49 protein-coding genes, 4 tRNA genes and 1 pseudogene (1 of these 54 running past the window's edge) are annotated in these 57,671 nt (G+C 60.1%); 27 read left to right on the top strand and 27 right to left on the bottom strand.

All coding sequences use genetic code 11. The annotated features are described in order from the left end of the window. The 4 genes in view from lpdA to AO240_RS12365 are tightly spaced (at most 3 nt apart) and all read right to left on the bottom strand, a layout consistent with a single transcriptional unit that may run on beyond the window. Positions 1-260, bottom strand: the 5' end (the start) of a protein-coding gene (lpdA, locus tag AO240_RS12380) for a dihydrolipoyl dehydrogenase (protein ID WP_099236720.1). Its footprint begins 1,117 nt before the window's first position; only the first 260 of its 1,377 coding nucleotides appear in the window; the start codon lies at positions 258-260; its stop codon lies beyond the left edge, outside the window. A gap of 3 nt (positions 261-263) precedes the next feature. Then, positions 264-1,523: a dihydrolipoamide acetyltransferase family protein gene (locus AO240_RS12375; protein ID WP_099236719.1), complete on the bottom strand. Its 1,260-nt coding sequence runs from the start codon at positions 1,521-1,523 to the stop codon at positions 264-266. Continuing rightward, positions 1,524-2,582, bottom strand: coding sequence for an alpha-ketoacid dehydrogenase subunit beta (locus AO240_RS12370; RefSeq protein ID WP_099236718.1), 1,059 nt, complete (start codon positions 2,580-2,582; stop codon positions 1,524-1,526). It abuts the gene before it with no gap. 1 nt (position 2,583) lies between these two features. Next, positions 2,584-3,819: a 3-methyl-2-oxobutanoate dehydrogenase (2-methylpropanoyl-transferring) subunit alpha gene (locus AO240_RS12365; RefSeq protein WP_099236717.1), complete on the bottom strand. Its 1,236-nt coding sequence runs from the start codon at positions 3,817-3,819 to the stop codon at positions 2,584-2,586. A gap of 195 nt (positions 3,820-4,014) precedes the next feature. Between AO240_RS12365 and bkdR the strand changes: the two genes are divergently transcribed. From bkdR to AO240_RS12345, 4 genes are all read left to right on the top strand, one after another. After that, positions 4,015-4,497, top strand: coding sequence for a Bkd operon transcriptional regulator BkdR (gene bkdR / locus AO240_RS12360; RefSeq protein WP_099236716.1), 483 nt, complete (start codon positions 4,015-4,017; stop codon positions 4,495-4,497). Between the two features lie 205 nt (positions 4,498-4,702). Continuing rightward, the gene (locus tag AO240_RS12355) at positions 4,703-4,930 is read left to right on the top strand and encodes a hypothetical protein (RefSeq protein ID WP_099236715.1); all 228 of its coding nucleotides are present in this window, start codon (positions 4,703-4,705) and stop codon (positions 4,928-4,930) included. Between the two features lie 248 nt (positions 4,931-5,178). Beyond that, positions 5,179-6,720, top strand: coding sequence for a methyl-accepting chemotaxis protein (locus AO240_RS12350; RefSeq protein ID WP_371918624.1), 1,542 nt, complete (start codon positions 5,179-5,181; stop codon positions 6,718-6,720). Positions 6,721-6,752: 32 nt separating this feature from the next. Further along, entirely contained in the window at positions 6,753-7,979 is a 1,227-nt protein-coding gene (locus AO240_RS12345; RefSeq protein WP_099236713.1) for an HD-GYP domain-containing protein, read from the top strand. A gap of 4 nt (positions 7,980-7,983) precedes the next feature. Here AO240_RS12345 and AO240_RS12340 read toward each other — a convergent pair whose 3' ends face one another. Then, positions 7,984-8,847 (bottom strand): MBL fold metallo-hydrolase, encoded by an 864-nt coding sequence (locus AO240_RS12340; RefSeq protein WP_099236712.1) that lies wholly within the window; start codon positions 8,845-8,847, stop codon positions 7,984-7,986. 94 nt (positions 8,848-8,941) lie between these two features. Between AO240_RS12340 and AO240_RS12335 the strand changes: the two genes are divergently transcribed. The 5 genes from AO240_RS12335 (at position 8,942) to AO240_RS12310 (ending at position 15,478) form a co-directional block, all read left to right on the top strand. Then, positions 8,942-9,277, top strand: a complete 336-nt coding sequence (locus AO240_RS12335) for a metalloregulator ArsR/SmtB family transcription factor (RefSeq protein ID WP_058413412.1) — start codon at positions 8,942-8,944, stop codon at positions 9,275-9,277. A gap of 51 nt (positions 9,278-9,328) precedes the next feature. Next, positions 9,329-10,573 carry an FAD/NAD(P)-binding oxidoreductase gene (locus tag AO240_RS12330; RefSeq protein ID WP_099236711.1) on the top strand — a complete coding sequence of 415 codons (1,245 nt, stop codon included), beginning with the start codon at positions 9,329-9,331 and terminating at the stop codon, positions 10,571-10,573. Further along, positions 10,574-11,380 carry a sulfite exporter TauE/SafE family protein gene (locus tag AO240_RS12325; RefSeq protein WP_058413410.1) on the top strand — a complete coding sequence of 269 codons (807 nt, stop codon included), beginning with the start codon at positions 10,574-10,576 and terminating at the stop codon, positions 11,378-11,380. Between the two features lie 1,303 nt (positions 11,381-12,683). Further along, positions 12,684-14,330, top strand: a complete 1,647-nt coding sequence (locus AO240_RS12315; RefSeq protein ID WP_099236710.1) for an MFS transporter — start codon at positions 12,684-12,686, stop codon at positions 14,328-14,330. Continuing rightward, the gene (locus tag AO240_RS12310; RefSeq protein ID WP_099236709.1) at positions 14,327-15,478 is read left to right on the top strand and encodes an HlyD family secretion protein; all 1,152 of its coding nucleotides are present in this window, start codon (positions 14,327-14,329) and stop codon (positions 15,476-15,478) included. Before AO240_RS12315 ends, AO240_RS12310 begins: the two co-directional genes overlap by 4 nt. A gap of 3 nt (positions 15,479-15,481) precedes the next feature. Here AO240_RS12310 and AO240_RS12305 read toward each other — a convergent pair whose 3' ends face one another. The 12 genes and pseudogenes from AO240_RS12305 to AO240_RS12245 form a co-directional block, all read right to left on the bottom strand. Further along, on the bottom strand, positions 15,482-16,354 hold the full coding sequence (locus AO240_RS12305; protein WP_099236708.1) for an aldose 1-epimerase: 873 nt from the start codon (positions 16,352-16,354) through the stop codon (positions 15,482-15,484). Between the two features lie 89 nt (positions 16,355-16,443). Next, positions 16,444-17,724, bottom strand: a complete 1,281-nt coding sequence (locus AO240_RS12300) for a TRAP transporter large permease (protein WP_099236707.1) — start codon at positions 17,722-17,724, stop codon at positions 16,444-16,446. A 1-nt stretch (position 17,725) separates the two neighbouring features. Continuing rightward, a complete protein-coding gene (locus AO240_RS12295; RefSeq protein ID WP_099236706.1) occupies positions 17,726-18,253 on the bottom strand; it encodes a TRAP transporter small permease in 528 nt (175 codons plus the stop codon). Positions 18,254-18,327: 74 nt separating this feature from the next. Continuing rightward, entirely contained in the window at positions 18,328-19,299 is a 972-nt protein-coding gene (locus AO240_RS12290; RefSeq protein ID WP_099236705.1) for a TRAP transporter substrate-binding protein, read from the bottom strand. A 51-nt stretch (positions 19,300-19,350) separates the two neighbouring features. Then, positions 19,351-20,226 carry an SMP-30/gluconolactonase/LRE family protein gene (locus AO240_RS12285; protein WP_099236704.1) on the bottom strand — a complete coding sequence of 292 codons (876 nt, stop codon included), beginning with the start codon at positions 20,224-20,226 and terminating at the stop codon, positions 19,351-19,353. Between the two features lie 30 nt (positions 20,227-20,256). Then, positions 20,257-21,081 (bottom strand): NAD(P)-dependent oxidoreductase, encoded by an 825-nt coding sequence (locus tag AO240_RS12280; RefSeq protein ID WP_058413402.1) that lies wholly within the window; start codon positions 21,079-21,081, stop codon positions 20,257-20,259. A gap of 220 nt (positions 21,082-21,301) precedes the next feature. Beyond that, positions 21,302-22,564, bottom strand: a complete 1,263-nt coding sequence (locus tag AO240_RS12275; protein ID WP_099236703.1) for an OprD family porin — start codon at positions 22,562-22,564, stop codon at positions 21,302-21,304. Positions 22,565-22,790: 226 nt separating this feature from the next. Beyond that, a pseudogene (gene copD / locus AO240_RS12265) lies at positions 22,791-23,645 on the bottom strand (copper homeostasis membrane protein CopD); the annotation flags it as partial. A 3-nt stretch (positions 23,646-23,648) separates the two neighbouring features. Next, a complete protein-coding gene (gene copC / locus AO240_RS12260) occupies positions 23,649-24,014 on the bottom strand; it encodes a copper homeostasis periplasmic binding protein CopC (RefSeq protein WP_099236702.1) in 366 nt (121 codons plus the stop codon). Positions 24,015-24,158: 144 nt separating this feature from the next. Next, complete coding sequence (locus AO240_RS12255) at positions 24,159-25,577, bottom strand: efflux transporter outer membrane subunit (protein WP_099236701.1); 1,419 nt, start codon at positions 25,575-25,577, stop codon at positions 24,159-24,161. Beyond that, complete coding sequence (locus AO240_RS12250; protein ID WP_099236700.1) at positions 25,561-26,727, bottom strand: efflux RND transporter periplasmic adaptor subunit; 1,167 nt, start codon at positions 26,725-26,727, stop codon at positions 25,561-25,563. Before AO240_RS12250 ends, AO240_RS12255 begins: the two co-directional genes overlap by 17 nt. Continuing rightward, positions 26,717-29,938: an efflux RND transporter permease subunit gene (locus AO240_RS12245; RefSeq protein ID WP_099236699.1), complete on the bottom strand. Its 3,222-nt coding sequence runs from the start codon at positions 29,936-29,938 to the stop codon at positions 26,717-26,719. The genes AO240_RS12250 and AO240_RS12245 overlap by 11 nt, the downstream gene beginning before the upstream one ends. Before the next feature lie 227 nt (positions 29,939-30,165). Between AO240_RS12245 and AO240_RS12240 the strand changes: the two genes are divergently transcribed. Then, positions 30,166-30,576, top strand: a complete 411-nt coding sequence (locus tag AO240_RS12240; protein ID WP_099236698.1) for a hypothetical protein — start codon at positions 30,166-30,168, stop codon at positions 30,574-30,576. Here the strand turns inward: AO240_RS12240 and AO240_RS28645 are convergent. Then, positions 30,573-30,734, bottom strand: coding sequence for a hypothetical protein (locus AO240_RS28645; protein WP_162839874.1), 162 nt, complete (start codon positions 30,732-30,734; stop codon positions 30,573-30,575). The genes AO240_RS12240 and AO240_RS28645 overlap by 4 nt on opposite strands. A 210-nt stretch (positions 30,735-30,944) precedes the next feature. Here AO240_RS28645 and AO240_RS12235 point away from each other — a divergent pair, with 210 nt between their 5' ends. Beyond that, a complete protein-coding gene (locus AO240_RS12235) occupies positions 30,945-31,607 on the top strand; it encodes a peptidase C39 family protein (protein WP_099236697.1) in 663 nt (220 codons plus the stop codon). A gap of 88 nt (positions 31,608-31,695) precedes the next feature. On the opposite strand, the gene pbpG is transcribed toward AO240_RS12235, so the two are convergent. Both pbpG and folD read right to left on the bottom strand, forming a co-directional pair. Next, positions 31,696-32,619 carry a D-alanyl-D-alanine endopeptidase gene (gene pbpG / locus AO240_RS12230; RefSeq protein WP_058413423.1) on the bottom strand — a complete coding sequence of 308 codons (924 nt, stop codon included), beginning with the start codon at positions 32,617-32,619 and terminating at the stop codon, positions 31,696-31,698. Between the two features lie 208 nt (positions 32,620-32,827). Beyond that, complete coding sequence (gene folD / locus AO240_RS12225; RefSeq protein ID WP_099236696.1) at positions 32,828-33,682, bottom strand: bifunctional methylenetetrahydrofolate dehydrogenase/methenyltetrahydrofolate cyclohydrolase FolD; 855 nt, start codon at positions 33,680-33,682, stop codon at positions 32,828-32,830. Positions 33,683-33,957: 275 nt separating this feature from the next. Between folD and AO240_RS12220 the strand changes: the two genes are divergently transcribed. From AO240_RS12220 to AO240_RS12205, 4 genes are all read left to right on the top strand, one after another. Next, positions 33,958-34,034: transfer RNA gene (locus tag AO240_RS12220), tRNA-Arg, on the top strand. Positions 34,035-34,066: 32 nt separating this feature from the next. Continuing rightward, positions 34,067-34,142 (top strand) — tRNA-His (locus AO240_RS12215). A 56-nt stretch (positions 34,143-34,198) separates the two neighbouring features. Further along, a tRNA-Leu gene (locus AO240_RS12210) sits at positions 34,199-34,283 on the top strand. A 77-nt stretch (positions 34,284-34,360) separates the two neighbouring features. Next, positions 34,361-34,436 (top strand) — tRNA-His (locus AO240_RS12205). A gap of 20 nt (positions 34,437-34,456) precedes the next feature. On the opposite strand, the gene AO240_RS28365 is transcribed toward AO240_RS12205, so the two are convergent. After that, positions 34,457-34,750 (bottom strand): hypothetical protein, encoded by a 294-nt coding sequence (locus AO240_RS28365; protein ID WP_143505363.1) that lies wholly within the window; start codon positions 34,748-34,750, stop codon positions 34,457-34,459. A gap of 233 nt (positions 34,751-34,983) precedes the next feature. On the opposite strand from AO240_RS28365, the gene tig reads away from it, so the two are divergent. The 6 genes from tig to AO240_RS12175 all read left to right on the top strand — a co-directional run bounded on the left by tig (position 34,984) and on the right by AO240_RS12175 (position 43,529). Then, the gene (gene tig / locus AO240_RS12200) at positions 34,984-36,294 is read left to right on the top strand and encodes a trigger factor (RefSeq protein ID WP_099236695.1); all 1,311 of its coding nucleotides are present in this window, start codon (positions 34,984-34,986) and stop codon (positions 36,292-36,294) included. A gap of 91 nt (positions 36,295-36,385) precedes the next feature. Then, complete coding sequence (gene clpP / locus AO240_RS12195) at positions 36,386-37,021, top strand: ATP-dependent Clp endopeptidase proteolytic subunit ClpP (protein WP_003174822.1); 636 nt, start codon at positions 36,386-36,388, stop codon at positions 37,019-37,021. A 112-nt stretch (positions 37,022-37,133) separates the two neighbouring features. Next, the gene (gene clpX / locus AO240_RS12190) at positions 37,134-38,417 is read left to right on the top strand and encodes an ATP-dependent Clp protease ATP-binding subunit ClpX (protein ID WP_010209414.1); all 1,284 of its coding nucleotides are present in this window, start codon (positions 37,134-37,136) and stop codon (positions 38,415-38,417) included. Between the two features lie 188 nt (positions 38,418-38,605). Beyond that, positions 38,606-41,002: an endopeptidase La gene (lon, locus tag AO240_RS12185; RefSeq protein WP_099236694.1), complete on the top strand. Its 2,397-nt coding sequence runs from the start codon at positions 38,606-38,608 to the stop codon at positions 41,000-41,002. Positions 41,003-41,150: 148 nt separating this feature from the next. Beyond that, on the top strand, positions 41,151-41,423 hold the full coding sequence (locus AO240_RS12180; RefSeq protein WP_003174819.1) for an HU family DNA-binding protein: 273 nt from the start codon (positions 41,151-41,153) through the stop codon (positions 41,421-41,423). Between the two features lie 231 nt (positions 41,424-41,654). Further along, complete coding sequence (locus tag AO240_RS12175; RefSeq protein ID WP_099236693.1) at positions 41,655-43,529, top strand: SurA N-terminal domain-containing protein; 1,875 nt, start codon at positions 41,655-41,657, stop codon at positions 43,527-43,529. 50 nt (positions 43,530-43,579) lie between these two features. Here AO240_RS12175 and AO240_RS12170 read toward each other — a convergent pair whose 3' ends face one another. Continuing rightward, a complete protein-coding gene (locus tag AO240_RS12170; protein ID WP_099236692.1) occupies positions 43,580-44,755 on the bottom strand; it encodes an MFS transporter in 1,176 nt (391 codons plus the stop codon). Positions 44,756-44,874: 119 nt separating this feature from the next. Here AO240_RS12170 and AO240_RS12165 point away from each other — a divergent pair, with 119 nt between their 5' ends. Both AO240_RS12165 and AO240_RS12160 read left to right on the top strand, forming a co-directional pair. Beyond that, positions 44,875-45,774, top strand: coding sequence for a LysR family transcriptional regulator (locus tag AO240_RS12165; RefSeq protein ID WP_099236691.1), 900 nt, complete (start codon positions 44,875-44,877; stop codon positions 45,772-45,774). 89 nt (positions 45,775-45,863) lie between these two features. After that, positions 45,864-46,730: a DUF2242 domain-containing protein gene (locus AO240_RS12160; protein ID WP_099236690.1), complete on the top strand. Its 867-nt coding sequence runs from the start codon at positions 45,864-45,866 to the stop codon at positions 46,728-46,730. 311 nt (positions 46,731-47,041) lie between these two features. On the opposite strand, the gene AO240_RS12155 is transcribed toward AO240_RS12160, so the two are convergent. Together AO240_RS12155 and AO240_RS12150 are read right to left on the bottom strand one after the other, a co-directional pair. Continuing rightward, the gene (locus AO240_RS12155) at positions 47,042-48,076 is read right to left on the bottom strand and encodes an AraC family transcriptional regulator (RefSeq protein WP_099236689.1); all 1,035 of its coding nucleotides are present in this window, start codon (positions 48,074-48,076) and stop codon (positions 47,042-47,044) included. A gap of 4 nt (positions 48,077-48,080) precedes the next feature. Further along, complete coding sequence (locus AO240_RS12150) at positions 48,081-49,211, bottom strand: carbon-nitrogen hydrolase family protein (protein ID WP_099236688.1); 1,131 nt, start codon at positions 49,209-49,211, stop codon at positions 48,081-48,083. A gap of 211 nt (positions 49,212-49,422) precedes the next feature. Here AO240_RS12150 and AO240_RS12145 point away from each other — a divergent pair, with 211 nt between their 5' ends. Beyond that, positions 49,423-51,462: an NADPH-dependent 2,4-dienoyl-CoA reductase gene (locus AO240_RS12145; RefSeq protein ID WP_099236687.1), complete on the top strand. Its 2,040-nt coding sequence runs from the start codon at positions 49,423-49,425 to the stop codon at positions 51,460-51,462. Between the two features lie 60 nt (positions 51,463-51,522). After that, complete coding sequence (locus AO240_RS12140; protein WP_099236686.1) at positions 51,523-52,413, top strand: 1-aminocyclopropane-1-carboxylate deaminase/D-cysteine desulfhydrase; 891 nt, start codon at positions 51,523-51,525, stop codon at positions 52,411-52,413. A 584-nt stretch (positions 52,414-52,997) separates the two neighbouring features. On the opposite strand, the gene AO240_RS12130 is transcribed toward AO240_RS12140, so the two are convergent. The 3 genes from AO240_RS12130 to AO240_RS12120 form a co-directional block, all read right to left on the bottom strand. After that, positions 52,998-53,546, bottom strand: coding sequence for a cytochrome b (locus AO240_RS12130; protein ID WP_099236684.1), 549 nt, complete (start codon positions 53,544-53,546; stop codon positions 52,998-53,000). 113 nt (positions 53,547-53,659) lie between these two features. Next, positions 53,660-54,487, bottom strand: coding sequence for a phosphonoacetaldehyde hydrolase (gene phnX, locus AO240_RS12125; protein WP_099236683.1), 828 nt, complete (start codon positions 54,485-54,487; stop codon positions 53,660-53,662). After that, on the bottom strand, positions 54,484-55,611 hold the full coding sequence (locus AO240_RS12120; protein ID WP_099236682.1) for a 2-aminoethylphosphonate--pyruvate transaminase: 1,128 nt from the start codon (positions 55,609-55,611) through the stop codon (positions 54,484-54,486). Before AO240_RS12120 ends, phnX begins: the two co-directional genes overlap by 4 nt. Positions 55,612-55,722: 111 nt before the next feature. Here AO240_RS12120 and AO240_RS12115 point away from each other — a divergent pair, with 111 nt between their 5' ends. After that, positions 55,723-56,580 (top strand): LysR substrate-binding domain-containing protein, encoded by an 858-nt coding sequence (locus AO240_RS12115; RefSeq protein WP_058413378.1) that lies wholly within the window; start codon positions 55,723-55,725, stop codon positions 56,578-56,580. Between the two features lie 100 nt (positions 56,581-56,680). Next, entirely contained in the window at positions 56,681-57,388 is a 708-nt protein-coding gene (locus AO240_RS12110) for a YebC/PmpR family DNA-binding transcriptional regulator (protein ID WP_058413377.1), read from the top strand. Positions 57,389-57,671 lie beyond the last annotated feature (283 nt).

The following is a 57,671-nucleotide window of genomic DNA, read 5'->3' as shown; positions in this document are numbered from 1 at the left end:
CTTTTGCCGATGTTCAGCGTCGGCACAGCCACTTCAATGCCCAGCGCCGAACCCTGGCTGTGGTGCACGGTTTGCTGGAATTGCTCGGCCACATGGATCAGGGCTTTGGACGGAATGCAGCCGATATTCAGGCAGGTGCCGCCCAACGCCTGGCCTTCCACCAGAACGGTCGGAATGCCAAGTTGACCGGCGCGAATCGCCGCCACATAACCGCCGGGCCCGCCGCCGATAATCAGCAGTGTGGTATTCAAGGTGTGCATGGGTTACTCCAGAAACAGGCTGGCGGGTTGTTCGAGCAGGCCACGAATGGCCTGGATGAATTGCGCCGCGTCCATGCCATCGACCACGCGGTGATCGAACGAGCTGGAGAGGTTCATCATCTTGCGCACCACGATCTGGCCTTTGATCACCACCGGCCGCTCAACGATGCGGTTGACGCCGACGATGGCCACCTCTGGCAGGTTCAACACCGGCGTGCTGACAATGCCGCCCAACGCGCCAAGGCTGGTCAGGGTGATGCTCGAACCGGAGAGCTCATCACGGCTGGCCTTGCCACTGCGCGCGGCAGTCGCCAAACGCGTGATTTCCTCGGCATTCGCCCACAGGCTGCGTGCTTCGGCGTGACGCAGCACCGGCACCATCAGGCCGGTATCGCTTTGCGTGGCCACGCCCACATGCACTGCGCCAAGGCGGGTGATGACTTGGGCTTCGTCATCGTAGCGCGCGTTGATCTGCGGGAATGCTCGCAGCGCCACGACCATGGCACGCACGATAAACGGCAGCAGGGTCAGCTTGCCGCGTGTGGCGCCATGTTGCTCATTGAGGTGTATGCGCAGCTCGTCGAGGGCGCTGACGTCGATTTCTTCCACATAGCTGAAATGCGCGGCGCGGCGGGTGGCGTCCTGCATGCGCTGGGCGATTTTGCGGCGCATGCCGATCACCGGAATCTGCTCCTCACTGTTGCGTTCAGCGTAAGGGTTGGCAGCCGTCGGGTGTTTTGCCGCACCCTGAAGCAAATACGCCTCCAGGTCTTCGTGCAGAACCCGTCCCGCCGGGCCAGAACCCTGCACCAGGCGCAGTTGAATCCCCGCATCCAGCGCGTGTTTACGCACGGCGGGGGAGGCCAGCGGGCGTTCGCAGGCTTCACGCGCCACGGCGGGTGCGGCAGGCTTGCTCACCGGCTTTGCTTCTACCACCGGCGCGGGCTTGGCTTGCTCAACCGGCGCGGGCGCAGCTTTTACGAGTTGCGCAACCAGCGGGGCGTCTTTGGCGTTGCCCGCGCCTTCCACCTCGATGCTGATCAAAATGCTGCCCACGGCCATGACTTCACCCGGCTCGCCACCGAGGGAAATCACCTTGCCGTGTACGGGCGAGGGAATGTCGACCATCGCCTTGTCGGTCATCACGTCCGCCAGCACTTGGTCTTCAACCACCAAGTCGCCGACTTTTACATGCCACACCGACAGCTCAACTTCTGCGATGCCTTCGCCAATGTCCGGCATCTTGATAACGTGCGTGCCCATTCAGACCTCCATAACCCGTTTCAACGCCGCGCCCACGCGGGACGGCCCTGGGAAATACGCCCACTCTTGCGCGTGCGGGTAAGGCGTGTCCCAACCGGTAACGCGTTCGATCGGCGCTTCCAAGTGGTGGAAGCAATGCTCTTGCACCAGCGCGACCAGCTCGGCACCGAAACCACAGGTGCGCGTGGCTTCATGCACCACCACGCAACGGCCGGTCTTTTTCACCGAAGTGACGATGGTGTCCAGGTCGAGCGGCCACAGGCTGCGCAGGTCAATGACCTCGGCGTCGATACCGGTTTCTTCGGCGGCGACTTGCGACACATACACGGTGGTGCCGTAGGTCAGCACGGTGACGGCCGAGCCCGGGCGCACGATGGCAGCCACGTCCAGCGGCACGGTGTAGTAACCCTGGGGCACTTGCGCTTGCGGGTGTTTCGACCACGCGGTAACGGGGCGGTCGTGATGGCCGTCGAACGGGCCGTTGTAGAGGCGCTTGGGCTCCAGAAAAATCACCGGGTCATCGTTTTCGATGGAGGCGATCAGCAGGCCCTTGGCGTCATACGGGTTGGACGGCATTACGGTGCGCAGGCCGCAGACCTGGGTGAACACTGCTTCGATGCTTTGGCTGTGGGTCTGGCCGCCATAGATGCCGCCGCCGCACGGCATGCGCAAGGTCAGCGGCGCGGTGAACTGGCCGGCCGAGCGATAACGCAGGCGCGCCGCTTCGGAGATGATCTGGTCGGTGGCCGGATACACGTAATCGGCAAACTGGATTTCTGCGACCGGGCGCAAACCGTAGGCACCCATGCCCACGGCCACGCCGACGATGCCGCTTTCCGAGATCGGCGCGTCAAACACCCGCGAGCTGCCGTATTTGTTTTGCAAACCTTCGGTGCAACGGAACACGCCGCCGAAGTAGCCGACGTCCTGACCGAATACCACCACGTTGTCATCGCGTTCGAGCATCACGTCCATGGCCGAGCGCAGCGCCTGGATCATGGTCATGGTGGTCGTGGTCATGGCGGTTTCCAGTTCGATACTGTTGTTGTGATCGTTCATGTCAGATCCCCAACTCTTGACGCTGGCGCTTCAAGTGCTCAGGCATCTCTTTGTAGACGTCGTCGAACATGGTCGCGGCGCTTGGAATTTGGCCGCCAGCGAGCGTGCCGTACTGTTCGGCTTGTTTTTGTGCCGCAATCACTTCGGCTTCCAGTTCGGCACTGACCGCCGCGTGCTCCTCTTCGGACCACTGGCCAATCTTGATCAGGTGCTGCTTGAGGCGGGCAATCGGGTCGCCCAGCGGGAAGTGGCTCCAGTCATCGGCGGGGCGGTATTTGGAGGGATCATCGGAGGTCGAGTGCGGGCCGGCGCGGTAGGTGACCCACTCGATCAGCGTAGGCCCGAGGTTGCGGCGCGCACGCTCGGCAGCCCAGGCGGACGCGGCGTACACCGCGATAAAGTCGTTGCCGTCGACCCGCAACGAGGCGATGCCGCACCCTACGCCGCGTCCGGCGAAGGTGGTGGCTTCACCGCCGGCGATGGCCTGGAAGGTCGAGATGGCCCATTGGTTGTTGACCACGTTGAGGATCACCGGCGCCCGGTACACGTGGGCGAAGGTCAACGCGGTGTGGAAGTCGGACTCGGCAGTCGCGCCGTCGCCGATCCAGGCCGAGGCGATTTTGGTATCGCCTTTGATCGCCGAGGCCATGCCCCAGCCCACGCCCTGTACGAACTGCGTGGCGAGGTTACCGGAAATAGTAAAAAAGCCTGCGTCTTTTACCGAGTACATAATTGGCAATTGGCGGCCTTTGAGCGGGTCACGCTCGTTGGACAGCAACTGGCATATCAGGTCGACCAGCGGCACGTCGCGTGCCATCAGGATGCTTTGCTGGCGGTACGTGGGAAAGCACATGTCGTCGATATTCAAGGCCAGGGCCTGCGCGCTGCCGATGGCTTCTTCGCCGAGGCTTTGCATATAGAACGACATTTTTTTCTGACGCTGGGCGACCACCATGCGGTTGTCGAAAATCCGAGTCTTGAGCATGGCGCGCATGCCTTTGCGCAGAATCTGCACCGGCACACCTTCGGCCCACGGCCCCAACGCCTGGCCCTGGTCGTCAAGCACGCGAATCAGGCCCTTGGCGAGGTCGGCGGTATCGGCGGGTTCTACATCGATGGCGGGTTTGCGCACCAGGCCTGCGTCGGTCAGGCGCAGGTAGGCAAAGTCGGTCTTGCAGCCCGGGCGGCCCGAGGGTTCGGGCACGTGCAGGCGCAGCGGTTCGTACGGCTGGTTCATGGCTTTCTACGCTCTATCTTGTGAATTTCTTGTAGTGGGCGCGCTAGCTGACAGTCGGTCTTCGGGTAGAAGGCTTCTTGTCCTACAACAATCATAGGCGGGGAATAGAAGAATATTTATCTGTGTTTCGTTGCGCTGCGGATCATTTGCGGATAAAAAAACTGCATAAGCATAATAAACAGGTGATTTTGTCTCATGCGCAAACTGGACCGTACCGACATCGGCATTCTCAACGCCCTGCAAGAGAACGCCCGCATCACCAACGCCGACCTGGCTCGCTCGGTCAACCTGTCGCCCACGCCGTGTTTCAACCGGGTGAAGGCGATGGAAGAGTTGGGCCTGATTCGCGATCAGGTCACGCTGCTCGACGCCGATTTGCTCGGGCTGCACGTCAACGTGTTCATCCACGTCAGCCTCGAAAAGCAGAACGAGCTGGCCTTGCAGCAGTTTGAAGGCGCAATTGCCGATCGCCCTGAGGTGATGGAGTGCTACCTGATGGCCGGTGACCCGGACTATTTGATCCGCGTTTTGGTGCCGACGATCCAGGCATTGGAGCGTTTCATGATGGACTTTCTGACCAAGGTGCCCGGCGTCGCCAACATCCGGTCCAGTTTTGCGCTGAAACAAGTGCGCTACAAAACCGCGCTGCCACTGCCACGGGACGGGCTGATAGTCTAGCGACAAAAACGTCAGCATCTATAAGTGGCTGTGCGGTGAAATTTTTGTGAGTAAAAAAGTATCAGTTCTATTCATTTAGATAGGTGTGTAAAACAGGGTTCACTCAATGGCAGTGCCTTAAAACTAAACTTTATTATTTAACAGTGGCTTTATCCTACAAAGCGCAATGTAGTGCTAAGCTCCAGTTTTATTCAGGCGGGCAGTGATGGAAGATCAGGAGCTTATTTGCCGCGCGCTCTACGACCTTAATCTCACCCAGCAGTCCATTATTTCTGCCTTGGAAGACATGGCCGCATTAGTGGAGAAAATGGATTACCTGCCCCCCGAAATTGTTGATTCGTTGCGGCGTCACCTCGACACCGTGGCGCGCAACAGCGACAGTTCGCTGGATTCCATGTACTTGCTGCCCGGCATTAAAATCCTGCCCCGCTAAGGCGGGCTGCGGCCATGCCCTATCAAGAAACTTTAACATTAACGCGCTTGAGCTGTTAGCCGTGGGCGAATGATAGCCATTGTCAGTCGCGCTTATTTAATCGATTAATTAATAAAAAAACCGTAAGGCAATGAGCTTCATTGCCAATTGAAAGAGTGAAACACATGTCCATGAGAGCCTTGAAGTTGAACTTGCGTACCAACATCTGTTTTGGGGTGGTGTGCGTTCTGCTGTTAATACAAGGAAGTGTGACGCTGGTAAAAGTTGAAAAGATTTATGCGTCGACGGTCGATATTCAAACTAACTGGCTACCCAGTGTTCGACTGGCGGGCAGAATAGACTCAAGCTTTTACAAGCTGCGACTGGAGTTGCGCCGTTTTGGCATGGACCGCGCCAGTCAGACGTCAAACTCTGATCAACAGCTGAAAGAAGTCCGTTCGCAAGCGTTAAAAATGGCCGAAAGCTACGCGCCGATGGTGTCGAGTCCTGAAGAACAGGCCATTTACACTGAGGTGATGCAGGGGATACACACCTACAGCCAGGAGATAGACGAGTTATTAACACGCTCCCCGACCATGCCGATCGAAGAGTTCAGCGCGTATTTGCGCGACTTTACCGGGCCAGTGGCACTCAAGCTGCAGAATTCCGTGGATGACCTGATCAAGCTCAATGAGCGAGGCTCCAGCGCGGCGGTGGCAGTGGCTGCCGACGAGTACGCAACCACGCGCTGGTTTACCTGGGCGTTGATGCTCAGCTCATTGCTGGTGGCGGTGGTGATCGCACGTCTGTTTACCAACAGCATCATCGCGCCGGTGCGTGAGTTGTTGGTATCGACGGCCAAGATTGCCGATGGCGACTTGCGTGTGGCTATTCTGATCAATGGCAACGACGAAATGACCGCGTTGCAGCAGTCCACGGCTGCGATGCAAATGAACCTCAAAAGTACCTTGCAGCATATCTCTGAAGCGTCCGGCCAGTTGGCTTCCGCCGCCGAAGAGATGAGTTCGATTACCCGCGAATCGAGTGCAGGCATTGAGCGCCAAAGCATGGAGACCGACCAGGCGGCCACCGCAGTCAATGAGATGACCGCGGCCGTTGAAGAAGTCGCCAGAAACGCCGTCTCCGCGTCCCAGTCGACCCAGGATTCGCAACGGTCAGCCGAAGTCGGCCAAGAGCGTGTGACGCAAACCATTGCCTCGATTCAAAAGCTCAGCGCCACGGTTCAGCAAACCGGGCTGGAAGTCGAAGGGTTGGCCAAGCAGGCTCAAGACATCGCCAAGGTGGTCGAAGTGATTCGATCGATCGCTGAGCAAACCAACCTGCTGGCCTTGAACGCGGCCATTGAAGCGGCGCGTGCCGGTGAGCAGGGCCGAGGGTTTGCGGTGGTTGCCGATGAAGTCCGGGCGCTGGCGCACAGAACCCAAACCTCGACGCAAGAAATCGAGCAGATGATTGCGAAAATTCAGGTGTGCTCCAGCGAGGCGGTGTCGTCGATGGCATTGAACCGCAGCGAAGCCGTGGATTCGCTGAAAGTTGCCCACGAAGCCGGCCTGGCCATCACGCAGATCACCAGCGCTATCTCTGACATTGCCGAGCGGAATTTGCTGATTGCGACGGCATCCGAAGAGCAGGCGCACGTGGCGCGCTCCGTCGACCAAAACCTGATCAGCATTCGCGACCTGTCTATCCAGAGTTCCTCGGCGGCCGGTCAAACCTCGATTGCCAGTAATGAGCTGTCCAAGCTGGCGATTGACCTCAAGCAGATCGTCTCGAAGTTCTCCGTGAGCTGATCGCGGCCAATCTTCGAAAAGGTGTATGACCTATGTTGAGATGTATTCCGGTGGCCCAGGTAACCCTGGGCATGCACGTGCACAAGCTGGATGGCTCATGGCTTGAGCATGTGTTTTGGAAAAGCAGTTTTTTGCTCGATCGCGCGGGTGATTTACAGCGCTTGCAGGCGTCACGGGTGCAGGGTGTGTGGATTGACACCGTCAAGGGCTGTGACGTCATGCGTGCCGACCCGAGGTCCCAAGATCAACCCGCAAAAAAGCCTGAAACGCCCAAGCGGCGTGCTATTTCCTCACAAGCTGATTTGAAGGGTGAAGTCGCCCAAGCCGTCAAAGTGTGTGCGTTTGCCAAAATCGCGATCACCGAAATGTTCAGTGACCTGCGCATGGGCCGGGCGTTTGATCCGACTCCAGTGGCCAAGCTGGTGGGCGATATTTCCCAGTCAGTGCTGCGCCACCCACATGCGTTGATCAGCCTGGCCCGCTTGAAAAAAGCCGATGAATATACCTACATGCACTCGGTCGCCGTGTGTGGGTTGATGATTGCCCTGGCACGCCAGTTGGACCTGTCGCCGGCGTGCGTGCAGGAAGCGGGCATGGCAGGGTTGTTCCACGACGTCGGCAAAATGGCCATTCCAGAGGCTATCCTGAATAAGCCTGCGGCGTTGACCGAAGCGGAGTTCGAGATCGTGCGCGGTCATCCTGAGAAGGGCGCGGATATTTTGCGCACGTGCCCGTATATCAGCGCAGTGGTGGTGGACGTGTGTTTGCACCACCACGAGAAATCCGACGGCAGCGGCTATCCTCACGGCCTGCTTCAGGACCAGATCAGCCTGTTCGCGCAAATGGGCGCGGTGTGCGATGTATACGATGCGGTAACCTCGAATCGCCCGTATAAACAGTGCTGGAACCCCGCCGATGCGATCCAGAAAATGTCCGAATGGAAGGGCCATTTTGACGCGCGGGTGTTCCAGGCATTTGTGCGCTGCGTGGGTATTTACCCGGTGGGCGCGTTGGTGCGCCTGGAAAGTGGCCGCATCGGGGTGGTGATCAAGCAAAACCCCCACTCGTTGCTCACGCCCATCGTCAAAGTGTTTTTTTCGGCGCGTTCGCGGTTGCCGATCATGCAGGTGGTGGTCAACCTCGCCGAACTGCCCGACAAAATCGTTGGCCGCGAAAGCGCTGAGGATTGGGGCTTCAAGCACGTGGATGAGTTGTGGTCAGGGCTCGCCGCCACCGAGGCGTCGCATTTCGACACGTAGCTGATCAGAGCGTGTTCAGCGGGATTTTCAGGTACACCACGCCGTTGTCTTCCGCCGGCGGCAGGTGCCCGGCCCGCACATTGACCTGGATTGCCGGCAACAGGAGTGTCGGCATGCCCAACCCCGCGTCACGTTGAGTGCGCATGGCGACAAACGTCGCTTCATCGACCCCATCATGTACATGAATGTTATGCGCGCGTTGCTCGGCAACCGTGGTCAGGCACTTGGCTGCGCGGCCTTCGGGTGGGTAGTCGTGGCACACGTACAGGCGGGTGTGCGGCGCGAAGGCCAGCAGCTTGCGCATTGAGGCGTACAGTTGACGCGCGTCGCCGCCGGGGAAGTCGCAGCGCGCGGTGCCCACGTCGGGCATGAACAGCGTGTCGCCGACCAGAATCAATTCATCGTTGATCAGGTAGGCCATGTCTGCCGGTGTGTGGCCGGGTACATGCAAGGCTTGGGCTTTCAGGTTGCCGATATAAAAGATTTCATCCGCGGCAAACAGGTGGTCGAACTGCGAGCCATCGACGCGAAACTCCGGCTCCAGATTGAACAGCTGCTTGAACACACCCTGCACCTTGCTGATGCTCTCGCCGATGGCGATTTTGCCACCCACGTTACGCCGCAGGTAAGGCGCGGCGGAGAGGTGGTCGGCGTGCGCGTGGGTTTCCAGCAGCCATTGCACCTGCAAGCCGTGTTCACGCACAAACGCGATTACGCTGTCGGCCTGCGCGGTGTCGGTGCGCCCGGAAGCCGGGTCGTAGTTGAGCACCGAGTCGACGATGGCGCAGGGGCCACCGTCGTTTTCATAGACGACGTAGGTGTAAGTCGACGATGCCTCGTCCAGAAAGGCTTGAATCAACGCTGGCATGGCGGCGGTCCCTGGTGACGAAAAAATTGGTTACAATCAGTTTACGTTTACACATAATGTTTTGAGCTTAAGTGAGATAAAGGACCCGAGGCAAATGGAATCTACTCTGAGTGAGGGCGAGGTCGCCCAATTGCGTGCCTCCGCGTCCAAGGCCTGTGTCTTGCTCAAGGCCTTGGCCAATGAGGACCGTTTGTTGATCCTGTGCCAGTTGACTCAGGGTGAGCGCAACGTCGGCGCACTGGAAACCATGACCGGCGTGCGTCAGCCTACGCTGTCGCAACAGTTGGGCATCCTGCGCGACGAAGGGTTGGTGGCCACCCGTCGCGAAGGCAAATACATTTTTTACGGCCTGGCCAGCCACGAAGTGATTCAAGTGATGAAGACGCTGTCCGGCCTGTACTGCGGCGCGGTAATCAAAAGCTGGGCGTGACGCCATACGGCAACGCCCCTTGTGTGCATTGAATACAGAAGGCGATAGACCATGACCGACCAACACTGTGGCCCTACCATCAGTGGCGACATCGTAGTCATCGGCGGCGGCTCGGCAGGTATCGGCCTGCTGGCCAGCTTGCTCAAACGCGACCCGCACCTGAACATCACCCTGATCGAGCCGAGCGAATACCACTGCTACCAGCCCGCCTGGACGCTGGTCGGTGGCGGCGCCTACGACCTGAAAAAGACCCGGCGCCCATTGGCCGACGTGCTGCCCAATGGTGTTACCTGGGTGCAGGCCGCCGTCACCGAAGTGCTGCCGGATGCGCAAACCCTGGTGCTCGACAGCGGCCAGCGCGTTACCTGGATCAACCTGATCGTGTGCCCCGGCCTGCGCCTGGCCTGGGACAAAGTCGAAGGCCTTGAAGACACGCTCGGCCAGCACGGCGTGACCTCCAACTACAGCTACGAGCACGCCGCCTACACCTGGCAACTGGTGCAGCAACTCAAGGGCGGCAAGGCGATCTTTACCCAGCCGGGCATGCCGATCAAATGCGCGGGTGCGCCGCAAAAAGCCCTGTACCTGTCCTGCGACCACTGGCTCAAACAAGGCAACCTGAAAAACATCGAGGTTGAGTTCAACCTCGCGGGCGCCGCGCTGTTTGGCGTGGCGACCTTTGTGCCGCCGCTGATGCAATACATCATAAAATACAACGCGCGCCTGGCGTTCAATTCCAACCTGATCAAGGTCGATGGCCCGTCGCGCACCGCCTGGTTTGAAGTCAAAGACGCCGAAGGCAACATCAGCGTCGAGCAGAAATCCTTCGACATGCTGCACGTGGTGCCGCCGCAAGTTGCCCCGGACTTCATCCGCCAAAGCCCGCTGGCCGACGCCGCCGGCTGGTGTGAAGTCAACCCCCACAGCCTGCAACACCTGCGCTACCCGCACATTTTCGGGTTGGGTGACGTGTGCTCCACCACCAACGCGAAAACCGCCGCCGCCGCGCGCAAGCAGATCGTGGTGGTCGCCGAGAACCTGCTGGCCTTGCGCAACCAAGCGCCGTTGCCGCTGAAGTACGACGGCTACGGTTCCTGCCCGCTGACGGTAGAGAAGGGCAAGGTGGTGCTCGCCGAGTTCGGCTACGGCGGCAAGCTGCTGCCGACCTTCCCACTCGACCCGACGCGGGCACGCCGCTCGATGTGGTTTCTCAAGGCCACGTTGCTGCCGTGGTTCTACTGGAACGGCATGCTCAAGGGCCGCGAGTGGCTGACCCGCCTGAGCAAGGTGGACTAAATGCTGCTGGCCAGTGTGTTGGGTGTACTGATGGGCCTGGTGATGGGGCTTACCGGTGCTGGCGGCGGCATCCTTGGGGTGCCGGCGTTGGTGTTGGGGTTGGGGTTGAGCATGACCCAGGCCGCGCCGGTGTCGTTGCTCGCGGTGGGCGCGGCGGCGGCGGTAGGCGCAGTTGATGGGCTGCGCCACGGCCTGGTGCGCTACCGCGCGGCGCTGTTGATCGCCTTGCTCGGCGCGCTGTTTTCGCCATTGGGGGTGTTCTTCGCGCATCAACTGACGGAGCCGGTGCTGATGGGCCTGTTCAGCGCGTTGATGGTGCTGGTGGCCTGGCGCATGTTGCGGCGCGAAAAGGCCGAAGCGGGCCCGAGTGACCATGGCGCCGCGTCGTGGGGGCAGAAGAACTGCATGCTTGACCAGCAGACCGGGCGCTTCGCCTGGACCGCCAAATGCAGCGCGACCCTGGCCGCGTTGGGCGCGGTAACCGGCGCGGTCTCGGGCTTGCTCGGTGTCGGCGGCGGCTTTCTGATTGTGCCGGCGTTCAAGCAACTGACCGACGTGCAGATGCGCGGCATCGTCGCCACCTCGTTGATGGTAATCAGCCTGCTCTCGCTCGTCGGCGTGGCTGGCGCGATGCATGCCGGTGTGCGTATCGAGCCGCTGGGCTGGGTGTTTATCGCGGCCAGCGTTGTCGGCATGTTGCTGGGCCGGCGCCTGTGTTCGGTGATCCCCGCGCGCGCATTGCAAGTCGGTTTTGCCAGCCTGTGTGTGCTGGTGGCGATTGGAATGTTATCCAGAGCGTTGCTCTGAAAAGCGCTTTTGTGGGAGGCCCCACGGCATCTTTGATCTAGCGCTGTCGCGCGGCAAACGGGTTCGGTGTGCTCTTGGGATTTTCGTATATATCCGTTATTTTTTTGATGGCTGATATCGGTTCCGCTCTTACAGCGGGTCACTTTTGATAGATCCGGAAGCCGGCCCAGTCAAAAGTAACCAAAACGCTCTTGCCCCACCACTCGGCACCTCGCTTAGGCTCGGTGTGCCCGCACTCCGATATTACGGAGCGGGCCGCCGCGATGGGCCATCCTTGGCCCAGCGCGGCTAAACCGGCGTCCTGCCGGTTTACCCGCTCCGTAATATCTGCGTTCGGCCATCGTGGTTTAACGGGGCGCCTCAGATCAAGATCACAATCACAAGCAGGCGGCCCGAAAGCCGACCCAATCTCCCAAGCAGAATGTGGTCAAACTGTGGGAGGGGGCTTGCTCCCGATGGCGGTGGGTCAGTCAATTCATGTATCAACTGTAAAACTGCTATCGGGAGCAAGCCCCCTCCCACAAAAAGCAAAAGCAGATCTGCTGTGTACTCAAGACCCGCCTTTGATCTGCTTCAACCACTCAGGCCGCAGAGCGTCCGGAGCGGTATTACCACGCAGAGCGTGGGAACGATCATCTAAGCCGAACTCGGTCAAACTGTGGGAGGGGGCTTGCTCCCGATGGCGGTGGGTCAGTCAATTCATGCATCAACTGTGAAACTGCTATCGGGAGCAAGCCCCCTCCCACAAAAAGCAAAAAACGCAGATCTGCTGTGTATGCAAAGCCGCCCTTGATCTGCTTCAACCACTCAGGTCGGCTTTCAGGCCGCCGTGCTTTTGCTTTTGATCTTTGTGATCTTGATCTGAGAAGCGCCCCGTTAAACCACGATGGCCGCACGCAGGCTTGAATCCGTGGGTAACCCGGCAGGACGCCGGGTTAGCCGCGCTGGGCCAAGGATGGCCCATCGCGGCGGCCCACGGATTCAAGCCTGTGTGCGGGCACACCGAGCCTAAGCGAGGTGCCGAGTGGTGGGGCAAGAGCGTTTTGGTTACTTTTGCGCTGTTCAAAAGTGACTCGCTGTAAGAGCGAAACCGATACAAACCATCACCCAAATAACGGATATGTACGAAAACCCAAAGAACCCCCAACCCCCGATTCCCGCGCGACAGCGCGCCCACCGTCGAGTAACACGCCTGAATAGATCAATTGTGTCCCTGGCATGACAAGATAACCGCCTCTCAGGTTTACTACGCCTGGAGTCAATGCGCCACCGACCTTGCACGTCGGCTCACCAAGGTCATGCAATGGATAAATACACCCCACACACCTGGCAGCCCCACGAGCGACCGAGCTTGCCGGGTTCGCCGTCGACGCCGTTGCACAGCAACCCAAAGCGCTGGGCGTTCGCGCTGGTGGGCATGCTGGTAGCAATAACCGGTGGGCTCGGCAACGCGCTGGTGATCGCCAACCTGCAATACCTGCAAGGCGCACTCGGCGCGACAACCGCCGAAATGGCCTGGCTGCCCGCCGCCTATGTGATGACCAACGTGTGCATGAACCTGCTGCTGGTCAAGTTTCGCCAGCAATTCGGATTGCGTGCATTTACCGAAGTGTTCCTTGTGCTGTACGCGCTGGTGACCTTCGGCCACTTGTTCGTCAACGACCTCAGTTCGGCCATCGCGGTGCGCGCGGCCCACGGCATGGTGGGCGCGGCGCTGAGTTCGCTGGGGTTGTACTACATGATCCAGGCGTTCCCGGCCAAGTGGCGCATGAAAGCCCTGGTGCTCGGGCTGGGCACCGCGCAGTTGGCGCTGCCGCTGGCGCGATTGTTCTCTGAAGACTTGCTGCAAATCGCCGAATGGCGCGGGCTGTACCTGTTTGAGCTGGGCCTGGCGCTGATTTGCCTGGGCTGCGTGTTCCTGCTCAAGTTGCCGCCGGGTGATCGCTTCAAGACCTTTGAAAAACTCGACTTCCTGACCTTCGGCATTCTTGCCACGGGCGTGGCCTTGCTCTGCGCGGTGCTGTCGCTGGGGCGTATCGACTGGTGGCTGGAAGCCCCGTGGATCGGCGTCGCCTCGGCCTGTTCGCTGGTGTTGATCATGGCCGGCCTGGCCATCGAGCATAACCGCACGAACCCGTTGCTGATGACGCGTTGGCTGGGCAGCGGGGTGATGATTCGCCTGGCGTTGGCGGTGGTGCTGATTCGCATGGTGCTGTCCGAGCAATCCACCGGCGCCGTGGGTTTCATGCAGATGTTGAACATGAGCTACGAGCAGATGCACACGCTGTACGTGGTGATGTTGGCCGGGGCGATTGCCGGGCTGGTGGTCAGTGCGCTGACGATCAACCCGGCGCACCTGCTTATGCCACTGATTATCTCGCTGGCGCTGATGGCCACCGGCTCGGTGATGGACAGTTTTTCGAGCAACCTGACCCGGCCGCAGAACCTCTACATCAGCCAATTCCTGCTAGGCTTTGGCGGCACCTTTTTTCTAGGGCCGACCATGGTGCTGGGCACCCGAAACGTGCTGACCAACCCGCGCAACCTGGTGAGTTTTTCGGTGATGTTCGGTATTTGCCAAAACCTCGGCGGCCTGATTGGTGCGGCGTTGTTGGGCACCTTTCAGATCGTGCGTGAGAAGTACCATTCCAGCATGATCGTTGAGCACCTGACACTGCTTGACCCGCGTGTGGCGGCGCGCGTGCAAAGCGGCGGCGCGGCCTATGGCGGGGTGCTTGCCGACCCCGAATTACGTAACCTGATGGGCATTCGCAGCCTGGCCACGGCGGCCACGCGTGAGGCGAATGTAATGGCCTACAACGATGTGTTCATGCTGATCGCGATCATCGCGGCACTCACCATGACCTGGATTTTTATCCGCAGCCTGTGGCTGATGAGCACCACCAAAGCAGCAGCCCCTCCCGTTCAACCCAGCGGCGTTTCTACATGACCGAAACAAACTCCACGACCACCACCACCAACGCCATCGCTTCGACCCCTGAAGGCACCGCGCCGCCGGGCGCTACCGTGACCGAACCGCGCTCGCTGCGCGTGCGTGTTATCTCATCGTTAGGCTTTGCCGCGATCGCCATCGTGGGTGTGCTGATCGTGCTGTATGCCTGGCAATTGCCGCCGTTCAGCAGTGCCGTAGAAACCACCGAAAACGCGCTGGTGCGCGGCCAGGTAACGATTATCGGCCCACAACTGAGCGGCTACGTATTTGAAGTGCCGGTGCAGGACTTTCAGTTCGTCAAGGCCGGTGACCTGTTGGTGCGCCTGGATGACCGCATCTACAAGCAGCGTCTTGATCAAGCGCTGGCGCAGCGCGCGGTGCAGAAGGCCGCATTGGCGAATGCGCTGCAGCAACGCAACAGCGCCGAAGCGACGATCAAATTACGCCAGGCCGCGCTGGTCGACAGCCAGGCCCAGGCGCGCAAAAGTACCGCCGACTTGCGCCGCAACGAAGAACTGATCAGTGACGGCTCGGTGTCCAAGCGCGAGCTCGACGTGACGCGCGCCGCGAATGCGCAGACCGTCGCAGCGGTCGCACAGGCCCAGGCCAACCTCGAAATCGCGCGCCAGGACCTGCAAAGCGTGATCGTCAATCGCGGTTCACTGGAAGCCGCCGTCGCCAGTGCCGATGCGGCCGTGGAGCTGGCGCGCATCGACTTGTCGAATACGCGCATCACCGCGCCGCGTGACGGCCAGTTGGGGCAGATCGGCGTGCGCCTCGGCGCCTACGTCAACTCCGGCGCGCAACTGATGGCGCTGGTGCCGCCGCAGTTGTGGGTGATCGCCAACATGAAAGAAACCCAGATGGACAACGTGCAGGTCGGTCAGCCGGTCACCTTCACCGTGGATGCGCTGAACCACCGCAAGTTTCACGGCACAGTGCAGCATATTTCCCCGGCGACCGGTTCCGAGTTCAGCCTGTTGCAGGCCGACAACGCCACCGGCAACTTTGTGAAAATCGCCCAGCGCGTGCCGGTGCGGATCAGCGTTGACCCGAACCAGGCCGAGAGTGAGCGCCTGCGTCCGGGCTTATCGGTGGTGGTGAGTATCGACACGGCGGGGCGCTTGAAAAACAGCCCGCCGTGACACTTACACCGTTGGCATGTATTTGAGGTTGAAATTCAGGTGGGTTGATTGGCCGTGTTCCAGCAGTTTTAGCCCCGGCTTGCCAGGCAGGTGATGGGCATTCACCGGATGACTCACCGGCTCGACACAAAAAAACGCCAGCCCCGGCGGGCAGTACAGCAGAAAGTAATCGGCGCCGCTGGCCTGGCACTCCAGCGTATACCCAAGTTCGGGCTGCTCGATCACGCAGCGGCCATCCCACTCGCAAAAGGCATTGTCGACCAGGCCTTCCGGCAGTGTTTTGAGCGCCGTGAAGTTCCACTCATCAGGCACTGGCGCCAGCCCGGTAGGCAGCTTCGACGCATCGCTCAGCCACACCTGCGCGGCCTTGGCGTGTAAACGCGTGCCGGGCCTGCGCGGCAAATACGGGTGCAGCCCCACGCCATGCCACGCGGCTTTTTCGGCCAGGTGAGTCACCTGCACGCTGATGCTCAGTTCACCGTCGTGCAACCGAAAACGCTGCTCGGCGCGGTAGGCGAACGGCGTGTCGCACAGCACGTGCAGCACCACCTCATCCGCCGTTTGGCTGACCACCTGCCACGCCTGTTGCCAGGCCGAACCGTGAATCGGCAGCGGATCGGTGAGGCTGTTCGGCGCCAGGGCCAGCCAGCCGTCGGGGTTGTCGAAACCGCCGTGGGCGATGCGGTTGGACCACGGCGCCAACGGATAACAGCTCAGCTTGCCTGGCAGCCCGGTGTTCACAGCCTGCTCATCGCTATGGCGCAGCAAGGGTTGCCCGCTGGCGCGCACGCTCCAGTTGACGATACTGCCACCCACGGCGGGGGCCAGGGTGAGGTGAGTGAGTTGATCACTGAGTTCGACGAAGTGTGAAGGCATGCGGGTGTCCCGTCGTATGAATTAGAACCAACACGGCAGATAAACAAGGTGGGAGGGAGCAAGCCCCCTTCCACAGTTGATCAAATGGTTTACAGCACCAGGCCTGGCAACCACAGCGACAGCGCCGGGATGTAGGTCACGGCCATCAATACCAAAAACAGCACGCCATAAAATGGCAGCAGCGCCTTCACGGTTTTCTCGATACTGACCTTGCCCACCGCGGCCCCGACAAACAACACCGCGCCCACCGGCGGGGTGATCAGGCCGATACCGAGGTTCACCAGCATGATCATGCCGAAGTGCACCGGGTCGACGCCGATGCCGAGAATCACCGGCAGCAGAATCGGCGTCAGAATCAATATCAGCGGCGCCATGTCCATCACCGTGCCGAGCAACAGCAGCATGGCGTTGATGCACATCAGGATCACGTAACGGTTGTCTGACAGGGTCAGGAACATCGTGGTGATCTTCGAGGGAATCTGCATCAGCGTCATGATGTAGCCGAAGCTTGCGGCGAACGCGATCAATATCATCACGATCGAAATGGTCCGCACCGTGCGGTGCATCAGCTTGGGCAGCTCGCTCCATTTGTAGTCGCGGTAGATGAACATGGTCACGAAGAACGCCCACAGCACGGCAATCGCGGCGGACTCGGTGGCGGTGAAAATACCCGACAGGATGCCGCCGAGGATGATCACCATCGCCATCAAGCCCCACAACGCGTCGGCGCAGATCTTCAGCGCCTGCTTCAAGGGGATCACTTCGCCCTTGGGGTAGTCGCGTTTTTTCGCGAAGATCAGGCACAGCACCATCAGGCACGCGCTCATCAACAGGCCCGGCACGATGCCGGCCATGAACAGCGAGGCGATGGAGACCGTGCCGCCAGCCGCCAGCGAGTAGAGCACCGAGTTATGACTGGGCGGCGTCAGCAGCGCCTGCACCGAACCGCTGATCGTCACCGCCGTGGCGAACTCGCGCGGGTAGCCGCGCCGTTCCATTTCCGGGATCAACACCGAGCCGACCGAGGCGGTGTCGGCCACCGACGAACCGGAAATCGCACCGAAAAACGTCGAGGCCATGATGTTGACCAACGACAAGCCGCCGCGCACGAAACCCACCAGCACGCCGGCAAAGGCTACCAAGCGGCGCGACATGCCGCCCTCGGCCATGATCGCCCCGGCGAGCACAAAGAACGGAATCGCCATCAGCGAAAACTTGTTCACGCCGCCAGCCACTTGAATCATCAAGGCCTGGAACGGAATATCGATCCACCACGCGCCAATCAGTGCGGAAAGCCCCAAGGCGTAAGCCACCGGCATGCCGATCAGGATCAAGGCGATAAAGCTGCCCAACAGAATCAATGCGTCCATATCAGGCAGCCCCTTCGCTTTCTTCAACCAGGTCGAAGCGCACCACGCGCCGTTGGCTCTGGTCACCGAGCAGGAGTTTTTCCAGCACAAACACCAGCGTCAGCAGCCCGCCAATCGGGATCGGCATGTACGTGATGCCCACGCGCAGGGTGGGAATGGCGCTCATGAACTGGTTCCAGGTGGACATGCACAGCTTGCTGCCCCAAATCGTCATAAACAGGCAAACGGTCGCCATCAACAGTTGCGAAAAAATGCCGACGAGGCGGCGTTGTTGCGGGGGCAGGCGGTCAGTGATCATCGCCACCGACATATGCGCCCCGGCGCGGTAGCTGGCAGCGGCGCCGATAAAGGTAAACACCAGCATCAGCAGGATGGCGGTAGGCTCGGGCCAACTGGAGCCGGTACCGAGGATGTAACGCGCGAAAATGCCCCAGGGAATGATCAACGCGACCCCCAGAACCGAGAGGCCGGCGACCCAGATGCAGGTCATGTAAATGCGGTCGTTGATGCGCAACACTAAATTCTTCATGGCGTTCACCGTAACCGGGCGCGGCTGGCTACAAAGCAGCCGGGCGCGCCGGGCCTGTGCAAGGGCAGGGGAGGTTATTGAACGGCGTCGATGCGCTTGATGATGTCGGCGTACGCCGCACCGTACTTGGCGCGAACCGCTGCGGTGGCGTCATAGAAGGGTTTTTTGTCGACCGTAATGAACTCGACACCGGCGGCCTTGAGCTTGGTTTCGCTGCTGGCGGACTTGGCGTCCCACAGCACGCGCTCATCGGCTTGCGCGACCTTGGCGGCCTTTTTGACCATGTCCTGTTGCGCAGGCGTGAGCTTGTTCCAGGTGATTTTCGACATCACGATGGGCTCAGGCAATATCAAGTGTTCGGTGAGCGTGTAGAACTTGGCGTTCTGGTAATGGTTGTGTTCGAGCAGCGTTGGTGGATTGTTTTCGGCGCCGTCGATCACGCCGGTCTGCAAGGCGCTGAAAATCTCGCCGGTGTCCATGGCGATGCCATTGGCGCCCATCGCGTTAAACGCTTCGATGAACAGCGGGTTGCCTTGCACGCGGATCTTCATGCCTTTGAGGTCTTCGATCTTGCGCACCGGTTTTTTCGTATAGAGGTTGCGCGTGCCGCCGTCCATCCAGGCCAGCGCCACCAGGCCGAACTCGGAGTCGGTGATCTTGGCGAGAATTTCATCGCCGATCTCGCCGTCGATCACCTTGCGCATGTGCGCCTGGTCGCGGAACACGAACGGCAGGTTGAACACGTTCACGTCCGGCACCACCGGCCCGACGATGCCAAGGCTGACGCGCGCCATCTGGATCGCGCCGACCTGGGCCTGTTCGACCACTTCTTTCTCGGAGCCCAACACGCCGCCGGGGAAGAACTTGAAGGTCAGTTCGCCGTTGCTCTCTTTGGTCAGCGCGGCGCCCATGTTTTTCTCGGCGACCACGGTCGGGTAGCCGTCGGGGTGGATGTCGGCAAACTTGATCTCCAGCGCGTGGGCGGCGCTGGCACACAGGAGGGTGAGAGGGAGTGCAGCGGCCAGCAAGGTGCGTTTGAAATCCATGGGGTAGCTCTCCAGTCTTGTTATTGTTTTTTTCAAGGCGCAGCGGTGCAGCTAGAGGATGAAGCTCGGTTCGGGCAGCCCGGTTACGCCAGGGTTGAGGGCGAACACGCCGCCGGCCAGCGACTGGGCGCTCTGGTCATCACGAATCGAGGTGACAAACAAGGTGTCCAGCCGGCTGCCGCCAAACGCGCACATGGTGGGTTTTTTTACCGGTACGGTGAGGGAACGGTCGAGGCGGCCGTCGGGGGTGAAACGGTGCACCAGCCCGGCGTCGTTGGCGCAGATCCAATAGCAGCCGTCGGCGTCCACCGCAGCGCCGTCGGGGCGACCAAGGAACCGATGCATGTCCACAAACACGCGACGATTGGACGGCGTGCCGGTGTCGATGTCGTAGTCAAAGGCCCAGATCTGCTGCACCAGCGGGTGCGAATCCGAGGCATACATGGTGCGGCCATCCGGGCTGAACGCGAGGCCGTTGAGGGTGATGAACCCGTCTAATTGAGCGTGCGGCGCCGAGCCTGTCGCGTAGCGGTAGAGGATGCCCTCGGCCGCATTCGCCGCCATGTTCAGCACCATGCTGCCGGCCCAGAACCGGCCCTGGCGATCACAGCGGCCGTCGTTCAAGCGCATGTCTGCGCGCGGGTGCGCCACACTTGCCAGGGGCGTGGTGTCGAGGCTGCCGTCGTTGTGCGGAGTCAGTTGGAAGAACCCGCTTTCCATTCCCGCGACCCAGTTGCCCGCGGTGGTGCGGGCAATACACGCGAGCATCTGCGGCGCGGTCCAGGCGGCGACGTGGCCGTTGGCGGCGCTCCAACGCTGCAAGCCGCCGTTGGGAATATCCACCCAGTACAGCGCGTTTTCCTCTGGCACCCACACCGGGCATTCGCCTACGGCATTACGGGCGTCGACGATCAATTCAGCATTCATGGCAACTCATTCCCTTGGGTTGATGGGCGCTCAGTCACCAAACGGGCCAGCGGCGCAGAACGCGCCGCCTTGATAGACCTTGGCCGGGTCATCGGCGGCAACCGGTGGCTGGCTTTCGACGTTGGCGCGGAACACTTCGGAACTGTCTTTGGGGGCAAAACCCAAGTGCGCGGCGTAGCGGTTGTCCCACCAGGTGTCGAGGTTATCCGACACGCCGTAGACCACGGTGTGGCCGACATTCGGTGTGTACAGCGCGCGCTCGAGCAACTGGGTCAAGTCATCAAAACTCAGCCAGGTGTGCATCATCCGGCGGTTTTGCGGTTCAGGAAACGAGGAACCGATGCGGATGCTCACGGTTTCGATGCCGTAACGGTCGAAGTAAAAACTCGCCATGTCTTCACCGTACGACTTGGACAGGCCGTAGTAGCTGTCCGGGCGGCGCGGCGAGTGGGCGTCGATGGTTTCGCCCTGTTTGTAGAAGCCGATCACATGGTTGGAGCTGGCGAAGATCACGCGTTTCACGCCATGCCGGCGCGCGGCTTCGTAAAGATGGAAAACCCCGCAGATGTTCGCGCCGAGGACTTCTTCAAAAGAACGCTCTACCGAGACGCCACCAAAGTGCAGGATGGCATCGACGCCTTCCACCAAATGGTGCACGGCGTGTTTATCGGCAAGGTCGCAAGTCTGTACTTCTTCGGACTCGCTGGCGGCCGGCGCCATGCTGGCAATGTCCGACAGGCGCAGCACCTGCGCGTAAGGGCGCAGGCGTTCGCGCAAGACTTTGCCCAAACCACCTGCGGCACCGGTGAGCAGCAGGCGGTTGAATGGAACAGGCGTGGTGGTGGTCGTGGTCATGAGGGTTCCATTGTTGTTGTAAGTTGTCGTATGACTATGCCGAAGTATTGGTAGGAATTCGCGACGTTGTCAACGCTCTTGCAGGCGGCGCAACGCCAAATGCGGGAGGCGGCTTGCTGCCGATGGCGGTGTATTATTAATACATTTTGTGACTGACATACCGCCATCGGGAGCAAGCCCCCTCCCACAGGGAATTTCCCTTGGCGAGGAGGCCGACTGTTTACAACAGCGAGATGGGGTAGCTGACGAAAAGCCGGTTTTCGTCAAATTCATTGGTGCTGAAATCCCGACGCATGGTCGAGTTGCGCCACCGCACATTCAGGTTTTTCAGCGCGCCACTCTGCACGGTGTAGGCCAGCTCCGATTCGCGGCCCCATTCCTTGCCATCGGTGATCGCCCCGGTGTGCACGTTATCGCCGCTGATGTAGCGGTTCATCATGGTCAACCCCGGCACACCCAGCACCACGAAGTTGAAGTCATGGCGTACTTGCCAGGATTTTTCCTTGGCGTTGTCGTAGCTGGCGTTGTAGCTGTCGTTGGCCAGGGTGCCGCCGCTGGTGCCGTTGATGCGCATCCACGCGCTGTCGCCGGTCAGCTTTTGCAGGCCGACGTAGAAGGTGTGGCCCTGGTACTTGGCCGACAGCAGGGCGAACGCGGTTTTGTTGTCGAGGTCGCCGGCCAAGGCGCTACCGTTTTCCTTGCCGTTGAAGAAACCCAGGTTGGCGCCCAGGGTCCAGTCGCCGACCGGTTGGCTGTGGGTCAGGTTGAAATACTGTTGTTGGTAAATATCGCTCAACTCGGCGTACCACACGCCGACTTGGGTGCGCTTGTCGTTGAAGCTGTATTCGCCGCCGCCGAAGTTGAAGCGGTCGGAGGTAAACCCGGCTTTGCCGTTCATGAACATGTCTTCCATGCTCGCGTCGTTGCGCGGGCTGTTACCGCGAAACTGCCCGCCGTAGAGCGTCAGCCCGGCGATTTCATTCGACGTGACCTGGCCGCCACGGAAGGTTTGCGGCAGCGAACGGCCGTCGTCGGAGCGCAGGATCGGCAGCACCGGCATCCATTCGCCGACCTTCAGTTCGGTCTTCGACAGTTTGCTTTTCAGCGCTACACCCAGGCGCCCGAAGTTGTCGGCCGGGCGGCCATCGCTGTGGATGGGCAGTAATTGGGTGCCGCCGGTGCCTTTGCCGCCATCGAGTTTTTGCGAATACAGGCCCAGCACGTCAATCCCGAAACCCACGGCGCCTTGGGTGTAGCCGGACTTGGCGTCGAGAATGAAGTTCTGTGTCCACTCTTCGGCCTTGCCCTGCGCGTTGCCGGGGTTGGTGAAGTTACGGTTGAAGTAGGCGTTACGCAGGTTGAGCGTGGCTTTGGCGTCGTCGATGAAGCCTTCGGCGCAGGCGGCGTGGGGCAGGGTGAACGCCAGGCTGGCGAGGCCGATGAGGCCGAGACGCGCAGAGGAATTGCGGGCGAATTGACTCACAGTGAAGCTCCCTTTTTTTGTTTTTATTATTTGTTATACGTCGTCGTACAACATGGAGCCGGATACTTGCTGTGTTTTCGCGGTGTGTCAATCAGAAGTTATACGATGACCTCCTCGATTTTGTGGGAGCGGGCTTGCTCGCGATGCGGGCGCCTCGGTGCATCAGGTACACCGAGTTGATGCAATCGCGAGCAAGCCCGCTCCCACAGAAAGCTAAAAAACCCTGCCCCGCCGTGACCATCGGCGGCAGCGTGCCGAGCAGCGAGACAGCGCCGACTGCGCCAATCCCCAGTAACCATTCGAGCATCACACTGGCCTGCAACGCGCCCACGCGTTGCTCGCACTCCCGAACGCGCAACCGGTTGAGCAATGCCAACCCCAACATCCCCAGCACCAGCAGCACCTTGATCAACAAAATCAACGCAAAACCACTGAACAAAGGCGTGGGCCACAGTTGCCCGGTCAACACACGAACATTAATCAAACCCGTCAGCACCAAGCCCGCCACCAGGGCGTAACCTGCGCCGCTGAAGCGCGTGAGAACAGCTTGCAGCGCATGCTCTTGCGACTGTCTGAGGATCAACACCAGCAGCAACAACCCGCCGAGCCAGGCACCGACGCAGACCAAATGCACCACTTGGTTAAGCATCAACAATTGCCCGCCAAGCCCACTGAGCATGGCGCCATGGCCTACCGGTGCCAGCGTCGCCAACAGCAGCGCAAGCAATGGCAGGCGCAACGTTGGCCAGGGTTTGATCAGCGCAATCACCAGCAGCAGGTTAAGCAGCAGATGCCAGACCCACACCTGGCCAAAAAAGGTTTTGCCCAGCACCAACTGCACGGTAGCCAGTTGCAGCGCCGCGTCCCAACTGCCGGCCATGCTGGCCGTGATCAACAAAAGCCACGGCACGCCGGAACCCAGTCCCAGCCACGCGAGCGCGCGAGTAATGCGCAGCAGTTGCCGGTCCAGTGCCGGCTGCGGTTCAGCGCCGAGCAGCCAGGGCCTGAACACGCAGGCCCCGAACATCAACAACACGACGATGAAATGCATGAAGCGGCACAGCACCAGCAGCGTCGCCATGGGTTATTGGCCGACCTTGAAGCTGTACTCGCCGTTGCTCTTGTGGGTGTCGACCGACACCGCGTTCCACACCACTTTGTACTGACCTGGCGCGAGCGGGGCGGCGGGCGTCACCACCAGGGTTTTCTTGTCGGCGTCCGGGGTGTCGAGGCCTTTGATCGCGACTTCGGTGCCGTCTTTGCTCAACGACACCTTGGTGAAGGTGGCCTCGATACCTTCGCTGAAGCTCAAGCGCAGGTCGGCTGGCGCGGCAACCGTGCTGTCGGCGGCAGGCGTGGTAGTTTTCAGGTGGGCATGCGCAAACGCCGCCGAGGCGCCAAGCAAAGAGGCAAGCAGGGCCACGGTGGTCAGGGTTTTCTTGATCAACATTGTGCAATACCAATCAATGGGGAGGAGCGCGCAGTGTACGAAGTTTCGACGCCGCCTGCCCACCTCGCCACTGCTAAAAACCCTTGGAATACCCTCACCTGTGGGAGCGGGCTTGCTCGCGATAGGGCCAACGCGGTGCCCCAATCAACCGCCCGCTTGCCAACCGCCACCCAGCGCCGTGACCAACCCCACGCTCGCCTGCAACTGACGCGTCTGCACCGCTTGCAATGCCCTTTGCGCTTGTAACGCCGCCGTCTGCGCGGTCACCACGTCCAGATAACTCACGGCCCCCGCTTGATAGCTGTTCATCGCCAGCGCTTGCGTGTGTTGCGCCGCGTCCGCCGCCGCTTGCTCATCCTGCGCCTGCTGCTGCAAATCCCGTAGTTGCGCCAGGTTGTCTTCCACCTCGCGCACGGCTTTGAGCACCTGGCTGCGGTACTGCGCCGAGGCTTGTTCAAACTCGGCCTTGGCTTGGCGTTCATTGGCACTCAAACGCCCACCGTCAAAGATCGGCAGGTTGACCAAAGGCCCGAGTGCCCAGTAGCGATTGCCCGCCGAAAGCAGATTGCCAACGCCCTGCGTCTGCCCGCCGATCAACCCGGTCAAACTGAAATTCGGGTACCACGCAGCTTTGGCCACGCCGATATTGGCGTTGGCCGCAAACACTCTGCGTTCCGCCGCCGCAATGTCCGGACGGCGTTGCAGCAGATGGCTCGGCAACTGCGACGGAATCGCCGGTAATGCGATCAAGTGCGGGCTCGCTGGCAAGCTGAAGTCGCTGGCTGCCACACCGGTCAACTCAGCAATCGCATGCTCGGTCAGGTTGCGTTGCCCGCGCACGTCATCCAACTGGGCCTTGGCCTCGGCCAGTTGGTTTTGCGCACGCGTCAGGTCCAGCTCCGACGCAATCTGGCCTTCATAGCGACTGCGCGTCAATTGCAACGCCTGGCTGAAGTCATCCAGCGAGCTGTTGAGAATTCGCGCCTGCGCATCCAGCCCATTGAGCTGCACATACAGCCTCGCCAGTTGCTGTTGCATGCTCAGGCGCGCCACCGCCAAGTCATCCGCCGACGCTTGCACCTGCGCATCACCGGCCGCCACCTGGTTGCGAATTTTGCCCCACAGGTCGACGTCGTAGCTCAGCGAAAACCCTGCGCTGTTGCTGTTGTAGATCGACGGTTGAGTGGTCCCGCGCAAGGGCCGCGAGTCCGATTGGCGTTGGCGCAACGGTTGCGCGCTGGCGCTGATCTGCGGGAACAACCCGGCATGCAATTGGCTGGCATAGGCTTGCGCGGCATCGAAGTGCGCGAGAGCCGCCGCCAGGTCCGGGTTGGCTTTGAGCAGGTGGTGTTGCAGGTCATTCAGGCGCGAATCGTTGTACAGCGTCCACCACTGCGGGGCCAGTTGGTCGGACGGTTGGGCGCTGTGCCACGGGCCATCGCTGGTCTGTTCGCGGTAGCCCGCCGGCAGGTCAATCGACGGCACCGTATAGGTGGGCGCCATCGAGCAGCCGTGCAAGGCCAGCAGCATCAGTGCGGCGAAGGGCTTAAGCCTTGGGCGCATGCGCACCTCCGGCGTCGGCCAGTTGCACGCGGTCGCCTTCGCGCAGCGCATCGGGCGGGTTGTCGACCACGCGGTCGGCGGGTTTCAGGCCCTGGTCGATCACCAGGCGCTCGCCGAGGTCGAGGCCGATGTGGATGTCTTGCAGGTGCACATGGTTGTGCGCGTCCAGCAGCGCAACCTGGGTGCCTTGGGCGCGGAAGATCAGCGCGCTGGCCGGGATGCTCACGCCGTGCGTGTCGGCCGGAATCGGCAGGCTGGCTTCGGCGTAATCGCCGGGCAGCAACGCGCCGTTGGGGTTGTCGGCAACGAACTGCGCGAGCAGCGTGCCGGAGCGCTGGTCGATGGCGGTGGAGTCGCCGATCAGGCGCGCCTTGAAATGCTCGCCGGGATGTTCGGGCACCGTCAGTTCGGCCTCAAGGCCTGTGTGGATGACCGCCGCGTAGTTCTGCGGCACCGGCACATAGAGGCGCAACTGGTGCGTGTCGGCGAGGTTGAACAGCTCGGGGTCGCTGTCGGTGTCGGCCTTGATCAACTGGCCGATGTCGGTGTTGCGCGCGGTGATGGTGCCGGCGAACGGCGCGCGAATAGTCTTGTAGCTTTCCAGTGCCGACAGCCGCGCATAGTCGGCGGCGGCAGCTTGGGCGTTGGCTTTGGCAGCGGCGGCGTTCGAGGTTTTTTCATCGGCCTCTTGGCGCGACACCGAGTGGCTGGCCAACAGGTTTTGCCAGCGCGTGGCGGTGGTTTCGGCCAGGCGTGCGTTGGCCTGCTCTTGCACCAGGCGCGCGTGGGTTTGCGCCAGTTGCTGGTCGAGGTCGGGGCTGTCGATTTCAGCGAGTATTTGCCCGGCTTTGACCTGCGTGCCGATGTCGGCCTTCCAGTCTTTTAAATAGCCGCTGACCCGCGCGTGAATCGGCGCCTTGCTCCAGGCCTCAAGGTGCGCAGGCAGGCGCAGGGTGTCACCCGCAACGTTCTGCCGGGGTTGAAACACCATCACCTGCGGGATGGCGGCGGTTTCGGTCCAGGCGGTAACCGATTGTTCATGCAGCGTGCGGGCGTGCAGGCCGTTGGCGACCAACAGTGCGGCCAGCGTCAGGCCGCCGGCACCCATGAGCATCAGACGCTTGCGCGAGGGTTTGTGATCAGACGACATGTGGGGTTTCTCCAACTGCAGCGCGAGTAGGGTGACGACCGTGGACCAGGCTGAAAACCACGGGAACAAACAACAATGTGGCGACGGTGGCGAAGATCAAACCACCGATCACCGCGCGCCCGAGCGGAGCGTTTTGCTCCTCGGACAGTGCCAGTGGCAGCATGCCGATGATCATCGCCAAGGCGGTCATGCACACCGGCCGAAAACGTGTGTAACCGGCCTCCATGGCCGCCTTCAGCGCATCACCATGTTCGGCCAGGCGTTCACGGCAGAAGCTCACCACCAGAATCGAGTTGGCGGTGGCCACGCCCATGCACAAGATGGCGCCGGTGAGTGCGGGCACCGACAATGAGGTGCCGCTGAGGAACAACATCCACACGATGCCCGCGAGTGCGGCCGGCAAGGCGGTGATGATCACAAACGGGTCGGCCCAGGATTGGAAGTTGACCACGATCAGCAGGTAAATCAGCACCACCGCGCCGAGCAGGCCGAAGCTCAAGCCACTGAAGGCTTCATGCAGCGCGTCGATCTGCCCATGCAGGCTGATAACCGCGCCTTTGGGGCGCATGGACGCGGTGTCGTCGAGCACTTTTTGCACGTCGCGCGCCACGCCACCGAGGTCGCGACCTTGCACGTTGGCGTACAGGTCCAACGTCGGCTGGATGTTGTAATGGGTCACCACCGCCGCGCTTTGCACGCGGGAAATACTCGCCAGGCCGCCGAGTATTTGTGACTGGCCATTGGCGCCGGTGACCGGCAAGGCTTCCAGCGACGGCAGGCTGTCGAGGCGGTATTGCGGGGTGGCGGCGACGATGGAATATGACACGCCGTTGGCCGGGTTAAGCCAGAACGTCGGCGCCACTTGGGAGCTGCCGGCGAGCGAGGCGACCATGCTGTTGGTCACGTCGCGTTCGGTAATGCCCAAGCCATTGGCGCGCAGGCGGTCGACATTCACTTGCAGCGATGGGTAGCCGGTGGACTGCTGAATACGCAGGTCGGCAATGCCCGGTACATGTTGCAGGCGACGTTCCAGTTCGACGGCGTAGGCACGGTTTTCTGCATCGCTGCGCCCGGAGATTTTCACGTCCAGCGGGGCCGGCGCACCGAAGTTGAGGATCTGGCTGCTGATGTCGGCCGGCAGGAACGCAAAGTGGCTGCCGGGGAAACTTTGCGGCAAGGCTTCGCGGAGTTTTTTCACGTAGTCGGCGGTGGGCGCGTGGTCCTTCTTCAAGCTGACTTGAATGTCACCGTCCTGCGGGCCGATGGTGCCGCTGCTGCTATAGGCCATGTCGATGCCGCTGAGCGGAATGCCGATGTTGTCGACGATGGTGTCGAGTTCGTCGGCCGGGATAACCTCACGAATCCGCGCTTCAATACGGTCGAACGCCGCCGCGCTTTCTTCGATGCGCGTGCCCAGCGGCAAGCGCACGTGGAGGGCGAGGGCGCCAGCGTCGGTGGCCGGGAAAAAGTCCTGGCCCAAGCTTGGCAACAGCAGGAACGAGGCGAGCACACAGGCCAGGAAGCCTGCGATAAACCGCTTGCGATTGCCCAGCGCCAACGTCAGCAGGCTGTGGTAAGTGTCGCGGACGTTCGAAAAGTGCCGCTCGAAACCCTGTTGAAAATTCAGCACTGACTGCAGCATGGCATTGCGTGGTTTCGCGTGCTGCTCACCTTCATGGTGGTTGATGAATTGATCTTCGGGGTGATGGCCTGCGCCTTGTTCCGGCGTGTGCGGCTTGAGCAGGAACATCGCCAGTGTCGGCACCAGCGTGCGTGAAAGAATGAACGAGCTGGCCATAGCGAAAATCACCGCCAGCGCCATCGGCCGGAACAGGTAACCGGCGATGCCTTGCAGCAAAAACATCGGCACAAACACGATGCAGATACACAGCAGCGAGACGAACGCCGGGCCGACGATTTGCGCGGCGCCATCCAGAATCGCGGTCTTGACTGCCTTGCCTTGTTCGAGGTGCCAGTTGATGTTTTCGATGGTCACCGTGGCGTCGTCGACCAGAATCCCCACCGCCAACGCCAGCCCGCCGAGGGTCATTACGTTGAGGGTTTGCCCGCTGACCGCCAGCAGCGCAATGGCCGACAGCACCGCCAAGGGAATAGAGGCGGCGATGATCAGCGTCGAGCGCCAACTGCCGAGGAACAGCAGGATCATCGCGCTGGTCAGCAAGGCGGCGATGATGCCTTCCTGGGCCACGCTGCCCACCGATTGCTTGACGAACACCGAGGCGTCACCCAGCAGCGAGGTCTTCAGCGACGGCGGCAGGGTTTCGTTGATGCGCGGCAGCATCTGGCGGATGCCGTCGATGATCGACAGGGTGGAAATGCTGCCGTTTTTCAACGCAGGCATCAGCACCGCGCGGTGGCCGTCGACGCGCACGATGTTGGTTTGCGGCGGTGAGCCGTCGCGCACGTGAGCCACCTGGCCGATGGTGATAATCGCACCGTCCACGGTTTTGATCGGCAGGTCGTTCAGCTCGTCAATCGCCTTGGGGCTGTTGTTGAGCAAGATCGTGTATTCGTTGCGGCCAAGCTTGGCGGTGCCCACCGGGATGATCTGGTTCTGCAACGCCAGCGCATTGCCCACGTCCTGTGCCGACAGGCCTTTGGCGGCCAACGCTTGCGGGTCGAGGTCGAGGGTGATCTGGCGTTGCTTGCCGCCCATTGGGGTCGGCATCGCCAGGCCGGGCAGGGCGCTCAACGGAAGCCGAATGTTGTTTTGCACCAGGTCGCGAATCTTCGCTTCCGAGAGGCTCGGGCTGGAAAATGCCATTTGCAGGATCGGCACCGTGGAGGCGCTGTAGTTGAGGATCAGCGGCGGCGTGATGCCCGGTGGCATTTGCTTCAGCACGGTTTGTGACACCGCCGTCACCTGGGCGTTGGCGGTGCGTATATCCACGCCGGGCTGGAAGAAGATTTTCACGATGCCCATGCCGGGCAACGACTGCGATTCGATGTGCTCGATGTCGTTGACGGTGGTGCTCAGGGAGCGCTCGTAGGTGTAGATCACCCGACCGGCCATGGCGTCCGGTGACAAGCCGTTGTACTGCCAGACCACGGCGACCACCGGGATGCCGATATCGGGGAACACATCCGTAGGGGTTCGCAGGGCCGCCATCGGCCCGATGATGCAGATGAATATGGCCAACACGATAAACGTGTACGGCTTTTGCAGTGCGGTCTTTACCAGCCCGAGCATGCGTGAACCTCCGAGGGAGCAGAATTGCAAACCCCGGCAGTCTTGCCCGACCCACCTAACACGCACCTTTCAGCCAGGTGAAGGAACATTTAGTTAGCGGCTGAAGATCGTTTCATATGGATTCATTTGTTCTAAAAAGCGCAGCTCCCCAAGCTTGTAGCCCATCGGACGCGGACACATTCGACACCCGTCCAGTGTTTTTTATTGAGGTCTTTTGGAGCCCTGCCATGTCACTGAAACCGCTGTTGTTGATGCCTGCCCTTGCCGCCGTATTATTGTTGTCAGCGTGCGCCGCCCCGATTCCCAAGGCGGACCCGAGCGAGGCGTGGATTGGTTTGAAAGAGGAAGCGCCGAACGACCTGATGGCCGAGCGAGTCGACGGCCAGCGCGTGGATGACGGGCGCTATTTTGAAGTGAGCCCGGGGGACCATCGCCTTGACGTGACGTTATTTGAAGAAGAGCCCGGCGACGACAATCAGCAGGAGTGCCAGGGGCGGGTCGAGTACAAACATTTCCAGGCGGGTAAGCACTACACGTTGGTGGAGTCGAGCCTGGGCAGTACCGTGCGCGCCGTCCTTGAAGACGGCCACGGCAAAGAACTCGCGGCCACTCAAGACTTCAATTGCATGCCTGGCTAGGCGTGGTGCACCGCTGCCTTGTGCGGCTTGGCGGGTGCGGCGGGTTTAACGTGGGGGTGGTGATGCCGACGAGTCACGCGCATGACCCCCCACAACATGGCGCTGGCGACCGCCAGCCAACCACAGACCAACAGGAAAATCGTTGTTGCAAGGCTCATTTTGGCCTCCTTTCGCCCCGCAGGGGGCACACACAGTCTTTTCAATGGACAGTCTAGCTGCCTCACGGTTGCTTGCTATTGACCAATGGTCATGGCTGTCCAACGTGTTTGCACTATCCAGAGTGTTTACTAGCGTTCAAGGCTATACCCGCGTTGCCGTGCGCCCTATGATCAGGGCCTTCAGCGGCAGTTGATCAAGAGAGTAGAAAATTGCGGTTACGGTCGAACGTTAAAACCTCCCTGTTGTTGGCCTGCGCCTTGGGCCTTGCGGCCTGCGCCGGGCAGCCGTCGAAACTTGCCGGCCTGCCGGAGCGCGTCGAGCTCAACGGCGTGCCGGCGTTTCGCAGCGAAGCGTACCTGAGTGGCCCCTCGGCTTTGGCTAGCATGCTGTCGCAAGAAGGCATTGTCATGACACCCGGTTTGCTCGACAAACCCCTGCACTTGCCGGGTGGCGAGGCCGACCTTGAGCGCAACATGCAGGTGTTGGCGCGTGAGTACGGGTTGATGGTGTACCCGCTGGACGCTCAGTTGACGGCCGTGCTGGCGCAGGTGGCGGCGGGTTACCCGGTGATGGCACGCATCAACTCAAGCTTCTGGTCCGGCCCGCGGTATGTGGTGGTGGTGGGCTTCAATCAACAGAAAAGCACGGTGTTGCTGCGCTCGGGCATGGATCGGCGGCGGCTGATGAGCTTCAGTGATTTTGAATCGGCATGGAACAGCGCCGGGCACTGGGCGATTCTGACGCAGCGCCCCAGCCAGTTACCGGCGAAGGTCGACGCGCAGCGCTGGCGCGACGCCGCAAAGGCTACCGCACAAGCCGGGCAAGAGCAGGCGGCGGCGCAGGCACTCAAAGTGTTGGCGGAACGCAAATGATAACGCTGGGATAAACCCCCTGTGGCGAGCGGGCTTGCTCGCCACAAGAGCGCGGACTTCAGGAGAGGTGTGCAGATAGCGTTGTTGCTTAACGACGCACTTCTGCAGCATTCGGGCGGTTCTTCAGGTTCTTGTCGGCCTTGTAGCGCAACGCCACATCCGGCACCGAGCCGCTCTTGCCGGTCTCGACCCAGTTGCGAATACGCGTGGCATCGGCGAAATGCGTGAATTTGCCGAAGGCATCAAGAATCACCAGCGACACCGGGCGGTTTCCCATGGTCGTAACCAGCACCAGGCAATGGCCCGCCTGGTTGGTGAAGCCGGTCTTGGTCAGCTTGATGTCCCAGTTGGCGCGGTTGATCAGGTGGTCGGTGTTGGAAAAGCCCAAGGTGTAGTTGGGCTTGCGGAACGCCACGGTCTTCTCCTTGGTGGTACTCAACTGGCTCAGCATCGGGTATTTGCGCGCGGCGGCCAGCAGTTTGCTCAGGTCACGCGCGGTCGACACGTTGTGAATCGACAGGCCGGTGGGCTCTACATAATGCGTGCTGGTCATGCCCAGCGCCTTGGCCTTGGCGTTCATTGCTGCGATAAAGGCCGGGTAGCCGCCCGGGTAATGGTGAGCCAGGCTCGCGGCGGCACGGTTTTCCGACGACATCAGCGCAATCAGCAGCATCTCTTTGCGCGGCATTTGGCTGCCGATTTTTACCCGGGAGAACACGCCTTTCATCTCCGGCGTGTCCTGGATATTGATGTCGATGTACTCATCCATGTTCTGCTTGGCTTCCAGCACGATCAGGCCGGTCATCAACTTGCTGACCGAAGCAATCGGCACCACCACGTCAGGGTTGCTCGAATAAATCACTTTGTTGGTCTGCAAGTCGACCAGCATGGCGCTGCCGGAGGCGATTTGCAGTTTGGAGGTGTCACGCGGGGCGATGATGGTTTCGCTGGCGTGCGCAAAAGTGCCTGTAAATGCAAAAAAAAGGCTAACGATAGAGAGACGAATTTTCACGCGGATGAACTCGCTAAAGAGTAAGGAAATACCGTCCATGGAACAGGTTTTATGATAAATGACGTTACATTTTAGGAGTATGGATGAAGAACTGTCGAATGTTCTTCCAGAACCGGACGAAAGTGCTTAAAAACTAACAAAAAACAGTTTTTTTACGCGCAATAAAAAGCCCTGCGATAAGGCAGGGCTTTTTCATTACTGCTGGTTATTAGTCGTGCAGGGTTTCTGCCGCGTACAGCGTATTTTCCAGCAGGCAGGCGCGGGTCATCGGGCCAACACCGCCTGGCACCGGGGTTATCCAGCCAGCGCGGGGCAGGGCGGTGTCGTACACCACGTCGCCGACCAGCTTGCCGTCGTCCTGGCGGTTGATGCCCACGTCGATCACGATGGCGCCTTGCTTGATCCACTCACCTTTGACCAGGCCCGGCTTGCCGGCAGCCACCACCACCAGGTCAGCGCGGCCGACGTGGCCGGCGAGGTCTTTGGTGAAGCGGTGGGTTACAGTCACAGTGCAGCCGGCCAGCAGCAGTTCCATGGCCATCGGGCGCCCGACGATGTTGGAGGCGCCGACCACCACCGCGTCGAGGCCGTACAGGTCGACACCGGTGCTTTCCAGCAAAGTCATGATGCCTTTCGGGGTGCACGGGCGCAGCAATGGAATGCGCTGCGCGAGGCGACCGACGTTATAAGGGTGGAAACCGTCGACGTCTTTGTCCGGGCGGATACGCTCCAGCAGTTTGGAGGCGTCCAGATGCTCGGGCAGCGGCAGTTGCAGCAGGATGCCGTCGATGTTTGCGTCATCATTAAGGCTGTCGATCAGGTCGGTCAGCGCTTGTTGAGTGGTGCTTTGCGGCAAGTCGTAAGCCTTGGAAATGAAGCCGACCTCTTCACAGTCTTTACGCTTGTGCGAGACATAAACCTGAGAGGCAGGATCGCTGCCGACCAGGATCACCGCGAGGCCGGGCGTGCGCAGGCCTTGCAGGCGGCGCTCGGTGACTCGTTTGGCGATCTGCTGGCGCAGGCTGGCGGCGATTGATTTGCCGTCGATAAGTTGTGCAGTCATTACGCGTGATTAACCATCGAGAGGGGGAAGAAAAGTGCGCGCATTCTCGCATGTCACGCCGCAAGGGCAAAGGCGCTTGGTCTGCAAATTGCCCTAACCCCTTAAATAAAATCAGTTTTTTTCAAAAAAGATTTGACGGGTTTCCGGGGCGTCTATACTATTCGTCGCACTTGTCGGGCACAGCCTAGCACTGGTTACGAAAGTCGAGCATTTGTGTTGTTATGCAAGGCTTGCAGCACTTAGTTTGTAATCCTCCAAGAGTACAGATTAATCAGGCGCCCGTAGCTCAGTTGGATAGAGCATCCGCCTTCTAAGCGGATGGTCGCAGGTTCGAGTCCTGCCGGGTGCGCCATTAGGCAGCTTTGGCACAAGTAATGTTTTATGGTGGGCGTAGCTCAGTTGGTAGAGCACGGGATTGTGACTCCCGTTGTCGAGGGTTCGATCCCCTTCGTCCACCCCATATTTTAAAAGGCGCCAGATTAATCGTCTGGCGCCTTTGCTTTAATAGCTTCAAGCGCGGATGTGGTGGAATTGGTAGACACACTGGATTTAGGTTCCAGCGCCGCGAGGCGTAAGAGTTCGAGTCTCTTCATCCGCACCATTTAAAGCTTCGCCTTGCCCTCGGGTCAGGTGAGGGTCGACAAAGAAGCTGTTCGAGTTCTTTGTTCATGCAATATGGTGGGCGTAGCTCAGTTGGTAGAGCACGGGATTGTGACTCCCGTTGTCGAGGGTTCGATCCCCTTCGTCCACCCCATATTCAGAAAAAGCGCCAGATCAATGATCTGGCGCTTTTTTTTGCGTTCCGAAAACTTGTTGCCAAGAAAAAGCAAGCATTCTCAATGCCTTGGCGTTAGAATCGTTGCCGGTTTTGAGCGTGTATAACTGGTCTGAGGCAGTATCAGGGTCAGTACAGCTATTTAATAGCGAATAACGGCGCAGTACCTGAAAAAGGGCTGTGCCGTTTTTGTTTACGTGTTTTGAGGTTTCAGGGCAGGGCGTTTCGTCGTATTTGTGTTTCTCGATGCTGCTGCCGTGCCCTCCGGCCTTGTTTGCAAGGTCGGTAGCCAAGGGCGTGCGTCCAGACGCTTCTATATATAGAAGGGTTGATGCAGAGCCTTGGCGTGATGCGCTGTATTTGCTAACGGGATGAGGTGCATGCGTGCACTTGAACCTATAAATGGCCTGCTGTTTTTCTACCCGTTTTCAGTAGGGTGACTTCTTGAGTTTGACCCACTAGAATGCATGCCCTTGATTCTGGGGTCGGAAACGGCCGGCTAACGTCTGTGCAACGAGGAATATCCATGCAAGTTTCTGTTGAAAATACTACTGCTATCGAGCGCCGCCTGAGCATCACCGTGCCGGCAGAGCGTATCGAGACTGCGGTCAACAAGCGTCTGCAGCAGACTGCCCAAAAGGCTAAAATCGCTGGTTTCCGTCCAGGCAAAGTGCCAATGAGCGAAATCAAGCGTCGTTTTGGTGCCGATGCGCGTCAGGAAGCGGTAGGTGACGTGATTCAGGCGTCCTTCTACGAAGCGGTTGTTGAGCACAAGCTGAACCCGGCTGGCTCGCCGTCTATCGAGCCCAAGTCGCTGGAAGCCGGCAAAGACCTGGAATACGTTGCCGTATTCGAAGTGTTTCCAGAGTTCGAAGTCGCCGGTTTCGACTCCATCGCCGTTGAGCGCCTGAGCGCTGACGTGGCTGATGCTGACCTGGACAACATGCTGGAAATCCTGCGCAAGCAGAACACCCGTTTTGAAGTGGTCGAGCGTGCTGCCCAGAACGAAGACCAGCTGAACATCGATTTCGTTGGCAAGGCTGACGGCGAAGAGTTCGCTGGTGGCTCCTCCAAGGGTACTCAGCTGGTGCTGGGTTCCAACCGCATGATCCCTGGTTTCGAAGACGGCCTGGTTGGCGCCAAAGCTGGCGAAGAGCGCGTTCTGAACCTGACTTTCCCAACGGATTACCAGAACCTGGACCTGGCCGGCAAAGCCGTCGAGTTCACCGTGACGGTCAACAGCGTTTCCGAGCCTAAGCTGCCAGAACTGAACGAAGCGTTCTTCAACCAGTTCGGTATCAAGGAAACCGGTATCGAAGGCTTCCGCACCGAAGTTCGCAAGAACATGGAGCGCGAGCTGCGTCAGGCCATCAAGTCCAAGGTCAAAAACCAGGTAATGGACGGCCTGCTGGCTGCCAACCCGATCGAAGTGCCAAAGGCCTTGCTGTCCAACGAAGTCGATCGCCTGCGCGTTCAAGCGGTTCAGCAGTTCGGTGGCAACATCAAGCCTGATCAACTGCCGGCCGAGCTGTTCGAAGAACAAGCCAAGCGCCGCGTTGTGCTGGGTCTGGTCGTGGCTGAAGTGGTCAAGCAGTTCGACCTCAAGCCTGACGAAGATCGCGTTCGCGAAATGATCCAGGAAATGGCCTCGGCCTACCAGGAGCCTGAGCAGGTTGTGTCCTGGTACTACAAGAACGACCAGCAACTGAACGAAGTACGTTCGGTTGTGCTGGAAGAACAAGTTGTGGATACTGTTCTGCAGAAGGCTAAGGTGACCGACAAAGCGGTCTCTTACGAAGAAGCAGTCAAACCGGCGGAAGCAGCACAAGCCGACTGATTGTCCAACTCGTTCGAAATACAACCATAAGCCAGCCTCGCGCTGGCTTATGCGTTTTCAAGACATGACTATTTGGGAGTAACTGCAGAGCATGTTCCGTAATTCCTATATTCAGCAGAACTCTGATATCCAGGCCGCTGGCGGCCTGGTCCCGATGGTTGTCGAGCAATCTGCTCGTGGCGAACGCGCCTATGACATCTACTCGCGCCTGCTCAAGGAACGAGTGATCTTTCTGGTCGGCCCTGTAGAGGACTACATGGCCAACCTGATCTGCGCGCAACTGCTGTTCCTTGAAGCGGAAAATCCGGACAAGGACATCCATCTTTACATTAACTCTCCGGGCGGTTCGGTAACGGCGGGCATGTCGATCTACGACACCATGCAGTTCATCAAGCCAAACGTTTCGACCACGTGCATCGGCCAAGCCTGCAGCATGGGCGCATTCCTGCTCACAGCAGGTGCCGAGGGCAAGCGTTACTGCCTGCCTAACTCGCGTGTGATGATTCACCAGCCACTGGGCGGTTTCCAGGGCCAGGCGTCGGACATCGAAATTCACGCCAAGGAAATCCTGTTTATTCGCGAGCGCCTCAACACGTTGATGGCCAAGCACAGCGGGCACACCCTGGAAGAAATCGAGCGCGACACCAACCGCGACAATTTCATGAGCGCTGAAGCGGCCCGTGAATATGGGTTGATCGACGCCGTGATCGAAAAGCGCCCCGCTTAATATAAGCTGCTCAAAATAGGGCTGGTCGGCATGTCCGACCACCGGCGGGCTTGAAAAAGCCCGCATAAGCCTTCATCTTGTGTTGCAAGCCTATCGGATTTGGATCGAACGAATGACTGACACCCGCAACGGCGAGGACAACGGCAAGCTGCTCTATTGCTCCTTCTGTGGCAAAAGCCAGCATGAAGTGCGCAAATTGATTGCCGGCCCCTCGGTGTTTATCTGCGACGAGTGCGTTGACCTGTGCAATGACATCATCCGCGAGGAGGTGCAGGAAGCACAGGCCGAGAGCAGCGCGCATAAATTGCCTTCGCCTAAAGAAATCAGCGGCATCCTTGATCAGTACGTGATTGGTCAAGAGCGTGCAAAGAAGGTTCTGGCCGTAGCGGTGTACAACCACTACAAGCGCTTGAACCAGCGTGACAAGAAAGGCGACGAAGTCGAACTCGGCAAGAGCAACATTTTGCTGATCGGCCCTACAGGCTCGGGTAAAACCCTGCTTGCAGAAACGCTCGCCCGCCTGTTGAACGTTCCTTTCACCATCGCCGACGCCACCACCCTGACCGAAGCCGGTTATGTGGGTGAAGACGTCGAGAACATCATTCAGAAGCTGCTGCAGAAGTGCGACTACGACGTAGAGAAGGCCCAGATGGGTATTGTCTACATCGACGAAATCGACAAGATTTCGCGCAAGTCCGACAACCCGTCGATCACCCGGGACGTTTCCGGTGAAGGCGTGCAGCAAGCCCTGTTGAAGCTGATCGAAGGCACGGTTGCTTCCGTACCGCCACAAGGCGGCCGCAAGCACCCGCAGCAGGAATTCCTTCAGGTTGACACGCGTAACATCCTGTTCATCTGTGGCGGTGCATTTTCGGGGCTGGAAAAGGTTATTCAGCAGCGTTCCACCCGTGGCGGCATCGGTTTCAGTGCAGAAGTGCGCAGCAAGGAAGAAGGCAAGAAGGTCGGCGAGTCCCTGCGTGAAGTCGAGCCTGACGATTTGGTCAAGTTCGGTCTGATCCCGGAATTCGTGGGTCGTCTGCCGGTCCTGGCCACGTTGGACGAGCTGGATGAGGCTGCTTTGATTCAGATCCTCACCGAGCCGAAAAACGCCCTGACCAAGCAATACGCCAAGTTGTTCGAGATGGAAGGTGTAGACCTCGAGTTCCGTACCGACGCACTCAAATCAGTGGCCAAGCGGGCACTGGAGCGCAAAACCGGTGCGCGTGGTTTGCGTTCGATCCTCGAAGGCGTGTTGCTCGACACCATGTACGAAATCCCCTCGCAGTCCGAGGTGAGTAAAGTGGTGATTGACGAAAGCGTTATCGAAGGTAAGTCCAAGCCACTGTATATCTACGAAAACAGTGAGCCGGCTGCCAAGGCTGCGCCAGACGCGTAAGCGTTTTGCAGTTGCAGTAATAGCAAGGGGCCTTTTGAGGCCCCTTGTTTTTTGGGGCTGTTTTTCAGGCTTGGGTTAAAATTCGCGTTTATTCATGCGTTTAACTGCTGGCATTGAGCTTGTTTTTTTTGCATGCAGCCCCCATCTTGGTTTCAAGTTATTTTTTCAACTGTCATAGAGGCGAAATCATGAAGACAACCATCGAATTGCCTCTCCTGCCGTTGCGTGATGTCGTCGTCTATCCGCACATGGTTATCCCGCTGTTCGTGGGGCGCGAGAAGTCTATCGAAGCCCTTGAGGCAGCGATGACGGGCGACAAGCAAATCCTGCTGTTGGCCCAAAAGAATCCGGCTGATGATGATCCAGGCGAAGACGCCCTGTATCGCGTCGGCACCATCGCCACTGTGCTGCAATTGCTCAAGCTGCCTGATGGCACCGTCAAGGTGCTGGTAGAAGGCGAGCAGCGCGGTGCTGTGGAGCGTTTCATGGAGGTGGATGGCCACCTGCGCGCCGAAGTGGCGCTGATCGACGAAGTCGAAGCCCCTGAGCGCGAATCTGAAGTGTTTGTACGCAGCCTGCTCTCGCAGTTTGAGCAGTATGTGCAGCTGGGTAAAAAAGTCCCGGCTGAAGTCCTGTCTTCGCTCAACAGCATTGATGAGCCAAGCCGCCTGGTCGACACCATGGCTGCGCACATGGCGCTGAAGATCGAGCAGAAGCAAGACATCCTCGAAATTATTGACCTGTCGGCGCGTGTTGAACACGTGCTGGCCTTGCTCGATGGCGAGATTGACCTGCTGCAGGTCGAAAAGCGCATTCGTGGTCGCGTCAAGAAACAAATGGAACGCAGCCAGCGCGAGTACTACCTGAATGAGCAGATGAAGGCCATTCAGAAGGAGCTTGGCGACAGCGAAGAAGGCCACAACGAAATCGAAGAGCTGAAAAAGCGCATCGATGCCGCTGGCCTGCCCAAAGATGCATTGGCCAAGGCCACTGCCGAGCTGAACAAGCTCAAGCAAATGTCGCCGATGTCGGCCGAAGCCACCGTGGTTCGCTCCTACATCGACTGGCTGGTGCAGGTGCCGTGGAAGGCGCAGACCAAAGTGCGCCTGGACTTGGCGCGCGCCGAAGACATTCTGGACGCCGATCACTACGGCCTCGAAGAAGTCAAAGAACGCATCCTCGAATACCTCGCCGTGCAAAAGCGCGTGAAGAAAATTCGTGGCCCGGTATTGTGCCTGGTCGGTCCTCCGGGTGTCGGTAAAACGTCCCTGGCTGAGTCCATCGCCAACGCGACTAATCGCAAATTTGTGCGCATGGCCCTCGGCGGTGTGCGTGATGAAGCTGAAATTCGCGGCCATCGCCGTACTTATATCGGTTCGATGCCGGGTAGATTGATTCAAAAGATGACAAAGGTGGGTGTGCGCAACCCGCTGTTCCTGCTCGATGAAATCGACAAAATGGGCAGCGACATGCGTGGCGACCCGGCGTCGGCGTTGCTCGAAGTGCTCGACCCTGAGCAGAACCACAATTTCAACGACCATTACCTGGAAGTCGACTACGACCTGTCCGACGTAATGTTCCTGTGCACCTCCAACTCGATGAACATTCCGCCAGCCTTGCTGGACCGGATGGAGGTGATTCGTCTGCCGGGTTACACCGAAGACGAGAAGATCAACATTGCGGTCAAATACCTCGCGCCCAAGCAGATTTCGGCCAACGGCCTGAAGAAGGGCGAGATCGAATTTGATCTCGAATCGATCCGTGACATCGTGCGTTATTACACCCGCGAGGCCGGTGTACGGGGCCTTGAGCGTCAGATCGCGAAAATTTGCCGCAAGGCGGTCAAAGAGCACGCGCTGGAAAAACGCTTCTCGGTGAAGGTGGTTGCCGACTCCCTGGAACACTTCCTCGGGGTGAAAAAATTCCGTTACGGGCTGGCTGAACAGCAGGATCAGGTAGGCCAGGTGACTGGCTTGGCGTGGACTCAGGTGGGTGGCGAATTGCTGACCATTGAAGCCGCTGTGATTCCGGGCAAAGGTCAGTTGATCAAGACCGGTTCACTCGGTGATGTGATGGTCGAATCGATCACTGCCGCGCAGACCGTGGTGCGCAGCCGTGCCAGAAGCCTGGGCATTCCCCTGGACTTCCACGAGAAGCACGACACCCACATCCATATGCCGGAAGGCGCGACGCCCAAAGACGGCCCTAGCGCTGGTGTAGGCATGTGCACGGCGCTGGTGTCGGCATTGACCGGCATTCCGGTGCGCGCCGATGTGGCGATGACCGGGGAAATTACCCTGCGTGGCCAGGTACTGGCCATTGGTGGCCTGAAAGAGAAACTGCTCGCGGCGCACCGGGGTGGAATCAAGACGGTGATCATTCCTGAAGAGAATGTTCGCGACTTGAAGGAAATTCCTGACAACATCAAGCAGGATCTTCAGATTAAACCGGTTAAATGGATTGACGAGGTCCTGCAAATTGCGCTGCAATACGCGCCGGAGCCCTTGCCGGATGTGGCTCCGGAGATAGTCGCCAAGGACGAAAAACGCGAGTCTGATTCGAAGGAAAGAATTAGCACGCATTAATGCGAATAAGCCTGGGAGCTTCCTTGACAGCTTTTTAGAGCCCTTGTTATAAAGCGGCTCTTAAGTGTCTGTAGGCCATTCAGCACTGGTTTTTGCTTTCACCAAAAAACTTAGAATCATACTCAATAGATATATAAGGGGACTTAGAGTGAACAAGTCGGAACTGATTGATGCTATCGCCGCATCCGCTGATATCCCGAAAGCTGCTGCTGGCCGTGCGCTGGACGCAGTAATCGAATCCGTCACTGGCGCTCTGAAGGCCGGCGACTCCGTAGTGCTGGTTGGCTTCGGTACTTTCTCTGTGACTGACCGCCCAGCGCGTACTGGCCGTAACCCACAGACTGGCAAAGCACTGCAAATCGCTGCTGCCAAAAAACCAGGTTTCAAAGCCGGTAAAGCCCTGAAAGAAGCCGTTAACTAAGCTTCGCTCAAGCCTTACTACCCGGGTCAGACGCAGGTCTGGCCTGGCAGCGGAGCGGCAGCTGACCCACGTATCCATTGGGTCGCCATGGCCTGGGGTGTTGGTTCAAACCCCCGTCCGCTCCGCCAGTTACGAGAAGGCGCATCCTCGGATGCGCCTTTCTTCTATCCGGACTCTACCCACGCTCCACGGTTGCCTAATTTTTGAAGATCAACCGTTTCTGGGGGACGCATGCTGCAGAATATCAGGGACAATTCACAAGGCTGGATTGCCAAGACCATTATCGGGATCATCGTCGCATTGATGGCGTTCACCGGTATCGAGGCCATTTTCCAGGCTTCGACCAATAACAAGCAGGACGTGGCCAAGGTTAACGGTGAAGAGATCACCCAACCCGAGTTGAGCCAGGCCGTCGACATGCAACGTCGCCAGCTGATGCAACAGCTTGGCAAGGATTTCGATGCTTCTTTGCTGGACGAAAAACTGCTGCACGATGCGGCCCTCAAGGGTCTGATCGATCGCAAGCTGTTGCTGCAAGGTGCGGCTGATTCGAAGTTCGGCTTCTCTGAAGCGGCGCTGGATCAAGTCATCCTGCAAACACCGGAATTCCAGGTGGACGGCAAATTCAACGCCGAACGCTTTGATCAGGTGATTCGTCAGTTGGGCTACAGCCGTCTGCAATTTCGTCAGATGCTGACTCAGGAAATGCTCATCGGCCAGGTTCGCGCAGGTATCGCCGGCAGCGGTTTTGTGACCGACGCCGAGGTACTGGCATTTGCCCGTCTGGAAAAACAGACGCGCGATTTTGCCACCGTCAACATCGAGGCCGACCCTGCGGCGGTGAAGCTCACCGACGACGAGGTCAAGGCTTACTACGATCAGCACGCCAAAGAGTTCATGACGCCGGACCAAGTGGTCATCGACTATCTGGAACTGAAGAAGTCTTCGTTCTTCGACCAGGTTACCGTCAAGGACGATGAGCTGCAGGCCGCCTATCAAAAGGAAACCGCCAACCTCGCTGAACAGCGTCGCGCCGCGCACATTCTGATTGAAGTCAACGACAAGGTGACCGAGGCGCAAGCCAAGGCCAAGATCGAAGACATCCAGGCACGCCTGGCCAAAGGTGAGAAGTTCGAAGCGCTGGCTAAAGAGTTTTCGCAGGACCCTGGCTCCGCCAACAATGGCGGTGACCTTGGTTTCGCGGGGCCTGGCGTTTATGACCCGGACTTTGAAACGGCCTTGTACGCGTTGAACAAAGACCAGGTTTCGGCGCCGGTGCGCACGACCTTCGGTTGGCACCTGATCAAGCTGTTGGGCGTTGAAGCACCGCAAGTGCCGTCGTTCGCCAGCCTGAAAGACAAGCTGACGCGTGAGCTCAAGACTCAGCAGGTTGAGCAGCGCTTTGTCGAAGCGACCAAGCAATTGGAAGATGCGGCATTCGAAGCGTCCGACCTGGCCCAGCCGGCGTCCGACCTCAAGCTGACCGTGCACACCTCCGCGCCATTCGGCCGTGAAGGTGGCGAAGGTGTTGCGGCCAACCGTGCCGTGGTCACTGCTGCGTTCAGCCCGGAAGTGCTGGATGAGGGTGCCAACAGCAGCGCCCTTGAGCTGGACCCGGAAACCATCATCGTGCTGCGTGCCAAAGAGCATCTGAAACCTGCGCAACTGCCACTCGAAAGTGTCTCGGCGGCGATTCGTGCACAGATGACCAAAGAGCGCGCGAGCGTGGCGGCCAAGGCGCATGCTGACGAGTTGATCGCCAGCCTGCGTGATGGCAAAACCGCGCTGAACCAGCCAATAGATGGCCAGGCGTGGAAGGTCACTGAAGCGGCTACCCGTAGCCAGGAAGCGATTGAGCCGGCTGTGCTGCAAGCCCTGTTCCGCATGCCCAAGCCTGCGGCCAAGGACAAGCCGACCTTCACCACGGTAACCCTGGCTGACGGTAGCCTGGTGATCGTGCGCTTGAACGGTGTCAACGAAGCGGCTGCGCCTACCGACGAAGAAAAGGCGCAATACCGCCGCTTCCTCGCGTCGCGTATTGGCCAGCAAGACTTCGCTGCCTACCGCAAGCAGTTGGAAGCCAAGGCTGAGATCAAGAAGTTCTGATGCGGCGTTGAATAAAAAGCCCCCGGTCTGAAAGGACCGGGGGCTTTTTTTTAGCGGCGATTCAGGCTGCCAGCCAAGGCGAGCAGCATCAGTAGGGCAACCGCCCACGCAAATGCTCCGACGCCCCAGCCTTGAAGCAACACACCCCCCGCCAACCCGCCCCCGGCTATGCCCAGGTTCCACACCGTCACCAGCATCGACTGCGCAGTATCCGCCGACGCGCCCGCCGCCTTGGCCAGTGCCGTTTGAAGCAGGGCCGCGAGGCCGCCGAATGCCAAACCCCACACGGCGACAGCGCTGTAGATGACGGCTGGCGAATCTGCCCAGAACCCCAGCGCCAAGGCGATCAGGCCAAACAGGGCGCAGCTGATCACCAGCAACGCGTGCAACCACCGATCAATCAACGCCCCCACCAGCCAGATGCTCAGCAGCGCCGCTAGCCCAAACACCAACAGCACGCGGTCGATGTCGGCGGCAAGCCCGGCGGGCGCCAACAAGGGCGCGATGTAGGTGTAGAGAATGTTGTGGGCCAGCACGTAGGTGAGGGTCACCCACAGCACCGGGCGGATGCCTGGCAAGCTCAGCACTTGGCGTAGCCCCAAGCGTGTTTTGCTGTGTTCGCCGGCAAAATCCGGGAGCTGCCAGCGCGCCCATATCAATAGCAACAGCGTCAGGCCGGTCATGCTCGCAAAGCTTAGGCGCCAGCCAACCACGCTGCCGAGGAAGGTGCCTGCCGGTACGCCGAGCGACAATGCCAACGGTGCGCCGAGCATCGCCACGGCAATCGCCCGGCCTTGCAAGTGCGGGGCAACCATGCGGCTGGCATACCCCGCCATCAACGCCCACAGCAGCCCGGCGAATACTCCGGCGAGAAAGCGTGCCACCAGGGTCAGCCCGTAATGGCTGGAAAACGCCGTGACGCTGTTGACCAAGGCAAAGCCGCCGATGGCAATCAGCAACAGCGGGCGCCGCCGCCAGCCTCGCGTCAAGACGGTGAGCGGGATTGCCGCGAGCAATGAACCCAGCGCGTACAGGGTGACGAGTTGGCCTGCCAGTGCCGGTGAAACGCCTAACCCGGCGCTCATCTGCGGCAGCAGCCCGGCCGGCATGGTTTCGGTGAGGATGGTGATAAAGCCGGCTGAGGCTAACGCCAGCAGGCCGCCTAAAGGCAGTACGTCTCGCCGGGTTGCCGAGGGGCAATCGTTTATTGCGGGGCTGTTGTTCATCGCGCTGTGTCCATGCAAAAGGGCCAGATCGCAGAGTAGGGCGCTGTGCGCTGCGGAAAAACAGGCTAAGGTTCCGAACTTATCGGACGTAATTGTCCGCAATCTTTAAAGGTCAGGTCATGGACAGTTTGGGCAGTCTTGAGGTATTCGTGCAGGCCGCAGAGGCGCGCAGTTTCACCGTCGCTGGCCGGGTACTGGGGGTTTCCTCGTCGGCCGTGGGCAAAAGCATTGCGCGCACCGAGGAGCGCTTGGGCGTGCGCTTGTTTCACCGCAACACGCGCAGCGTCACGCTGACCAGCGAAGGCGCGCAGTTTCTTGAGCGCGTGCGGCGGATTCTGGCTGAGGTCGAGGCCGCCGAGCAGGAGCTGACCGAGGCGGGCGCTACGCCGCGTGGCAAGTTGCGCATCAGCCTGCCGCACGTGCGCGGGCTGCTGATGCCGGTGCTCAGCGACTTTATGCGCGCCTACCCGGAGATCGAGCTGGATGTGGATTTTTCGGACCGCATGGTCGATGTGATCGAGGAAGGCTTCGATGCGGTGATTCGCACCGGCAAGCCGGAAGACTCGCGCCTGATGGCGCGTCACTTGGGGCATTTTCGCTTGGTGCTGGTCGGCACCGCGGAATACTTCGCCCTCCACGGCACCCCGCAACAGCCCCAGGACTTGAGCGGCCACGCCTGCCTGCGGCATAAATTCTGTGCCACCGGCAAGCTTGAACCCTGGCCGTTGCGCCACGTACCGGGCGTGGCCGAGCCGGTGTTGCGCACGCCGCTGGTCAGCAGCACCATTGAATCCCTTAACCAGGCGGTGCACGAAGGCTTGGGCATCGCCTGCCTGCCCGACTTCATGGTCGACCAGGCGGTACGTCAAGGGCGCTTGCAACGCGTGTTGGACGACTGCCTTGAACACCGTGGCAGCTTCTGGCTGTTATGGCCGTCAAGTCGGCATGCCTCGGCCAAACTGCGCGTGTTTATTGACCATATGTGTACTGAGCTGTTTCCTGAAGCGGCCGCGCTATAAGCCTGTGACGTTTTACCGACAGGAATGCGCGCGCCAACCGCCCGTTATGTTGCACAATACCGTCCGGACTGTTTTCCTCAGGATTTTCGATGTCGACATCATTTCACTTGCGTAGCCTCGGGTTGGCGCTGGTGCTGGCGGGCGCTGCGGGCTGCTCGTCACCCAAGACCGCTATTTATGAACATGAGGCTTTCGACGACTCCGGCACGTTCTCGCGTGATTACCCGGTCACCGATGTGGCTGCGTGCGAAGCAGCACGGCGTGCGCTGTTGAGCCAGGGTTACATCATTACCAGCAGCGATCCGAAGCTGGTAGTGGGTAACAAGAGCTTCCAGCAAACCGGCGAGACGCATCTGCAAATCAGTTTCAACGTGGTGTGTGCCGATGACGGCAAAGGCAACAATCACTCGACGATTTTTGCCAACGCCTTGCAGGACCGTTACGCGCTGAAGAAGGTCAACAACTCGGCGAGTGTCGGGGTAGGTGTGTTGGGTTCGTTGTCGATGCCGATTGGCTCCACCGATGACTCAATGGTCAAGGTGGCGAGTGAGACAGTCTCGGCGCCGAAGTTCTATGACCGTTACTTTGCGCTGGTGGATGTGTTCCTGCCGCAGGAAGTGAAGAAGGCTGCGCATATCCCGGAAACGCCGAAAGCTGAACTGGGCGTGCCGGAACCCAAGGCGGCTGCGGCTGCCGAGAAGGTCGAAGCGCCCAAGCAAGAACCGGCAGCACCGGCGTCGTCGGAGCCGATTGCACCGCCACCCGAGGCGGCGCCGATTGCGCCACAGGCGCAACCCGCTACTGAGCCGGCGCCTGCATCAGCCCCTGCATCAGCGCCTGACTCATCACTGCAGCCAAGCCCGCAGCCAACCCCTGAGCCCGCGCCGGCTGCGACCAACCCGGCACTGCCGGCGCCGACCGAGGCGATTCCTCCGCTGCCAAACGCTGCGCAGTAATCCATTCCGCTACGGGGTTCGCTTTAACAGCGTTGATCCCGTAGCGGCTGCTTGCCCCGTCCGTAAATCCTGGTGCTAAATCGTTACAACGCTGCTACGTTTAATGTTGGAGTGCAGAAACGTCATGACGCGGACTTTTTTTCGTCATCACGGCACTTTAGGCTGGCTGTGCAGGTCATTAATTGACAGCCGCTTCAACCCAACAAGGAGTACACCATGGACGAATACCAAGAAGAACTGCTGGAGTACCAGGCCTTTGAACTGGACCCACTGGACCCGGCCGACGACGCAACCGAGCTGTAACACCGACTTCAGGCGGAATGCCGCTGACTGCGGCGAAATTCCCCTGGGGTCTGGTTGTTCCACCGCCTGAAGGCCCGTTGAAATGCCTGGGCTGAGGCAAAACCGAGCAAGTAAGCGATCTCGCCGAAGGCCAATTCCGTGTCGCGGATGTAGGTCATGGCCAAATCGCGGCGGGTATCGTTAAGAATCGCGCGGAACTGAGTGCCTTCTTCGGCCAGTTTGCGGCGCAGCGTCCAGGTGGGCAGCTTCAAGCGTGACGCCACTTCTTCCAGGTCGGGTTCCCGGCCGCCATTGAGCATCGGCCCCAGCAAGCGGGTAATGCGCTCGCGCAGGCTGCGGGTGCGGGTCAGTTGTTCCAATTCGCGTTCACACAACTTCAGCAACAGCTGCCAGGTGCTCGGGCAATGCTGCGGGTTACGCATGGCCAGGGTTTGCTGGTTGAGGCGCAGTTGGTTGGCCTCGGCGCCAAAGTGGATCGGGTTGTCACCCAACACGCTGTACTGCGCGCTGTAACCCGGCGCGTCGAACTCGATGTCGATGCGTTGTGCCTGCACGGTTTGCTGAGCCAGGCTGGACAATTGCTGCAGCCAACCGGCGATTATCGAATCCACCACAAAACGGTTGTAAGCGTTGTACGGGCTAATCGAATAAAACCGCAGCCAGGCGCCGTCGGCATCTTCATGAAAACTCGACTGCCCGCGATAGTTCGAGCCGTACAGCGCTTCAAAGCGGGTCAGCGTGCGCGCGGCTTCACGCACGTTAGGCGCTTGTGCGGCGGTCACGCCGGCCAAACCGGCCTGGCTTAAACGGCTGAACTGGCCCATGCGCAGGCCCAGGCCCGGGTCGCCGGTCAGTTGGATAGCGGCATGGCCGAGGCGCATGTAGCGCGGGATCGACAAGCGTGCGCCGGCTTCGGCGAGGCGTGCCGGGTCAAGGCCGTATTGCAGCAGCAGCGGTTGCGGGTCGAGGCCGTGGCTGTGAATCGCGTCGGCCAGTGTGTGCACGAAGGCCACTGACAGGTCGCCAAGGCGCACCGGCTTCAAGGCGCTACAGCCAGATATTCAGCAAGCGCGCGCCATGGGCATCGCGGTCGGCAGAAATTTGCCCGTTGCTGCTGAGAAAACTCTGCCCGGCGGTGCCCAAGTCCCAGAACTGCCCACGCAGGAACACGCTCATGCCGGCGGCGGCTTGGCTGATCGGCTGTTGGCTGATCAGCGTGAGGCGGTGCCAGGCGTCGCCCTCGCTGAGTTCTTCGGGCTTGAGGCTGATTTCCGTCGGCGTCGAGACGCTTTTGAAACCGCGCCATGGGCGGTCCCACGTGTCGCGGCCGGTCACGAAGGCGGGCACGGCGACCAGTTGCGCACCTTGCTCGTTGAGTTTGCGGTAGTTGTCCGGGTACCAGCTGTCGCTGCCGATCAGAATGCCCAGGCGCCCAGCGGGCGTATCGACCACGCTGACGAGGTTTTCGTCACCCGGCTCGATAAACTCGCGCTCATCGTAGATCGGGTAGAACTGACGCTGTGGCTGGCCGACGGCCAGGCCGTCCGCAGCAAACACCACGCTGGCGTTGTACAGCGCGCCGTCGCCGATCTGCAATTGGCCCTGGCTGACGCTCGGGTTGGGCAGGGTGATGGAGCCGGCCACCACGGTTACGCCAAACTCTTTGGCCAGGCCACCGAACAGCACCTGATAGTCGCGGGCCATGCCGCGGGCTTTCATGCGCAGGTACGCGTCGTCCATGCGGTTACCGCCCGTGGCGCTGAGCCAGGCGCGTGCGAATTGCAGCGGGTTGCTGGCCGACAGCCAGTTCATCGCATCCTTGAGGTGCACGGCCTGATACAGCTGGTTTTTTTCGCCGCTGAGCATCAGCCATGTGCCGATGTGTTCCGGCAGCACGACCACCGTCTTTTGATTGATCAGCCCTTGCTCGCGGGCTTTTTGCAGGTACGCCGCGAGCTTCAAGTGCAGGCGTTCGAGGCTCTGGTAGTCGGCGGGGAACAGCTCCGGCTGGATGCCGAGCAAGTTGCCGCGATCGGCAGGCTCGCCTTCGTTGACGGCCAGGGTGATGCGCAGGTCCGACAGGTAATGCGCCACGGGGCGCTCCTGGGTCCAGACCAGATACGCGGCGACGGCGGCAACCAGGGCCATGGAGACGGTGAACGCTAGAAGTTTACGCATGGGGCAACAGACAACAGACCGTGTGTAGGGTTCGCCGACTAGGGTAGGGCGCCTGCACTCGCTTGCCAAGCGTCGCTGTGCATTCTGATCAATAAGTTGTCAGTTTCAGTCATTGAGCCGTAGTCCTTCGACTCTTAGTCTGTGGGCATAAACCGATGGCATGCCATTTGAGCGCGCCACGCCCCGTGATGATCCGTTGTGGAGCTGTACCATGACCGCTGCTGCTTACCCGCACCTGCTGGCCCCGTTGGACTTGGGTTTCACCACCTTGCGCAACCGCACCCTGATGGGTTCGATGCACACCGGCCTTGAAGAAAAACCCGGCGGTTTCGAGCGCATGGCGGCGTATTTTGCCGAGCGCGCACGCGGTGGCGTTGGCCTGATGGTGACGGGTGGTATTGGCCCGAATGACGAGGGCGGGGTGTACGCCGGTGCAGCCAAGCTGACCACCGACGAAGAAGCGCAACAGCACAAGATCGTGACCCAGGCGGTGCATGCAGCGGGCGGCAAAATCTGCATGCAAATCCTCCACGCCGGGCGTTATGCCTACAGCCCCAAGCAGGTCGCACCGAGCGCGATTCAGGCGCCGATCAACCCGTTCAAGCCCAAGGCGCTGGACGAGGAGGGCATTCAGAAGCAGATCGAGGATTTCGTCACCTGCTCGCTGCTGGCCCAGGTCGCCGAGTACGACGGCGTCGAGATCATGGGCTCTGAAGGCTACTTTATTAACCAGTTCCTCGCCGCGCATACCAACCACCGCACCGACCGTTGGGGTGGCAGCTACGAAAATCGCATGCGCCTGGCAGTCGACATCGTGCGCCGTGTGCGTGAAGCGGTCGGCCCGAATTTCATCATTATTTTCCGCCTGTCGATGCTCGACCTGGTGGAAGGCGGCAGCAGTTGGGAAGAAATCGTGCAGTTGGCCAAGGCGATCGAGCAGGCCGGTGCGACCCTTATCAATACCGGCATTGGCTGGCACGAAGCGCGTATCCCGACCATTGCAACCAAAGTGCCGCGCGGCGCGTTCAGTAAAGTCACCGCCAAACTGCGCGGTGCGGTGCAGATTCCGCTGATCACCACCAACCGCATCAACACCCCGGAAATCGCCGAGCAGATCCTCGCCGAAGGCGATGCCGACATGGTCTCGATGGCGCGGCCGTTTCTCGCCGACCCGGACTTCGTCAACAAGGCGGCAGCCGGCCGTGCGGATGAAATCAACACCTGCATCGGCTGCAACCAAGCCTGCCTGGACCATACGTTTGGCGGCAAACTGACCACCTGCCTGGTCAACCCGCGCGCGTGTTACGAAACCGAGCTTAATTACCTGCCAGTCAAACAGATCAAAAAAATCGCCGTGGTTGGCGCCGGTCCAGCGGGCCTGGCGGCAGCCACCGTGGCGGCTGAGCGCGGCCACCAGGTGACGCTGTTCGACTCCGCCAGCGAGATCGGCGGCCAGTTCAATATCGCCAAGCGCGTACCGGGCAAAGAGGAGTTTTTCGAGACCCTGCGTTACTTCAATCGCAAGTTGCAGACCACGCATGTCGAGCTGTGCCTCAACACCCGTGTAGATGTGGCGCAACTGGCGGAGGGCGGTTACGACGAGATCATCCTGGCCACCGGCATCGCGCCGCGTACCCCGGCGATACCGGGTATCGACAGTGCCAAGGTGCTGAGCTACCTGGACGTGATCCTTGAGCGCAAGCCGGTGGGCAAGCGTGTGGCGGTGATCGGCGCGGGCGGCATCGGCTTTGACGTTTCCGAGTTCCTGGTGCATCAGGGCGTGTCCACCAGCCTGGACCGCGAGGCGTTCTGGAAAGAGTGGGGCATCGATACCCAGTTGCAAGCGCGTGGCGGCGTTGCCGGTATCACCCCTCAACCGCATGCGCCGGCGCGTGAGGTGTTCCTGCTGCAGCGCAAGGCCTCCAAGGTCGGCGACGGCCTGGGCAAGACCACCGGCTGGATTCATCGCACCGGCCTTAAGAACAAGCAGGTGCAGATGCTCAACGGCGTTGAATACCTGAAAATCGACGAGGCAGGCCTGCACATCCGCATCGGCGCCGAGGGTGAGCCGCGGGTGCTGGCAGTCGACAACATTGTCATCTGCGCAGGCCAGGACCCGTTGCGCGAACTGCACGACGGCCTGCTCGCCGCCGGCCAGAACGTGCACCTTATAGGCGGCGCCGATGTGGCGGCTGAGCTGGATGCCAAGCGTGCCATCAACCAGGGCTCGCGCCTCGCCGCCGAGCTGTAAAAACACGCCTGGGGCGGTGGTAGACTAGCGCCCCTTTTTGCACACAGCTGCGCTCGCGTTATGGGTCCTTTCGACTGGCTGCCCCTCGCTCCCCTTGAACCGTTGCAGCTGGATTGGCTGAACGGCGTCGAGGTGGCCGTGCTGCGTCTGGACCGCATCGACCCGCTGATCAGCGGCAACAAATGGTTCAAGCTCACCGAGCATCTGGCACAGGCGCAGATCGCCGGTGCCAGCGGCGTCATCAGCCTCGGCGGTGCGCACTCCAACCACCTGCACGCGTTGGCGGCCGCCGGTAAACGCTTTGGGTTCACCACGGTCGGCCTGTTACGCGGGCATCCTCAAGACACGCCGACGGTGCTCGACTTGAAAGCGTTCGGCATGCAGCTGCATTGGCTGGGGTATGGCGGCTATCGTGCGCGGCATGAGGCGGATTTTTGGCTGCCTTGGCGTGAGCAGTATCCCGCACTGCACCCCGTGCCCGAAGGCGGTGGCGGCATCGAAGGGGCATTCGGTTGCGCAGTGCTGCTGGAGCAGGTGCGCACGCAACTCGGCAGCCTTGGCTGGGACGATTATGACGCCTGGTGGTTGGCGGCGGGCACGGGTACCACGCTGGCTGGGTTGGCACTGGCGGAGGCGGGCGCGCATGCAGTGTTTGGCGCCTTGGCGGTGCCGGATGATCATGGCGTAGCGCAAAACGTGCAGGCTATTGTGCCGGGCGGTTATGAACTGGTGGATGCCAGCCGAGGCGGTTTTGCCAAGGTTGATCCGCAGTTGCTCGACTTTATCCACGCTACCGAACAAGCCTGTGGTGTGCCGCTGGAGCCGATTTACACCGGCAAAGCCTTGTTGGCCTTGAAGCAACAGATTGAGGCTGGACGCTTCGGCCCTGGCACGCGGTTGATCTTTGTGCACACCGGGGGCCTGCAAGGCCGCCGAGGCTTCAGCGCCTAGTGTGTGGGAGCGGGCTTGCTCGCGATGCACGCACCTCGGACCATCAGGCATACCGAGTTGAGGCCATCGCGAGCAAGCCCGCTCCTATCAAACTACAAATAACCTATTGTTTTTGCTATTAAAATTTATTTGGGCTTGTGACTTTGGTCTTGGGTGCATATCCGTTACTGAGTTTATGGCTTATATCGGCTCCGCTCTTACAGCGGGTCACTTTTGAAAAGCCGGAAGCCGGCCCAGTCAAAAGTAACCAAAACGCTCTTGCCCCACTACTCGGCACCTCGCTGTGGCTCGGTGTGCCCTCACTCCGTAATATCTGCGTTCGGCCATCGTGGTTTAACGGGGTGCCTTAGATCAAGATCAAAATCACAAGCAGGCGGCCCGAAAGCCGACCCAATCCCCCAAGCAGAACTCGGTCAAACTGTGGGAGGGGGCTTGCTCCCGATGGCGGTGGGTCAGTCAATTCATGTATCAACTGTAAAACTGCTATCGGGAGCAAGCCCCCTCCCACAGAAAGCAAAAAAAGCAGATCTGCTGTGTATGCAAGCCGCCTTTGATCTGCTTCAACCACTCAGGTCGGTTTTAAGTCAGCGCCTGCCGGGCATCATCCGCAACGCGGTGTTATCGCGCAGGATGTAGTGGTGCGCAAGCCCCGCCAATGCATGCAGCCCGATCAGCCAATAACCGGTATTGCCAAACAGCACGTGCCAGCCTTCGATCTCCTTGGCCAGGGCTTTGTTTTCAGCGATTAACGGCGGCAACTCAATGCCGTAGAACATCACCGAATGGCCCTCGGCGCTGACGATCAGCCAACCCGCAATCGGCATGCCGATCATCAACGCATACAGCGCAACGTGCATCAGCGTCGCCAACAGGCTCTGCCAGCGCGGCGGTGCGGGCACGATCTTCGGCGCAACGCCCATGCTGCGGGCGAACAGGCGCAGCCATACCAGCACGAATACGCTGAGGCCGAACATGAAGTGCATTTCGACGATCAACGTTCGCGCGCCACTGCCTTTGGGGAATTGGCCGCGTAACTCTATGCAGGCGTAAACCACCGCCAGCAGCACCACCATCAACCAGTGCAGCGCAATCGACATGGTGCTGTAGCGGGTATCGGAGTTTTTCCACGGCATTGCTGGTTCCTCACTCATCAGGGCAAACCTCCGTTCTTTGGCGACGGAGTGCTTTTACTGTATGCCGGTTTTGAGCGGTTTGCTTGGTGTAAATGCCGCTGTTTTGACCTCTATCAGTGGCTTTGCGGCATTTCACCGCGCGCCAGGCGCTGGTTGATGTCGGTGATAACCGCAGGCAGGTCGGTAAGGGTGTCGATCAGGTAGTGCGGGCGCGAGCCTTCGAACAGCGCGTGGATGCGTTCGCGCTCGCTGGCCAGCGTGCGGCTGTCCAACGCGCGAAATTGTTCGTAGGTCAGGCCCAGCGCGTTGCCTGAGCAGGTCAGCGCGACGGTCCACATGCCGGCGCGGCGGCCTTCGAGAATGCCCGGCACGGTGTCGTCTACCTTCACGCAGGCTGCCACGTCATCAATGCCCAGCGCGATCACGTTGGCCAGTGCTTGCGCAGGCCATGGGCGGCCATTCGGCACCTCGTCAGTGGCAACCACGTGGTCGGCGACGTAGCCGTTGCTGGCGGCCAGCGCGACGACTTTGTCCATCACTTGCTTGGGGTAGCCGGAGCAGGAGCCGACCTTGATGCCTTGCACGCGCAGGTGCGCAATGGTGTCGAGCGCGCCGGGGATCAAGGCGGAGTGCTCGGCGATTTTTTCGATTTGCAGCGGCATGAAGCGTTGGTAGATGGCGGTGACGTCATCATCTGTCGGCGTGCGGCCAACCGCTGCGCGGTAACGCTCGGCCACTTGCGGCTGATTGCAGAGGGTGCGGATATGCTCCCACTTGCCCATGCCCATCGGCCCACGGGCTTCTTCGATGGAGACCTGCACGCCGAACTCGGCAAAGGCTTCGACAAAGATCTGCGTCGGCGCGAAAGAGCCGAAGTCGACCACGGTGCCGGCCCAATCGAGGATCACGGCCTGCAAGGTGTTGGGGGTGTGATAGTTCATGCTTGGGCTCCTGAAGGTGAAAGGTTGACGCCCATCGCGCGCAGCACGTGCGCAATGGCGGTGACGGCGGCGTGCATATCGGTTGCGTCGACATGGCCGATGCAGCCCACGCGGAAGGTTTCTACGGTGGTCAATTTTCCGGGGTAAAGGATGAAACCCTTGGCCTTGACGCCCTCATAAAACGCCTTGAACTGGTAGCGCGGGTCTTGCGGGGCGTGGAAGGTCACGATGATCGGTGCCTGAATCGCCGCCGGCAAAAAGCTGCGCAGGCCCAATTCGGCCATGCCATCGAGCAGCGCCTGGCAGTTGAGCGTGTAGCGTTGATGGCGCGCGGGCAAGCCGCCTTCTTCGTGGTATTGCAGCAGCGCTTCGTGCAGGGCCGCGACCACGTGGGTCGGCGGGGTGAAACGCCATTGGCCGGTTTTGGCCATGTAGCTGTGCTGGTCGAACAGGTCCAGCGCCAGCGAGTGGCAATTGCCTTGGGCGGCCGCCAGCGCGTGTTTTTCGGCAAACACAAAACCTGCGCCCGGCACACCTTCCAGGCACTTGCCCGAGGCGGCAATCAACGCGTCGAACGGCACTTGGCGGGCATCTATGGGCAGCGCGCCGAAGGAGCTCATGGCGTCGATGATCAAACGCTTGCCGTGCTGTTTAACCACGTCGGCGATGTGCGCCAGCGGGTTGAGAATGCCGGTGCTGGTTTCGCAATGAATCAGCGCGACGTGGGTGATCGTCGGGTCGGCGTGCAGCAGGCGGTCGACGTCGGCCGCGCTGGCAGGCTGGTCTTCGGCGGTCTCGAACGGGCTGAAAGGGCGGCCGAGCACTTCGCAAATCTTCGCCAGCCGTTTGCCGTACGCGCCGTTGATCAGCACCAGCACTTTGCCGTCACGCGGGACCAGCGTGCCGATGGCTGCTTCGACCGCAAACGTGCCGCTGCCTTGCAAGGGTACGCAGTGGTGGCTGTCGGCGCCGTTGATGATCGCCAGCAGTTGCGCGCAGACACTCGCGGTGAGCTGGTTAAAACGGTCATCCCATGAACCCCAGTCCACCTTCATCGCCCGGCGCGTGCGCGCAGACGTGGTCAAGGGGCCGGGTGTGAGCAGGATGGGCGCGACGGTGTTCATCTCAGGTCCTCGCATGCGATGGGGGTGAAGCTACGGCGCCTAAATTGCAGTTTGGCTTGTCATCAATCAAATTGTTTGTTGTTATGCGAGCTATCAGTGAGGCCGATAGCTATGAATTTGTTCCAACTGCGTGCATTTGATGCGGTGGCCCGCGAGGGCAGCTTTACGCGGGCGGCGGCGCGGCTGTTCATCAGCCAGCCGGCCGTGACCGGGCATATCAAGGCCCTAGAAGAGCACTACCAGATTGCGCTGTTGCGTCGTACTGCGCGGCGGGTGGAGTTGACCGAGGAAGGCACCCGCCTGGCGGCCATCACCCGGGCGATTTTTGGCTTGGTGGACGAAGCGCAGACCTTGCTGGAAGCCAATCGCCAATTGCTCACCGGGCGCCTTGAAGTCGCCGCAGACGGCCCGCACCTGGTGATGCCGATGATCGCCAGCCTGCGCGCGCGCTACCCCGGCATTACCGTGAACCTGCGGTTGGGTAACGCTCAGGAAACCCTCGCTGCGTTGTTGTCCGAACACGCGGATGTGGCGGTGCTGACCGAGGTGGAGCCGCGCACTGGCTTGCACCTGCAGCCGCTTGAACAATCGCGGCTGTGCGCCTTGGTGCCGGCCGGGCACCCGTGGCTGGCCGACCCGGCGGGCATTCGCCTGGCGCAATTGCACGAGGTGATCATGGTGCTGCGCGAACCCGGCTCCATCACCCGGCGCACCTTCGATAACGCCTGCGCCATGGCGCATGTGCAGCCCAAGGTGTTGCTGGAACTCGACAGCCGCGAGGCGGTGACCGAAGCCGTCGCCGCTGAGCTGGGCGTAGGCGTGGTGTCGTCAATCGAGGTCAGCCGCGACCCGCGGGTGCACGCGATTCCTTTGCACGGCGATGGGCTGGTCAACCGGCACATGCTCGGTTGCCTGCAGCGACGCCGCTCATTGCGCTTGATCCAGGCGTTTTTCGAGTTGGCGTCGTGACGGTTTTTTGCTGGAACGATTTTTTTTTGCCCTATAAACTCTGCCGCCAAAGCGCCGGCCAGTAGACGTCTCGGCGCCATGCATATGAAGAGAGTGAGTCATGGGCGCACAGTGGAAAGTCAAACATAAAGAAGCGGCATCGAATGCCAAGGGCAAAATCTTTGGCAAGTTGGTAAAAGAAATCACCATCGCCGCCCGCAATGGTGCCGACACTGCAACCAACGCCCACTTGCGTCTGGTCGTGGAGCAGGCCAAAAAGGCCTCGATGCCCAAGGAAACTCTGGAGCGCGCGATCAAGAAAGGCGCCGGTCTGTTGGGTGAAACCGTGCAGTACCACCGCGTGACCTACGAAGGGTTCGCCCCGCACCAGGTACCGTTGATCGTCGAGTGCGTGACCGACAACATCAACCGTACCGTGGCGGAGATCCGCGTGGCGTTCCGCAAGGGCCAGTTGGGTGCTTCCGGCTCGGTGGCCTGGGACTTTAACCATGTCGGTCTGATCGAAGCGTCGCCGGACACCCCGGACGCCGACCCTGAGATGGCCGCCATCGAAGCTGGCGCTCAGGATTTTGAAGAGGGTGAAGAGGAGGGCACCAGCCTGTTTATTACCGAGACTACAGACTTGGACGCTGTGCAAAAATCACTGCCGGAGCAGGGGTTTACCGTGTTGTCGGCCAAGCTTGGCTACATTGCGAAGAACCCGGTGAGCGGGTTGACCGATGAGCAGATGGCCGAGGTTGAAGCCTTTTTGGAAGGTTTGGACAACCACGATGACGTGCAGGATATGTTTGTTGGCCTGGCTGGGTAAGCGTACATATCCGGTGTTTGGGTTAGGGCTTGTATGGGTTCCGCCCTTACGGCGGGTCACTTTTGAAAGGACCCAAAAGTAACCAAAAGGTCCTCGCCCCACCACTCGGTGCCTCGCTTAGGCTCGGCATGCCCGCTGTCACTTTTGAAAGGACCCAAAAGTAACCAAAAGGTCCTCGCCCCACCACTCGGTGCCTCGCTTAGGCTCGGCATGCCCGCCCGCAGGCTTGAATCCGTGGGCCGCCGCGATGGGCCATCCTTGGCCCAGCGCGGCTAACCCGGCG

Origin of the sequence: Pseudomonas sp. ICMP 460 (genome assembly GCF_002723595.1) — a bacterium.
Lineage (GTDB): Bacteria > Pseudomonadota > Gammaproteobacteria > Pseudomonadales > Pseudomonadaceae > Aquipseudomonas > Aquipseudomonas kitaguniensis.
This window is presented reverse-complemented; position numbering and strand designations above follow the sequence as displayed.

Bases quoted from the DNA above. Each gene is read 5' to 3' on its own strand.
- AO240_RS12335 (WP_058413412.1), top strand. From the start codon at position 8,942: ATGGAATCTACTCTGAGTGAGGGCGAGGTCGCCCAATTGCGTGCCTCC.
- copC (WP_099236702.1), bottom strand. From the start codon at position 24,014: ATGTTGATCAAGAAAACCCTGACCACCGTGGCCCTGCTTGCCTCTTTG.
- AO240_RS12130 (WP_099236684.1), bottom strand. From the start codon at position 53,546: ATGCCGTGGAAAAACTCCGATACCCGCTACAGCACCATGTCGATTGCG.
- AO240_RS12245 (WP_099236699.1), bottom strand. From the start codon at position 29,938: ATGCTCGGGCTGGTAAAGACCGCACTGCAAAAGCCGTACACGTTTATC.
- AO240_RS12150 (WP_099236688.1), bottom strand. From the start codon at position 49,211: ATGCGTAAACTTCTAGCGTTCACCGTCTCCATGGCCCTGGTTGCCGCC.
- AO240_RS12255 (WP_099236701.1), bottom strand. From the start codon at position 25,577: ATGCGCCCAAGGCTTAAGCCCTTCGCCGCACTGATGCTGCTGGCCTTG.
- AO240_RS12355 (WP_099236715.1), top strand. From the start codon at position 4,703: ATGGAAGATCAGGAGCTTATTTGCCGCGCGCTCTACGACCTTAATCTC.
- AO240_RS12290 (WP_099236705.1), bottom strand. From the start codon at position 19,299: ATGGATTTCAAACGCACCTTGCTGGCCGCTGCACTCCCTCTCACCCTC.
- AO240_RS12300 (WP_099236707.1), bottom strand. From the start codon at position 17,724: ATGGACGCATTGATTCTGTTGGGCAGCTTTATCGCCTTGATCCTGATC.
- AO240_RS12165 (WP_099236691.1), top strand. From the start codon at position 44,875: ATGGACAGTTTGGGCAGTCTTGAGGTATTCGTGCAGGCCGCAGAGGCG.
- AO240_RS12370 (WP_099236718.1), bottom strand. From the start codon at position 2,582: ATGAACGATCACAACAACAGTATCGAACTGGAAACCGCCATGACCACG.
- clpX (WP_010209414.1), top strand. From the start codon at position 37,134: ATGACTGACACCCGCAACGGCGAGGACAACGGCAAGCTGCTCTATTGC.
- AO240_RS12145 (WP_099236687.1), top strand. From the start codon at position 49,423: ATGACCGCTGCTGCTTACCCGCACCTGCTGGCCCCGTTGGACTTGGGT.
- AO240_RS12280 (WP_058413402.1), bottom strand. From the start codon at position 21,081: ATGACCACGACCACCACCACGCCTGTTCCATTCAACCGCCTGCTGCTC.
- AO240_RS12285 (WP_099236704.1), bottom strand. From the start codon at position 20,226: ATGAATGCTGAATTGATCGTCGACGCCCGTAATGCCGTAGGCGAATGC.
- tig (WP_099236695.1), top strand. From the start codon at position 34,984: ATGCAAGTTTCTGTTGAAAATACTACTGCTATCGAGCGCCGCCTGAGC.
- AO240_RS28645 (WP_162839874.1), bottom strand. From the start codon at position 30,734: ATGAGCCTTGCAACAACGATTTTCCTGTTGGTCTGTGGTTGGCTGGCG.
- AO240_RS12175 (WP_099236693.1), top strand. From the start codon at position 41,655: ATGCTGCAGAATATCAGGGACAATTCACAAGGCTGGATTGCCAAGACC.
- AO240_RS12365 (WP_099236717.1), bottom strand. From the start codon at position 3,819: ATGAACCAGCCGTACGAACCGCTGCGCCTGCACGTGCCCGAACCCTCG.
- AO240_RS12160 (WP_099236690.1), top strand. From the start codon at position 45,864: ATGTCGACATCATTTCACTTGCGTAGCCTCGGGTTGGCGCTGGTGCTG.
- AO240_RS12315 (WP_099236710.1), top strand. From the start codon at position 12,684: ATGGATAAATACACCCCACACACCTGGCAGCCCCACGAGCGACCGAGC.
- AO240_RS12330 (WP_099236711.1), top strand. From the start codon at position 9,329: ATGACCGACCAACACTGTGGCCCTACCATCAGTGGCGACATCGTAGTC.
- AO240_RS12250 (WP_099236700.1), bottom strand. From the start codon at position 26,727: ATGTCGTCTGATCACAAACCCTCGCGCAAGCGTCTGATGCTCATGGGT.
- lon (WP_099236694.1), top strand. From the start codon at position 38,606: ATGAAGACAACCATCGAATTGCCTCTCCTGCCGTTGCGTGATGTCGTC.
- folD (WP_099236696.1), bottom strand. From the start codon at position 33,682: ATGACTGCACAACTTATCGACGGCAAATCAATCGCCGCCAGCCTGCGC.
- clpP (WP_003174822.1), top strand. From the start codon at position 36,386: ATGTTCCGTAATTCCTATATTCAGCAGAACTCTGATATCCAGGCCGCT.
- AO240_RS12140 (WP_099236686.1), top strand. From the start codon at position 51,523: ATGGGTCCTTTCGACTGGCTGCCCCTCGCTCCCCTTGAACCGTTGCAG.
- AO240_RS12375 (WP_099236719.1), bottom strand. From the start codon at position 1,523: ATGGGCACGCACGTTATCAAGATGCCGGACATTGGCGAAGGCATCGCA.
- AO240_RS12240 (WP_099236698.1), top strand. From the start codon at position 30,166: ATGTCACTGAAACCGCTGTTGTTGATGCCTGCCCTTGCCGCCGTATTA.
- AO240_RS12170 (WP_099236692.1), bottom strand. From the start codon at position 44,755: ATGAACAACAGCCCCGCAATAAACGATTGCCCCTCGGCAACCCGGCGA.
- AO240_RS12115 (WP_058413378.1), top strand. From the start codon at position 55,723: ATGAATTTGTTCCAACTGCGTGCATTTGATGCGGTGGCCCGCGAGGGC.
- AO240_RS12120 (WP_099236682.1), bottom strand. From the start codon at position 55,611: ATGAACACCGTCGCGCCCATCCTGCTCACACCCGGCCCCTTGACCACG.
- AO240_RS12305 (WP_099236708.1), bottom strand. From the start codon at position 16,354: ATGCCTTCACACTTCGTCGAACTCAGTGATCAACTCACTCACCTCACC.
- AO240_RS12310 (WP_099236709.1), top strand. From the start codon at position 14,327: ATGACCGAAACAAACTCCACGACCACCACCACCAACGCCATCGCTTCG.
- phnX (WP_099236683.1), bottom strand. From the start codon at position 54,487: ATGAACTATCACACCCCCAACACCTTGCAGGCCGTGATCCTCGATTGG.
- AO240_RS12325 (WP_058413410.1), top strand. From the start codon at position 10,574: ATGCTGCTGGCCAGTGTGTTGGGTGTACTGATGGGCCTGGTGATGGGG.
- AO240_RS12345 (WP_099236713.1), top strand. From the start codon at position 6,753: ATGTTGAGATGTATTCCGGTGGCCCAGGTAACCCTGGGCATGCACGTG.
- AO240_RS12110 (WP_058413377.1), top strand. From the start codon at position 56,681: ATGGGCGCACAGTGGAAAGTCAAACATAAAGAAGCGGCATCGAATGCC.
- AO240_RS12340 (WP_099236712.1), bottom strand. From the start codon at position 8,847: ATGCCAGCGTTGATTCAAGCCTTTCTGGACGAGGCATCGTCGACTTAC.
- AO240_RS12295 (WP_099236706.1), bottom strand. From the start codon at position 18,253: ATGAAGAATTTAGTGTTGCGCATCAACGACCGCATTTACATGACCTGC.
- bkdR (WP_099236716.1), top strand. From the start codon at position 4,015: ATGCGCAAACTGGACCGTACCGACATCGGCATTCTCAACGCCCTGCAA.